48 protein-coding genes, 2 pseudogenes and 1 other annotated feature (2 of these 51 cut by a window edge) are annotated in these 57,671 nt (G+C 44.8%); of the genes and pseudogenes, 42 read left to right on the forward strand and 8 right to left on the reverse strand.

What is annotated here, in order from left to right; genetic code table 11:
- From NST45_RS00240 to NST45_RS00260, 5 genes are all read left to right on the forward strand, one after another.
- Window positions 1-3,263, forward strand: the final stretch of a protein-coding gene (locus NST45_RS00240; RefSeq protein ID WP_339824500.1) for an S-layer homology domain-containing protein. Its footprint begins 3,556 nt before the window's first position; the window shows 3,263 of its 6,819 coding nt (coding positions 3,557-6,819); its start codon lies off the left edge, out of view; it ends in the stop codon at window positions 3,261-3,263.
- Window positions 3,264-3,493: 230 nt separating this feature from the next.
- Window positions 3,494-4,525 (forward strand): cation diffusion facilitator family transporter, encoded by a 1,032-nt coding sequence (locus tag NST45_RS00245; protein WP_256721479.1) that lies wholly within the window; start codon window positions 3,494-3,496, stop codon window positions 4,523-4,525.
- A 74-nt stretch (window positions 4,526-4,599) separates the two neighbouring features.
- Window positions 4,600-4,920 carry a metal-sensitive transcriptional regulator gene (locus tag NST45_RS00250; RefSeq protein WP_036681383.1) on the forward strand — a complete coding sequence of 107 codons (321 nt, stop codon included), beginning with the start codon at window positions 4,600-4,602 and terminating at the stop codon, window positions 4,918-4,920.
- 106 nt (window positions 4,921-5,026) lie between these two features.
- The gene (locus tag NST45_RS00255; protein WP_076142221.1) at window positions 5,027-5,356 is read left to right on the forward strand and encodes a four-helix bundle copper-binding protein; all 330 of its coding nucleotides are present in this window, start codon (window positions 5,027-5,029) and stop codon (window positions 5,354-5,356) included.
- Window positions 5,357-5,572: 216 nt separating this feature from the next.
- Complete coding sequence (locus NST45_RS00260; RefSeq protein WP_038574887.1) at window positions 5,573-6,571, forward strand: globin-coupled sensor protein; 999 nt, start codon at window positions 5,573-5,575, stop codon at window positions 6,569-6,571.
- Window positions 6,572-6,655: 84 nt separating this feature from the next.
- On the opposite strand, the gene NST45_RS00265 is transcribed toward NST45_RS00260, so the two are convergent.
- Window positions 6,656-6,826: a hypothetical protein gene (locus NST45_RS00265; RefSeq protein ID WP_162636851.1), complete on the reverse strand. Its 171-nt coding sequence runs from the start codon at window positions 6,824-6,826 to the stop codon at window positions 6,656-6,658.
- A 137-nt stretch (window positions 6,827-6,963) separates the two neighbouring features.
- On the opposite strand from NST45_RS00265, the gene NST45_RS00270 reads away from it, so the two are divergent.
- The 15 genes and pseudogenes from NST45_RS00270 to arsC all read left to right on the forward strand — a co-directional run bounded on the left by NST45_RS00270 (window position 6,964) and on the right by arsC (window position 23,156).
- Window positions 6,964-7,287 (forward strand): PadR family transcriptional regulator, encoded by a 324-nt coding sequence (locus NST45_RS00270; protein WP_036681391.1) that lies wholly within the window; start codon window positions 6,964-6,966, stop codon window positions 7,285-7,287.
- 16 nt (window positions 7,288-7,303) lie between these two features.
- The gene (locus tag NST45_RS00275; RefSeq protein WP_036681393.1) at window positions 7,304-7,840 is read left to right on the forward strand and encodes a DUF2812 domain-containing protein; all 537 of its coding nucleotides are present in this window, start codon (window positions 7,304-7,306) and stop codon (window positions 7,838-7,840) included.
- 237 nt (window positions 7,841-8,077) lie between these two features.
- Window positions 8,078-9,310 carry a glycosyl hydrolase family 8 gene (locus tag NST45_RS00280; protein WP_256721480.1) on the forward strand — a complete coding sequence of 411 codons (1,233 nt, stop codon included), beginning with the start codon at window positions 8,078-8,080 and terminating at the stop codon, window positions 9,308-9,310.
- Window positions 9,311-9,791: 481 nt separating this feature from the next.
- On the forward strand, window positions 9,792-10,010 hold the full coding sequence (locus NST45_RS00285) for a hypothetical protein (RefSeq protein WP_339824506.1): 219 nt from the start codon (window positions 9,792-9,794) through the stop codon (window positions 10,008-10,010).
- A gap of 5 nt (window positions 10,011-10,015) precedes the next feature.
- Window positions 10,016-10,683: pseudogene (locus NST45_RS00290) on the forward strand (transposase); the annotation flags it as partial.
- Between the two features lie 912 nt (window positions 10,684-11,595).
- Entirely contained in the window at window positions 11,596-12,396 is an 801-nt protein-coding gene (locus tag NST45_RS00295; protein WP_076142220.1) for a CPBP family intramembrane glutamic endopeptidase, read from the forward strand.
- Between the two features lie 137 nt (window positions 12,397-12,533).
- Window positions 12,534-14,915, forward strand: coding sequence for an ATP-binding protein (locus tag NST45_RS00300; RefSeq protein WP_076142219.1), 2,382 nt, complete (start codon window positions 12,534-12,536; stop codon window positions 14,913-14,915).
- Window positions 14,893-15,549 carry a response regulator transcription factor gene (locus NST45_RS00305; protein WP_036680324.1) on the forward strand — a complete coding sequence of 219 codons (657 nt, stop codon included), beginning with the start codon at window positions 14,893-14,895 and terminating at the stop codon, window positions 15,547-15,549. The genes NST45_RS00300 and NST45_RS00305 overlap by 23 nt, the downstream gene beginning before the upstream one ends.
- A 167-nt stretch (window positions 15,550-15,716) precedes the next feature.
- Entirely contained in the window at window positions 15,717-16,235 is a 519-nt protein-coding gene (locus tag NST45_RS00310) for a DinB family protein (RefSeq protein ID WP_036680360.1), read from the forward strand.
- Between the two features lie 367 nt (window positions 16,236-16,602).
- Window positions 16,603-18,564: an ABC transporter ATP-binding protein/permease gene (locus NST45_RS00315; RefSeq protein WP_036680322.1), complete on the forward strand. Its 1,962-nt coding sequence runs from the start codon at window positions 16,603-16,605 to the stop codon at window positions 18,562-18,564.
- A gap of 28 nt (window positions 18,565-18,592) precedes the next feature.
- Window positions 18,593-19,260 (forward strand): annotated as a pseudogene (locus NST45_RS00320) (response regulator transcription factor).
- The gene (locus tag NST45_RS00325; RefSeq protein ID WP_339824510.1) at window positions 19,261-20,889 is read left to right on the forward strand and encodes a GNAT family N-acetyltransferase; all 1,629 of its coding nucleotides are present in this window, start codon (window positions 19,261-19,263) and stop codon (window positions 20,887-20,889) included. It abuts the pseudogene before it with no gap.
- Window positions 20,890-20,970: 81 nt separating this feature from the next.
- Window positions 20,971-21,297 (forward strand): metalloregulator ArsR/SmtB family transcription factor, encoded by a 327-nt coding sequence (locus NST45_RS00330; RefSeq protein ID WP_036680319.1) that lies wholly within the window; start codon window positions 20,971-20,973, stop codon window positions 21,295-21,297.
- A 128-nt stretch (window positions 21,298-21,425) separates the two neighbouring features.
- A complete protein-coding gene (locus NST45_RS00335) occupies window positions 21,426-22,715 on the forward strand; it encodes an arsenic transporter (protein WP_036680316.1) in 1,290 nt (429 codons plus the stop codon).
- A 21-nt stretch (window positions 22,716-22,736) separates the two neighbouring features.
- Window positions 22,737-23,156 (forward strand): arsenate reductase (thioredoxin), encoded by a 420-nt coding sequence (gene arsC, locus NST45_RS00340; protein WP_036680313.1) that lies wholly within the window; start codon window positions 22,737-22,739, stop codon window positions 23,154-23,156.
- Between the two features lie 18 nt (window positions 23,157-23,174).
- Here the strand turns inward: arsC and NST45_RS00345 are convergent, their stop codons facing one another.
- Window positions 23,175-24,359, reverse strand: coding sequence for an oxalate decarboxylase family bicupin (locus NST45_RS00345; RefSeq protein WP_036680311.1), 1,185 nt, complete (start codon window positions 24,357-24,359; stop codon window positions 23,175-23,177).
- Between the two features lie 164 nt (window positions 24,360-24,523).
- Here NST45_RS00345 and NST45_RS00350 point away from each other — a divergent pair, with 164 nt between their 5' ends.
- The 4 genes from NST45_RS00350 to NST45_RS00365 all read left to right on the forward strand — a co-directional run bounded on the left by NST45_RS00350 (window position 24,524) and on the right by NST45_RS00365 (window position 30,556).
- Window positions 24,524-25,378, forward strand: a complete 855-nt coding sequence (locus NST45_RS00350; RefSeq protein ID WP_036680310.1) for a copper amine oxidase N-terminal domain-containing protein — start codon at window positions 24,524-24,526, stop codon at window positions 25,376-25,378.
- A gap of 55 nt (window positions 25,379-25,433) precedes the next feature.
- Window positions 25,434-26,990, forward strand: a complete 1,557-nt coding sequence (locus tag NST45_RS00355; protein ID WP_076142218.1) for an SAM-dependent methyltransferase — start codon at window positions 25,434-25,436, stop codon at window positions 26,988-26,990.
- A gap of 45 nt (window positions 26,991-27,035) precedes the next feature.
- Window positions 27,036-27,296 (forward strand) — a binding site (T-box leader).
- 81 nt (window positions 27,297-27,377) lie between these two features.
- Complete coding sequence (locus NST45_RS00360) at window positions 27,378-29,057, forward strand: glutamine--tRNA ligase/YqeY domain fusion protein (protein WP_076142222.1); 1,680 nt, start codon at window positions 27,378-27,380, stop codon at window positions 29,055-29,057.
- Window positions 29,058-29,263: 206 nt separating this feature from the next.
- A complete protein-coding gene (locus NST45_RS00365; protein ID WP_051491117.1) occupies window positions 29,264-30,556 on the forward strand; it encodes an Nramp family divalent metal transporter in 1,293 nt (430 codons plus the stop codon).
- Between the two features lie 96 nt (window positions 30,557-30,652).
- On the opposite strand, the gene NST45_RS00370 is transcribed toward NST45_RS00365, so the two are convergent.
- Window positions 30,653-31,801, reverse strand: a complete 1,149-nt coding sequence (locus tag NST45_RS00370) for an N-acetylmuramoyl-L-alanine amidase (RefSeq protein WP_036680306.1) — start codon at window positions 31,799-31,801, stop codon at window positions 30,653-30,655.
- A 149-nt stretch (window positions 31,802-31,950) separates the two neighbouring features.
- On the opposite strand from NST45_RS00370, the gene NST45_RS00375 reads away from it, so the two are divergent.
- Window positions 31,951-32,958 carry a TIR domain-containing protein gene (locus NST45_RS00375; RefSeq protein ID WP_170914300.1) on the forward strand — a complete coding sequence of 336 codons (1,008 nt, stop codon included), beginning with the start codon at window positions 31,951-31,953 and terminating at the stop codon, window positions 32,956-32,958.
- Window positions 32,955-33,194: a hypothetical protein gene (locus NST45_RS00380; RefSeq protein WP_036680302.1), complete on the forward strand. Its 240-nt coding sequence runs from the start codon at window positions 32,955-32,957 to the stop codon at window positions 33,192-33,194. Before NST45_RS00375 ends, NST45_RS00380 begins: the two co-directional genes overlap by 4 nt.
- 60 nt (window positions 33,195-33,254) lie before the next feature.
- Here the strand turns inward: NST45_RS00380 and NST45_RS00385 are convergent, their stop codons facing one another.
- Entirely contained in the window at window positions 33,255-34,340 is a 1,086-nt protein-coding gene (locus tag NST45_RS00385; protein WP_036680301.1) for an LLM class flavin-dependent oxidoreductase, read from the reverse strand.
- A 543-nt stretch (window positions 34,341-34,883) separates the two neighbouring features.
- Between NST45_RS00385 and NST45_RS00390 the strand changes: the two genes are divergently transcribed.
- The gene (locus tag NST45_RS00390) at window positions 34,884-36,167 is read left to right on the forward strand and encodes an ArsB/NhaD family transporter (RefSeq protein ID WP_036680299.1); all 1,284 of its coding nucleotides are present in this window, start codon (window positions 34,884-34,886) and stop codon (window positions 36,165-36,167) included.
- A 579-nt stretch (window positions 36,168-36,746) separates the two neighbouring features.
- Here the strand turns inward: NST45_RS00390 and NST45_RS00395 are convergent.
- Window positions 36,747-39,914 (reverse strand): S-layer homology domain-containing protein, encoded by a 3,168-nt coding sequence (locus NST45_RS00395; RefSeq protein WP_339824517.1) that lies wholly within the window; start codon window positions 39,912-39,914, stop codon window positions 36,747-36,749.
- A 326-nt stretch (window positions 39,915-40,240) separates the two neighbouring features.
- Here NST45_RS00395 and NST45_RS00400 point away from each other — a divergent pair, with 326 nt between their 5' ends.
- From NST45_RS00400 to NST45_RS00435, 8 genes are all read left to right on the forward strand, one after another.
- Window positions 40,241-41,017 carry an ABC transporter ATP-binding protein gene (locus tag NST45_RS00400; RefSeq protein WP_339824520.1) on the forward strand — a complete coding sequence of 259 codons (777 nt, stop codon included), beginning with the start codon at window positions 40,241-40,243 and terminating at the stop codon, window positions 41,015-41,017.
- Between the two features lie 106 nt (window positions 41,018-41,123).
- Window positions 41,124-41,927, forward strand: a complete 804-nt coding sequence (locus NST45_RS00405) for an ABC transporter permease (protein WP_038573373.1) — start codon at window positions 41,124-41,126, stop codon at window positions 41,925-41,927.
- Between the two features lie 35 nt (window positions 41,928-41,962).
- Window positions 41,963-42,850, forward strand: a complete 888-nt coding sequence (locus NST45_RS00410; RefSeq protein ID WP_076185455.1) for an ABC transporter permease — start codon at window positions 41,963-41,965, stop codon at window positions 42,848-42,850.
- A gap of 24 nt (window positions 42,851-42,874) precedes the next feature.
- Window positions 42,875-44,482, forward strand: a complete 1,608-nt coding sequence (locus NST45_RS00415; RefSeq protein ID WP_036680291.1) for an FAD-binding protein — start codon at window positions 42,875-42,877, stop codon at window positions 44,480-44,482.
- On the forward strand, window positions 44,479-44,811 hold the full coding sequence (locus NST45_RS00420) for a ferredoxin family protein (protein WP_036680289.1): 333 nt from the start codon (window positions 44,479-44,481) through the stop codon (window positions 44,809-44,811). The genes NST45_RS00415 and NST45_RS00420 overlap by 4 nt, the downstream gene beginning before the upstream one ends.
- Window positions 44,812-44,858: 47 nt before the next feature.
- A complete protein-coding gene (locus tag NST45_RS00425) occupies window positions 44,859-45,917 on the forward strand; it encodes an ABC transporter substrate-binding protein (RefSeq protein WP_339824524.1) in 1,059 nt (352 codons plus the stop codon).
- Window positions 45,918-46,097: 180 nt separating this feature from the next.
- Entirely contained in the window at window positions 46,098-47,687 is a 1,590-nt protein-coding gene (locus NST45_RS00430) for an FAD-binding protein (RefSeq protein ID WP_339824526.1), read from the forward strand.
- Complete coding sequence (locus tag NST45_RS00435) at window positions 47,684-48,025, forward strand: 4Fe-4S binding protein (RefSeq protein ID WP_076099941.1); 342 nt, start codon at window positions 47,684-47,686, stop codon at window positions 48,023-48,025. The genes NST45_RS00430 and NST45_RS00435 overlap by 4 nt, the downstream gene beginning before the upstream one ends.
- A gap of 66 nt (window positions 48,026-48,091) precedes the next feature.
- Here the strand turns inward: NST45_RS00435 and NST45_RS00440 are convergent, their stop codons facing one another.
- Window positions 48,092-48,637 carry a glutathione peroxidase gene (locus NST45_RS00440; protein WP_038573366.1) on the reverse strand — a complete coding sequence of 182 codons (546 nt, stop codon included), beginning with the start codon at window positions 48,635-48,637 and terminating at the stop codon, window positions 48,092-48,094.
- A 623-nt stretch (window positions 48,638-49,260) separates the two neighbouring features.
- On the opposite strand from NST45_RS00440, the gene NST45_RS00445 reads away from it, so the two are divergent.
- The 6 genes from NST45_RS00445 (at window position 49,261) to NST45_RS00470 (ending at window position 55,571) form a co-directional block, all read left to right on the forward strand.
- Window positions 49,261-50,337, forward strand: a complete 1,077-nt coding sequence (locus NST45_RS00445; RefSeq protein ID WP_339824529.1) for a bifunctional 3-deoxy-7-phosphoheptulonate synthase/chorismate mutase — start codon at window positions 49,261-49,263, stop codon at window positions 50,335-50,337.
- Between the two features lie 261 nt (window positions 50,338-50,598).
- Entirely contained in the window at window positions 50,599-51,975 is a 1,377-nt protein-coding gene (locus NST45_RS00450; protein WP_254857101.1) for a SulP family inorganic anion transporter, read from the forward strand.
- A gap of 188 nt (window positions 51,976-52,163) precedes the next feature.
- Entirely contained in the window at window positions 52,164-52,646 is a 483-nt protein-coding gene (locus NST45_RS00455) for an Rrf2 family transcriptional regulator (RefSeq protein ID WP_076137019.1), read from the forward strand.
- Window positions 52,647-52,667: 21 nt separating this feature from the next.
- Entirely contained in the window at window positions 52,668-53,666 is a 999-nt protein-coding gene (locus NST45_RS00460; RefSeq protein WP_076128737.1) for an LLM class flavin-dependent oxidoreductase, read from the forward strand.
- A gap of 192 nt (window positions 53,667-53,858) precedes the next feature.
- Window positions 53,859-54,632: a hypothetical protein gene (locus NST45_RS00465; RefSeq protein ID WP_076308758.1), complete on the forward strand. Its 774-nt coding sequence runs from the start codon at window positions 53,859-53,861 to the stop codon at window positions 54,630-54,632.
- Window positions 54,633-54,737: 105 nt separating this feature from the next.
- Window positions 54,738-55,571, forward strand: coding sequence for a prohibitin family protein (locus tag NST45_RS00470; RefSeq protein ID WP_339824534.1), 834 nt, complete (start codon window positions 54,738-54,740; stop codon window positions 55,569-55,571).
- 75 nt (window positions 55,572-55,646) lie between these two features.
- Here the strand turns inward: NST45_RS00470 and NST45_RS00475 are convergent, their stop codons facing one another.
- Together NST45_RS00475 and NST45_RS00480 are read right to left on the reverse strand one after the other, a co-directional pair.
- A complete protein-coding gene (locus tag NST45_RS00475; protein WP_076277142.1) occupies window positions 55,647-56,639 on the reverse strand; it encodes a ketoacyl-ACP synthase III in 993 nt (330 codons plus the stop codon).
- Between the two features lie 10 nt (window positions 56,640-56,649).
- Complete coding sequence (locus NST45_RS00480) at window positions 56,650-56,991, reverse strand: hypothetical protein (protein WP_076185444.1); 342 nt, start codon at window positions 56,989-56,991, stop codon at window positions 56,650-56,652.
- A gap of 297 nt (window positions 56,992-57,288) precedes the next feature.
- Here NST45_RS00480 and deoC point away from each other — a divergent pair, with 297 nt between their 5' ends.
- Window positions 57,289-57,671, forward strand: the 5' portion of a protein-coding gene (deoC, locus tag NST45_RS00485) for a deoxyribose-phosphate aldolase (protein WP_036680262.1). The gene runs 295 nt beyond the window's last position; 383 of the gene's 678 nt are visible here — the first part of the coding sequence; the start codon lies at window positions 57,289-57,291; its stop codon lies off the right edge, out of view.

A 57,671-nucleotide genomic window follows, 5' to 3' on the forward strand; every position in this document is an offset into this window, starting at 1 on the left:
CAGCGGCAACAGCGCTGAACATTACACCTGTCGCAGGTAGCACAGCGACAATGAAGCTGACCACGGGCGTAAGTGCTCCGCAGGCCAACGGCGGCAGCTTCGCGCAGCAGCCAGTGATAACGCTGCTGGACCAGTTTGGGAATGTAAACATTGGCGACAGCAGTACGGTTGTTACTGTGTCGAAGAAGGATGCAGGAAGCTGGACGTTGACGGGGAATGTGACGTTGACGGCAGTAGCGGGTGTCATTACCTTTACGGATCTGGGAGCTACGAATGCAGCTGGAATCACCGGAGCCCAACTGGCATTTGATGCGACAGGTCTTGCAGAGATCACTAGCGCTACCGTGAATCTTCCACAACCACAGGGAGCGCAAAGCATTACCGCCTCAGCGGCGACTTTGACACCTGTCGTAGGTGTGGATAATGGCATTACGCTGACCGTGAAGAATTCGCTGGGCGACACGGACACTCTGTTTACCGGAACAAAAGAAGTGACGGTATCAGGTTATGATGTTGCGCCGGACGGAACGTACGGAAGCTTAGGAAGTACCGCTTTGGCGGCTTCACCGAGCAAGATCAACGTTGATTTCGTTGAGGGTGTAGCTCAGGTGGATCTGAAGCTGAACAAAGCTGGCGCGCAAGCGGTTATGTTCAGCCAAGCAGGTGTAACCTCGCCAGCGGCAATGGCGCTGAACATTGCACCTGTCGCAGGTAGCACAGCGACAATGAAGCTGACCACGGGCGTAAGTGCCCCGCAGGCCAATGGCGGCAGCTTCGCGCAGCAGCCAGTAATTACTTTGCTGGATCAGTTTGGGAATGTAAACATTGGCGACAACAGTTCGGTTGTTACTGTGTCGAAGAAGGACGCAGGAAGCTGGACGTTGACGGGGAATACGACGTTGACGGCAGTAGCAGGTGTCATTTCCTTTACGGATCTGGGAGCTACGAATGCAGCTGGAATCACCGGAGCCCAACTGGCATTTGATGCGACAGGTCTTGCAGAGATCACTAGTGCAGTTATTGACCTTACCTGGCCTGAACTTGCTGCGCCAAGTATTGAGTCTGTAACGGCAGGAAACGGACATATTCGAATTACTTGGAGTCCCGTATATGGTACCGATAGTTACGCTGTATATCAGTCTACAGCTTCAGGTGTTTATGGAGCTGAGGTAGCTACTATAAGTGGCTCTGAGAACAGTTACGATGCTGTAGGATTAATTAATGGAACTGCTTATTATTTTATTGTTAAAGCTGTTAATCCTGATGGTATCAGTGCGGCTTCCAATGAAGTAACTAGAACGCCTCAGGTTCCAGCGCCGGGCGCGCCAATACTTCATTCACCTGTGGCAAGTAATGGCATCATCGGCTTAACATGGGATCCGGTGAAGGGTGCGATTGGATACACTATATATCAAGGTATCACTTCCGGAATCTATGAGACACAAGTGGCTACAGTAAGCGAGTCCGTCTACAACTATGATGTGACAGGGTTAACTAATGGCCAATCTTATTATTTCGTAGTTAAGGCATCTAATCCGGGCGGGGAGAGTGCAGCTTCTAACGAAGTCAGCACGAAACCAAGAACATCACCATCTGCACCTACGGGCTTAATAGCAGTAGCGGGAGATGGCGAGGCGACTGTGACATTTGCAGTTCCTGATTCGAACGGGGGAACTCCAATTACGAATTATGAGGTTACTGCTTCTCCGGGTAATATCGTAATAGTTGGGGCAACAAGTCCAATAACGGTAACAGGTCTAGCGAATGGAACAACTTATTCGTTTACAGCTAAAGCGATTAATAGCGCTGGTAGTAGTGTAGCTTCTGAAGTTTCGAACTCCGTGACACCAAAGTCATCAACGGAGGTTGAGGTTACACCTACACCGCCAACACCAACACCAACACCAACACCAACACCAACAGAATCACCGACATCAACACCGACTGCACCACCTGCAACAACTGCACCAACTGCAACAGCAGGATCCACTGCTACAGCTACACCATCTAGCAGCATGGTTGAGGTATTGGTGAACGGTAAGGTTGAAAATGCCGGAACAGCAACGATATCTGAGCATAACGGGCAGACGGTTACCACGATTGTTGTAGATCAGGCAAAAATAGAGCAACGCATCGAAAAGGAAGACCAGAATGCAATTATAACTATCCCTGTGACTGCGACTTCAGATGTGATTATTGGCGAGCTTAATGGTCAAATCATCAAAGATATGGAGCAGAAGCAGGCGCTGTTAATCATTCGTACTCCAAAGGGTACTTATACAATATCAGCAGCTCAGATTGATATCAGTGCAATTTCAAAACAGTTTGGCACAGACATTGCTCTACAAGATGTGAAGGTGCAAATTTCAATTTCTGTTCCGACTGCGGATGTACTGAAAAGAATAGAAATGCTGGCAGCCAATGAAAAGCTAACGCTGGTAGCTCAGCCATTAGATTTCACGGTGAAAGTTACTTACGCTGGGAAAACTGTTGAACTCACTAAGTTTAATACCTATGTGGAAAGAACTATTCCTCTTGCGGATGGTGTAGACCTTAAGAAGATTACGACTGGGCTAGTGCTTGAAGCAGGGGGGACGATCCGCCATGTACCCACACAGATTGTTGCCATTGATGGCAAAAACTTTGCGAAAATACACAGTTTAACGAACAGTACGTATTTTGTAGTTCAAGATCCACAGAACTTCAAGGATGTCGTCACCCACTGGGCTAAGGACATTGTCAATGAGATGGCTTCCCGTAAGGTTATTAATGGAGTCGGTGACGATTTGTTTAACCCTAGTCAGGAGATTACACGTGCAGAATTTGCGGCGATTATCGTACGTGGATTGGGATTGAAATTGGAGAGCGGAACAACATCCTTTACGGATGTGAAGGTCTCAGATTGGTATAATGATGCGGTGCAGACAGCTTACTCCTATAAGCTAATCAACGGTTTTGAGGATGGAGCGTTCCATCCTACAGACAAGATTACTCGGGAACAGGCGATGAGTATTATTGCTAAAGCTATGGTGATTACCGATTTGAAGACAAAACTTCCTGCCAAAGAAGCAAGCGAGCTGCTGAGCATTTACACGGATGCGAATGAAGCATCAGGCTGGGCGAAGAGTGGCATTGCAGACAGCCTGCAAGCAGGAATCATCACGGGCAGAAGCGGAAATGTACTTGCCCCACAAGCCTTCATTACGAGAGCAGAAGTTGCGGCTATCATCCAAAGATTGCTGCAACAATCAGATTTGATTTAATACACGGTTCTGATTCGAGAGGATCCTCCATGCAGGAAGAGCTGCGGAGGGTCCTCTTTATTTTATTAGGTCAGAGACAATCATTTGTTGCTTTTTTATTGACAAGAAGAAAAATCCAGTTAATAATAACATATGAACACATGCTCATATGTTATTATTAACTGGAGCTTTTGAATGTAACTGCGCAGGGCTACGAATACTATCTAGCTGAAGGTAATAGGAGGTTAAGCATGATGAACAAGAAGAAAAGACACAATCATCAGGTCGAGAATGCACACAGGCAACAGGCCAATCACGATCACAGTAACCACGACCACTCTCATGAAGGACACAGTCACTCTCATGAAGGACACAATCACTCGCATGGCGCTCACGGGCATCATCATTTTGATCCAAGTGGAAATAAAAAAGGGCTTATGATTGCGTTGATCATTACGGTTGGAATTATGTTTTTGGAGTTTTTTGGAGGGTTAATTACCAACAGCTTAGCCCTGTTATCGGACAGTGGGCATATGCTAAACGATGCAAGCTCTCTAGCATTAAGCCTAGTAGCGGTCTGGTTCGCAACCAAACCTGCTTCTCCGAACAAAACGTACGGATTTCATCGATTTGAAATTTTGGCGGCACTTTTAAACGGAGTTACTTTATTTGTAGTTGCTGGATTTATCATTGTAGAAGCTTATGGGCGATTTTTTGATCCGCCAACGGTTGCCAGCGGATCTATGATGCTGATCGCAAGTATTGGTCTTTTAGCCAATGTGGCTAGTGCATGGTCGCTTATGAGAAAAGGGGATGTGAAAAATAATATTAATCTCCGTAGTGCTTATCTCCATGTGCTTGGTGATGCTTTAGGTTCGGTAGGGGCGATTATTGCCGGTTTAATTATGATGATTTTTGGCTGGTATGTTGCAGATCCTATCATAAGCGTTCTGGTTGCTCTATTGATTCTTAGAGGGGCATGGGGAATTATCAAACATACCGTTCATGTCCTTATGGAAGGCACACCGATTACAATTAATCCAGCTGAAGTAAAGGAAATCCTCGAAAGCATTGAGGGGGTTAGAAATGTTCATGACCTGCATATCTGGACCATAACTTCGGGCTTAGATTCACTCAGCTGTCATATCTTAATTGAAGAGGAAGCAGATGACCAACGCATTTTGCAGCAAGCGATTCGGTTAATTGCCGATCATTTCAAAATTCAACATACAACCATTCAGGTTGAAAATTCCGCTATAGTTCATGAAGAATTGAAAATCTAATCAATGATTTATTTTTTGAATAGAATAGGGGGGCTATAGTATAATAAAAATACGAGGTAAGGGGTGATCGGTGCATGGATAATCTGACTCACGAGCATGAATCATGCAGTACGGATGAGCGGAAAAGTCATCACTCAGATAAAACTAAAAAGAATTTGATTAGCCGGCTCAATAGAATTGAAGGTCAAGTTAGAGGGCTAAAAGGGTTAATTGAAAAAGACACCTATTGTGATGATGTGCTGCATCAAATCTCCTCGGTCCAATCTGCATTGAACGGCGTGGGCAAGCTTTTGCTGGAGCATCATATGAAAAGTTGTGTAGTGGAACGTATCCAGGATGGTGAGAACGAGGTACTGGATGAGCTATTAGTTACCATCAATAAATTAATTAGATAATTGATCAATCGGAAGGATTCCTTGGAATCCTTTTTTATTTGCTCAAATTGGGTATATATAGAGTAGGGGACTATCCTAATTTATGATTTCGAGAGGAGTATGTGTTATGGCACATCAAAACTACAAAGTGTGTATTGAAGAGTGTTTGAAATGTATGGTAGCTTGTAATCACTGTTACTCAGCTTGTTTGGATGAGGATCATGTGGGGATGATGAAGGAGTGCATTCGCCTGGATCGTGAATGTGCAGATATATGCGAGTTCGCAGCTCATGCGATGTCGATGAACAGTAAATATGCAAAAGAAATTTGTCTGGCTTGTGCAGAAGCTTGTGAAGCCTGCGGCAACGAATGCCAAAAGCATGATCATGAACATTGCCAGCAATGTGCAGAAGCTTGTTTTGCTTGTGCAAAAGTTTGCCGTGAAATGGCGGCATAAATTAAAGCTTGAAACTGAAAGGGCTGCCGCGGCAGTCCTTTATTCGTGAATAGGAAGCCAAATCTAAGGACAACTAGTGAGGTTTTGTAAAATTATTAAGCAATATAGGTAAATATAGTGTTAAAATTTATTGAAATAATACCTTTATAATCAAGAGATATAGATGCCATAGGGGATGGCTGAGAAAAAACAGAATGAGGGGATGTTAACAACGTTATGATCAATCTTAGTCCAGAACGACTCCAGCAAGTTAGCTACATAGGGATTACTGAAGCTGATTTAGAATTATTAAAAAGCAAGGAGAAAGAATTCAAATTAATCGTTAGCTCATTGGTTGAGGAACTGTATAAACAGATGACGATGGAGCCAGAATTGCTCCACATCATTGAGCAGCACAGTACACTGGATCGATTAAAAGAAACACAGCAGTGGTATTTTTTATCCATGGCCTCTGGTGTGATCGATGAAGCATTTATTGAAAGACGTTTGCTTATCGGGAAAATCCATTCTCGTATTGGATTAACAACGAATTGGTATTTGGGGACGTACATATTATATCTGGATCTGGCTACTGCTTATTTTGAACGGATATTACCAAACGAGTGGAAGCCTGTTATTCATGCCTTAACCAAGATGTTTAATCTCGATTCACAGCTCGTTCTTGAAGCCTATGAAGTGGATGAAAAAGCAAAAATTGAAAACTTGCTGGAGAAGCAAAATCACCTGCTTACAGGAGTGAGTTCAGCCGTTCAGGAGCTGGTATCTTTGATGGTTCAATTAAAGGATAGCAGTGAATCGATAGAAAGTTTAGCTAGTAAAAATGCTGATTATCAAGAGAAAACGCATCAAACGGTATTATATTTAGACAAAGAGGTGGAGTCTATTCATCAAGTGGGTACGATGATTAGAGAAGTGGCTGATCATACGCATCTTTTAGGCTTAAATGCGGCTATCGAAGCGGCCAGAGCTGGGGAGTTTGGAAGAGGGTTTGAAGTTGTGGCTAATGAAGTTCGTAAGCTAGCCCGCCGCTCAAAGGATTCATTGGTAACCATTGACCAGAAACTAGACAATATCAATGCCACCCTTTCCAAGGTGAAAAAAGAATCGGAACATAACTCAATGTATTCCAAGGATCAAGTCAAAAGCTCTCAAGAGCTGGCTTCCTTCGTGAACTTAATTGAAAAAGTGACTGCTGAGTTAGAGAGCTTGAAATGAAGCTGCCACGGATTGAAACACTCCTTCAGAAAATTCTGAGGAGTGTTTTTTGTTTGAAATATAAGAAGTTATTAGCGGTCTAGCTTAGACATCAGTTTTGGAGACACCGTTTAAGCTGGGCACATAATCAGCAGCCTTATCGATGTTCACCATCTGAGCGGCTTCATTGAAATTGTTGTTATTCTCCGCATTGTTTTTCTTGCTCGGTTGATGTTTTCCTGGAGCTTCTTTGGGATTGGCGTTATTTTTGGGCATGACAGTCACCTCCATATTCTTCACCTAGTATGAGAAGGTAGTTTGAATTTTATGCCAGCAGTTGACAAATGTATCATTAAAAGATATAGTTCATTTAATGATATATCTTTTAATGATACATATGAGGAGGTGATTAAGTGTCAAGAACGGACTCATTGGAAATGGGAGAGCTCACAGACACTGCATTTTATATTCTCTTATCTTTAGTCGAAGCCAAACACGGATATCTAATTATGAAATCGATCGAAACGATGACGAACAATCAATTTTCAATTGGGCCTGCTTCCATGTATACAACTATTAAGAAGCTGTTAGCGGCTGAATTTATTGAGCTGTATAAAGAAGAAGAGGATGACAAACGAAAAACGTATATTGCAACAGAAAAAGGGATTGGATTGCTAAGAAAAGAAGTAGAGCGCCGAAAAGAAATGATTAGACATGCAGAACAAATTCTCAAATAAAAGGTGGGGAATAGGCATGAAGAATACAAAATATGTGACCAGCGGGGGCTTAGCTTTTACTGAAAAAGGTGATATGCAGAAATTGAGTAAGTATGCCAAAAGGGGCTGGCTCCTGGAAAGCTTTGCACCATTTGGTTATAAGTTAAGAAAGGGAGATCCCCAGACTTTTGAGTACAGTGTAGATTATCACACGAATGTGGATGAGGAGTATTATTTGATTTTTGAAGATGCCGGATGGACCTATGTCTGTTCTGCCGGAAATGGGTTTCATATCTTTCGGGCAGCTGCAGGTACGGCGCCTATCTACTCAGACACTGGGACCCTCATTGACAAATATGAACGTGAAAAGAAAACGATGAGCAAAGCAGCCTTGCCATTGCTTATAGCTTTGATTGTTTTTATCTTCCTAGCGATCTTGGGCGTTAATGGATGGTTACCTGAGATGGTGAGGAATATCAGCCTAGTGTTAGTAGTGGTCACACTTTGTATGTTGGTCTTTCCGGGTCTTCCATACATTGCGTATCGACTTAAATTAAATAAATTACGAGAATAGCAAATGAATTTTTATCTAAAGGATGTTTGCACAGCCATGAATGAAGTTGGTTGTGGGATCATCCTTTTTTAGTTGAGGAGTGAGAACAAATCTAAGTCTCAGATATATAGTACTAATGATCTATTAATGGGATTTATTATATATTAATTCCATATTCTGTATTACAATGATGACGAATACGAATTAGCTTGCTGTTTTCTTTCAAATTTATTACCACAATTGAAGAGGAGGCAATGAATGATGAAGAAGAATGCAAAGCTTAGGTTGAGTTGGAGAAGCCTTATTGTCGTATGTTTGATAATTAGTATTCTTCCTGCCGGTTCCGCGTTTGCAGCAGTGAACAAACCTTTTCCGCAACACACCACCTATACGAGTGGATCTATCAAGCCGAACAATGTAACCCAGACCAGTATGGATAATTCAGTGAAGACCAAATGGGATGCGTGGAAAACGGCCTATCTCAAACCAGCTGGCACTGGCAAATATTACGTTAAGTATAATTCAGATGGAGAAACGGTATCTGAAGCACATGGTTACGGGATGTTGTTCACAGTTTTGATGGCTGGTTATGACAGTAATGCTCAGACATATTTTGACGGCTTATATAATTATTACAAGGCTCATCCAAGTACAATTAACCCTTATTTGATGTCCTGGAAGCAAAATAGCAGCTTTCAAAACATTGAAGGCGAGGATTCGGCTACAGATGGAGATATGGATATAGCTTTCTCATTGCTGCTTGCGGACAAGCAGTGGGGAAGTAGTGGTACGATCAATTATTTACAAGCTGCAAAAGATATCATCAATGCGATTATGGACAATGAGATTAACCAGACACAGTGGACGATCCGTCTAGGTGACTGGGCGAATAGTGGCTCGTATAATACAGCAACTAGACCTTCGGATTTCATGCTAAATCATTTAAAAGCATTCCAACAGGCTACAGGAGATACCCGCTGGACGAATGTTATCGATAAAACGTACACGATTATAAATAGCCTTTATACGGGTTATAGCTCTAGCACTGGACTCTTGCCTGATTTCGTAGTTTACTCTGGGGGTGTGTATAAACCTGCTGCGGCGAATTTCCTTGAAGATGCCAATGACGGGAATTACAATTACAATTCTTGTCGTACCCCATGGCGGATCGCAACAGATTATTTGATTACTGGAGACAGCAGGGCGCTTACGCAGCTTAATAAGATGAATAGCTGGATTAAGACTAAAGTAAGCAGTACACCTGGTAGTATAAAAGATGGGTACAAGCTAAACGGAACCGTATTTGGAAGTTACAACAGCGGTGCCTTCTATGCTCCATTTGGGGTCAGTGCGATGACCTCATCAACTTACCAAAGCTGGTTGAATTCTCTCTGGAGCCACACAGCAAGCAGTGCTGCAGAAGATTACTATGAAGACAGCATCAGGCTGTTTTCGATGATCGTTATGTCTGGCAACTGGTGGACCTATTAAGAGAATATTTAGGTAGAAAAAGGCTGCCCCCAAAACGTTCATGCCCAAAACCATAAAAGCCAAACAGAACAGCGATTCTCCTAATATTGGAGAATCGCTGTTCTGCATTTTTGGTCAACTGCAGCTTGCTTCAGTAGATTATGGGCAAGTGAAAGCCACCCGATCTCTAACGTCACTTTTTTGTGCCGCAAAGCAGAAATCACTGGAATCCCCGAGATCCCCGCAATCTTCGTTTGTTCTTCGGTTATCCAAATACACTTTGCGGTTTCATCATTCGGCGTACGGCGGAGCATCCTTTATTTGATAACCAATTGAATCATGGGGCGTACCTAATGATGCTCCAAATGATGCAATAAGTGAAGCACTTATACAGCAATTAGTTATGATGAACGAAAGGCAGCCCCTGTTTCGCACACCGTAGGTTAAAATGGAAGTTAAAAGGACAACCATTACAGAGCTACATGCGAAAGGAGCTGTTACTATGAAGAATACCATAAAATACGTCGGTTTGGATGTGTCTAAAGAAAAAATTGCGGTGGCGATTGCAGATGAGGGTCGGGAACCCGCACGATATTATGGAGCCATCCCCCATACCCCAGATGCAGTGGCTCGAATGATTCGGAAACTCAAAGGTTCAGGGATTACACTGGAGGTCTGCTATGAAGCCGGGCTACGGGGTACGACTTATACCGCTGGTTGACGAAGATGGGAATTTCCTGTGTGGTAATTGCACCTTCGCGTATGCCACAGCGTCCCGGAGATGCCATAAAAACCGACCGACGGGATGCAGAAAAACTGGCTCAGTTACACCGGGCTGGAGAATTGACTGCGATCTATGTGCCAACGCCAGAACTCGAAGCTTTACGAGATCTCATTCGTGCACGAGAAGATGCTAGGCAAGACCTACATCGGGCTCGGCAACGGCTCATTCATTTTCTATTGCGCCACCAAATTCACAAGCCAGAGGGTATGAAAAAACGCTGGACCAAAAGGTACCGGGAATGGCTCTCTATGCTGAAGTTTAATAATGTAGCTCAAGAACGGGTATTTACCGAATCCCTGCAACAGCTCCGGGAAGTGGAGGAGCGAATCAAGCGACTTGAAGCCGCAATGCGAGAAGAAGCACAGATCTGCCCTTACGCACCTGTCATTCAAGCGTTGCAAGGCGCACCGAGGGGAATCGCCCTGCTGACAGCTATGACTTTAGTTGTCGAGATTGGAAATTTCGAACGTTTTCGTTCACCGGCTCAGCTCATGAGTTACCTGGGCTCGTGCCACGGGAATATTCCTCGGGAGCAAGTACCAAAAGAGGGAGTCTTACAAAAGTCGGAAATTCCGGAGTGCGGCGCGCACTGGTGGAGTCCGCATGGAGTTACCGTCACCGCCCTGCCGTCAAGGGAGATTTAGCAGTGCGTCTTGAGGGGTAGAGTATTCATGTCCATGAAACGTCGTGGAAAGCCCAAGAACGGTTACACAGCAAGTATTTAAAATTAGTCAGACGCGGGAAACACCGAAATTTAACCATGGCAGCAGTGGGTCGTGAGTTAATTGGATTTATCTGGTCGATTGCGGTAGAGGCAGAACGAAAAATGGCGTAGGTGAAACGAAAAAAAATAAAAACATACCCAAAAGATTTGAATCCTTGGGGCATGGAGACAAAGAGAAAGGTTCGAGGAGAATCCGTGAATTCCCTGTGCACAGGATCCCTGATCTAACGTGCGAAATTAGTTTACGGAAGCTCCTTCGACGTAGGCATAATATGTGGTAACCAACCCACGGATAGCAGATTGCCAGCCGACGACTCGCATTTTGTCTCTGTGCCCAAGGGATTGAAAACCCTCTAGTTTAAAGGGGAAAACAGGGGAATTGACTAATTCGTTCATAGCAGGGAATTTCTCCCTGAAATTCAGAGATTTCTGTTCATCAGACATATAATTAGGGAAAACTTCCCTAAATTTTGGCCGATTCAGTAACTAATAAAGAAATCTCCCTGATTATTAGGGAGGAATTCCCTGATTTTGTCCTTTTAGAGCGAATATCGGCTATTTTCAGGGAGTATTTCCCTAATCAGTTTACACTTACGCTGCACATCGCACATCGCACACCATTTCCCTATTTTTGGGACAACCTTTCTGAAGACTTTGCGGCATACAGATAAGCAGTACCGCAAAAGAATTGTGGTTTTAGCGAACGTTGTTTTCGGTGAAACGTCCTGCCAGTTTATATACAATTGGATTAAATAGGAAAATGTAGTTCCTTATATCTAAAAAAGGCAGGTGATAATATTGCTCTCAGACAAGAAACAATCTCTACTATTTATTATTATCGTATGGGCAATGGCGTTAGGGATGTTGCTGCTTCCGGAATCGGCACAGGGTCTGTATGGTTTTACTCCTTTTTTCGCAGTATGTATCATGATGTTTCTGATTGTGAGAGATGGATACAGTGCTGAGGGATGGAGAAGGTTGGGCTTCAAATTTAGGGGAGGCAAAGAATACATATTGGCTTTAGTTATTCCCTTAGGTTCACTGGGAGCGGGATATGCTGTCTATTGGATGGGATGGAACTCAAGCTTAATTTCTCCAGATTCATGGATCAAGTCTGCTATATATTTGCTCGTTTACATTGTTCTTGGTTCATTATCTGCTTTGGGGGAAGAGATCGGTTGGAGGGGTTGGCTGCTCCCGCGTTTTCAATGGATGGGAAGAGTAAGTTCTAGTGTGACAATGGGCTTAATCTGGGCTATATGGCATTATCCGGCGATTCTTGGGCCGCGTGCTTATCATTCCTCTGGAAGCCGCTGGCTCGTGGTGGTGCTCTTTACCTTATCTGTTATGTTTGCGGGCATCATTATAAATGAACTGCGTCTGACCTCCGGTAGTATTTGGCCGGCAGTGCTTTTACACGGAACTAATAATGCTGTAGATAGTGTTTTGCACAATATTACTGTCAGTTCTTCACCTATGTTGGAGTATGTGGCCGGGGAGAGTGGTTGGGTTCCAGTGATTTTATATGGCTGCGCAGCGATATGGATTCTGAATCGAAACCACAGAGTGAACCAGCAAAAAGCCAGGATAGAGCTATAATTCAATGCGGATATTTAGAGGAGAAGGAATATCATGCATAAAAGTATATAATTTCCTGTGTGATTCATATAAAATGGTAGGGGAATACCAACTAAGAATAGAGATATGTATAATTTTGTTCGTTCGGGGGATTTGAAATGACAGTAAAACTCCGCCAGTTATTCATATCAGGGTTACTTTGCATTTTTGTTTTTCTTATTATTCATTTTGTGTGGGTCATTCACTCTAACATCTTGCTTGGCGTTGGTCTGGAGCAGAATGAAGAAGGGCGATATTATATTGCTGAGGCAGACGTTTCAAGCGAAGGGTATAAACAGAATCTAAGGGAAGGGGATATCTTATTACGGGTTAATGGGAAACCGATTGATAAAGTGGATGAAGCTGTGAGATATGGAAGCTTAACTCAGGTTCAATCCGTTGACCTTCTTCGTAACTCCAAAGGGGGGACTTCACTTGCTTTGCATTATGATATTGAGAATAAATCCTCCATCTATCATACGTTTACCCAGCTTGTAGTCCCTGGAGCGACATTTGTTTTTCTGGCAGTGTTAAGCCTTCTATTATACCGCAGGAGAAGTGGGGATCGCTCAGTAGAGCTGCTGATTTTATTCTTTTTATTAGTCGGAATAACTTACTTTGCGGGATATGCCTCAAGTAGATCTGATCTTATTGGTAGAATCGCGATGGGTTGCGTGTTGCCTTTAATTCCACTGGTTTTTATTCACTTTCTCCAAGTATATCTGAAACGATTTGATGTATTAGTTCTATCTACTACTGTAATCAAAATATACTATGGCCTGGTCATTTTACTAAGCCTATTTTCCACCTCCAGTCTAATGGTTTACTCCTGGGATAGATCTTTGTATTCCTTTGTAAGGTTAATTATTATTGGGTTCTTTGTTTTTGGGATTTTTTACAGCATATTTAAGCTGCTATATTTATACCTTGCTTATCGAAGCACAGCGCTTAAATCGATGTTTAAAATTATGCTTACCGGACAAATCCTTGCGTTTACACCGTTTGTTCTCGTCTCAGCTGCACCCATTGCTGTTGGGGTCAACCTGATTCCTTACGAAATTACTACGATCTTTTTGTTTTTGATGCCAGTTACTTATTTTTATCTGCTGACAGCTAGGCAACTATTTGATATTGATTTCGCTTTTAATCGGTTTAAATATTATTTATTAATTGCTTTTTTTCCGGCGCTAATGATTGTAGCCGTACTTGCGATCATTCAGAGCAGGCAAGAGTATGATTGGATCAAATGGATTCAGATGTTTTTGGTTGTATATTTATCTATTACAATCTTTTTATTCTTTAAGGAGAAAATAGATTATTATTTCCGGCCTAAACTGTTCCGTGAGCTTTATCATTATCAAGGTAGTCTGGAGCGATTCTCGAAGCAAATCTCCAAGGTTATGATGCGGTCTGATTTGGAGGCTGCAATTTACAAGGAAATCAATGAGATTTTACCGGTTAGTCGGTCTGCTTTTTTTGAGAGAGATGAGGATATGAGTAACCTCGAACAAATAGTCGACAATTCGGGCCAAGAGATCAACATAGAATTTGTATCGAAATCTCCAGTTTTTAAGGTAGGAGAAGTAGTTCAACTCAAACAGGGGATCTTACTCGTAATCGGACGTCACCAAAAAAAATTTCATCTCCTCTGGATTGATCATAAGAAGAACCATACAAAGCTTAATTCGGATGAGCTTAACTGGTTAAATACCCTCGCAAATTATGCGAGTATTGTCTATGAGAATTTATATCTTATTGAAGGCTTGATTGAAGACCTTGAAGCAGAGATGAAAAAAGAGCTACATGCAGCACCATGGGTTCTACGCCTGATCTTTAACTTATCAGAGAAAGAACGCAGAAAGCTGGCGGCGGATTTACATGATTCTGCTCTTCAGGATCAGCTCATTTGGCTTCGCAGGCTGGAAACACTGATCTCCGATCATGATATTGAGGCGGATATTTTGCCAGAGCTGCTTCAGATTAAAGAGGGACTTCTGGATGTGATATATCAGATTAGGGAGACCTGCAATGAACTACGTCCACCGCTGCTAAGAGAGACCGGAATTGTGAAGGCACTGGAACTATTGTTTGAGTATGCCCAGCTGCAGTCCAACTACATTATCACCTTTACATCCAGTCCGATTGGTGAGCTAAGTGAAGACCTGGTGATTGCGTTGTATCGAATAGTACAGGAGCTCCTGCGGAATGCCGGGAAACATGCCAAGGCGAATCAGATTGAAATTGAGTTGGACCAGCAAGAGCACCTCTATTTTCGATATAAGGATGATGGGATTGGCATGAATATAGTTGATATCAGGGAATCTTTTCAGCATATGGGCCTGTCTGGAATCAAAGAACGTGTTGCTAGCTTAGAGGGGGAGTGCACTTTTACCTCGGAGAAAGGGAAGGGACTGGAGGTTATTATTTATTTACCGACAATGGCTTTTGTAGAAGAAAAGCACAGAGGAGGCGATGACGATGATACGTATCTTGTTGGTTGATGATCATCCTTCAGTCGGAGAAGGAACCAAAACTATGATTGAGCAGGACGCGGATATGGAGGTTACTTTTGTTTTGTCAGCGTTGGAAGCTTTGGATAGGCTTGAGCAACAAGAATTTGATGTGATCTTATGCGACCTCAACATGCCTACGATCAGCGGACTTGAATTCGCCAAAAGAGCCGTTCAACGTGATCCTGAATCTAAAGTGGTGATTTATACCGGATATGAGATCAGTGCTCATTATAATCTTTTGATGGAGTCAGGGGTCACAGGATTTATCTCTAAAACAGCTTCCCGAGAACAGTTGTTAAATACCATTCGTTGTGCACTAAGGAATGAGGCGGTCATTCCGGTGTCTTTACTTAAACAGCTACGAAGAAATGATATCAAGATTTCTAATCACCGGGATAATCGGCTGCTTGAAGAAGTGTCCATTAATCAAAGAGAACAGGAAATACTCCAAGAAGTAGCTAGTGGAAAAAGCAATAAAGACATAGCCAGCAAGCTTTTAATGTCACAAAGGACTGTAGAGTATAACCTGACGAGAATCTTTGAGAAGCTTAGTGTACATTCCAGATCCGAAGCTATAGTGGAAGGGAAGCGACTAGGTCTTGTTAGGATGGAGACTTTCTAAGTTGAAGCCCATACAACCCAATACATAGTTTTGTTAGTTTTATTCATGTGTTAAGCACCTCACTTTTGCATCTTGATCGTCATTACCTGTAATTCATAATTCTGAACCATTCAGGTATTTAGAGTATTATTCTGAAGAAATCAAGGAGGAACATCCATATGATTGACATGAACCAAATATTTTTGATTACAGATATCCCAGGTTACTCCCCGCAAATCAGCCGACTTTTATCCATGATGAACTATGCAAGATATACAACATTAGAAGCCGTTAAGGGTCTAACTGCGGAACAACTGGATTATTTATTGGATGCTCAGAGTAACTCTATTGGAGCGTTATTATTGCACTACGCTGCTGTAGAATTTGCATATCAAGTGGCAACGTTTGAGCAAAGAGATTTGTCTGAAGAAGAGCTAACGAGATGGGGACCAGCATTAAATTTAGGCGACGAAGGACGAGCGAATATTAAGGGGAATGACCTAAGCTATTATTTAGATCGCCTAAATGAAGTTAGACAAAAGACTTATGAATTATTCGCAACCGTCGATGATAATTGGTTATATACTGAAGAGGAATTCTGGCATAACAAACCTGCGAACTACTATTTTATGTGGTTTCACGTTTTTGAGGATGAAATCAATCATAGAGGCCAGATTAGGCTGATCCGAAAAAGAGCACTAGCTTAAGAAAGGAAGCGCGCGAATGGAGTACATAGAGAAAAATATAAAGCCTTTATTTAAGAAATATCCGCTGCTCTCGAAATTTGTATTAACAGTGGTGATTATAGACATCGTTTATTACGCCGGCAAACAAGTTGGAGGATTAGCTTATTACCTCATGCACTAATTTCTTTTGAAAATAAGCCGAATAGAAAAGGCGAGTTCCACTCATTTTGAGTGTGAATTCGCCTTTTTATATTGCTTAACCTAAATATCTGCTGTAGCTCTGACTCTTCCATGTGGCTATCCAGTTCATTATCAGTTCACACAAATTTGTTAGGATATGAAACATCAAAAGAGATATAGAGCATGACCAGGAGAGGAAGAGAAACAAATGAAAATATTAGAAGTTAAACATGTAAAGAAATCATATACTTTGTACGGTAAAGAAAAGGTGCCAGTACTCCATGATGTGAATCTAAGCTTTGAGACAGGTGAATTCGTCTCTATTCTAGGTGAGTCTGGCTGCGGAAAGTCCACACTGATGAACATCATTGGGGGAATGGACTCCGATTATGAGGGCGAGGTCCTTGTCCGCGGAAAGAATTTAAGCACGATGACCGAAAAGGAAATGGATGATTATCGCAAGAACAATATTGGCTTCGTTTTTCAAAATTTCAATCTGATCCCGCATCTGTCAGTTTTGGAGAATGTTACAGTGGCGATGCAGATGACGGATACCAGTGAGAAGGACCGCAATAAACGTGCTATAGATATTTTGACTGAGGTAGGCTTGAAAGAGCACCTGAAAAAACGTCCCAATCAGCTGTCCGGTGGACAGAAGCAAAGAGTGTCCATTGCCCGCGCGCTAGCGAATAATCCTGATATTATTTTGGCAGATGAACCTACAGGGGCCTTGGACAAGGATACCGGCGATCAAATTTTAGCCTTATTGGACAGCATAGCCAAAAGAGGGATATTGGTCATTACCGTGACCCACTCACAGAAAGTAGCCGACTCTGGTACCCGTATCGTAAAGGTGGAAGAAGGACGGATTAAAGATGATATTCAGTTAAAGGACCGCTCCTTGATTAGTTACGATGGAGGAGAGGGGTCATCCCGGAATCTCAGTTTATTTGCATCTTTTAAAATGGCTCTGCAGAATATGAAGCTCAACGCCAAACGTAATGTATTGGTAGCTTTGGGTGGGTCTATTGGTATTTTAAGCGTACTGTTGATGCTTTCCTTAGGGAATGGAATTACGAACTATATGAATGACGAAATTAATTCAAGTATGGATCCTTTACTCGTGGATATAACTAAACCCAGTGAAGAAGCTAAAGGCATGCAAGGTCCAGAGGCAATGATGTTGCCGGGCGAAACGTTTACGGCTGCCGATATTGAAACCATTCGAAATATTCCAAATGTTGATTATGTAGAAACCATCACTTCCATTTCGGGCAAATCTACTATGGTTTATGCAGATCAGACGGTTAGTCTTACACAATTAACTACCTTAACGGATGCTTTTGCTAAAGAGACGATTACCGCAGGGGCTTTTCCAGAGGACAAAGAGATATTATTACCCGTGAAAACGGCAAGTAAATTAAGCGGAAACGACAGTCCAGAGTCTTTGGTAGGGAAGTCGATTCATCTATATATTAATGAAATGGATGCTAAGCATAAACCGGTCACATTGGAACAAGAAGTCACTATCTCTGGTATTTATGAAAGCACTGATCCAAGAGCGCAAATGCAACCCACGGGTTATCTTCCAGCGCAGACTTTGGAGCAAATGTATGCTGACAAGGGGATTACAATAGGTCCAATTCAAGTTAATGCTTTTGCAACCGATATGAAATATGTGAATGATATTAATGCAGCCGCTGTTGATGCTGGGTTCTCAGGTTCTCAATCGGCAAAAATCATGGAGCGAATCACAACTTATGTGAATATGGCTACTATAGTTCTCTCTGGTATTGCCGGGATTTCACTTCTCGTATCAGGGATCATGATATTGGTTGTGCTATATATCAGTGTAGTGGAACGGACTAAGGAAATCGGGATTCTTCGGGCAATTGGCGCAAGGAAAAAAGATATTAAGCGTATATTCTTTTCTGAATCAGCTTTATTAGGTGTATTCAGCGGTATCTTTGCGGTACTCTTTGCTATTGTCATTAGTTATGTGTTAAATATTTTCTTGGACAATGCTTTTGGAGTGAAACTTATTAATCTATCCGGTTATTATGTGTTATTTGGGATCGTTGTGAGTACCCTGATTAGTATTATCGCCGGTTTGATGCCATCCTCTAAGGCTGCCAAACTGGATCCAATGGAATCTCTACGATATGAATAAATAGGTTAGCGGAGAGGATAATTGAGAGATGAACACGATTCTAGTGGCGGATGATGATTCTCATATCCGTAGATTAATACGATTATATCTTGAAAAAACCAATTTTCCGTAGTGGAAGCAGCAGACGGTCAAGAGGCATTAGACATTCTAGCGCATACAAAGATCGATTTGGCGATTGTAGATGTAATGATGCCGAATGTAGATGGTATTGAATTGACCGAAGATATCCGATCTTATATCGATATTCCAATTCTGATGGTTACAGCTAGAGGAGAATCTAAGGACAAAGTCAGAGGATTTAATGCCGGATCAGATGATTATTTAGTCAAACCGTTTGATCCCATAGAATTGGTCCTGCGGGTAAAATCACTATTAAAAAGATATCATTTAACCTCCTCGAGTGTGATTCAATTAGGCGCAGTGATGATTGATCTGGGGAATTTGACAGTTGTTGCGGCTCAGAGAACGGTGGAGTTGAAGAAAAAGGAATGTGAGTTGTTATTTGCTCTGGCGGGTTCGCCAGGGCAAATATTCACGCGTTCTCAGCTCATAGAAAATATTTGGGGTGTCGATTATGAAGGCGACGAGCGTACGGTAGATGTGCATATCAAACGTCTGAGAGAAAGATTGGAATCGATTCCTGAGCTAATTATTTCTACGGTAAGAGGACTTGGATACCGTCTGGAGTTGGCCTAAATGTTGAAAAAAAGCCTGCGTCTGCGTATTGTCATTACGTTCATTGGGATTGTGATCGTCAGCTTAATGATCTCTTTTTTGCTAAATGTACGGTTTTCCGAAAATAATGTGACCCCAAACCATATCTTCATTAGAGTAGCTGGAGACGTAGCCAAAGTGCTTACCCTAATCGATGATCCGGAAAAAACACAGGCATTTACTAAACTACTCAATAAATATGGTGTCGATATTGCGAAAGTGAGAGTGAATGAGTGGAGTGATGCTGTTTTTTCAGTGGATAAGGAGAAGGTTGCCGCTCTATTTAAGCCAGACTCCACAGACGCAGTGATGCTTAATGATAAGTCTGGTGTTGCTATTGTTGGCATTCCCATCGTAGATAAGGAGAAAGCTGCGCTCATCATTAAAATTGATTTTTCGTCGAGCTTGATCACATTCAGACGTAACGTATTTTTTACACTTCTAACGGTTTTAGTCATCGGAAGTTTACTGATTCTCTTGATGTCCGGTTTCATTGTGAAGCCTATCAAACGTCTGACGGAAGCTGCTAAGAAAATGGCATCAGGCGATTTATCTGTACGATTGACGCATAAAAATCAAGATGAGTTCGGGGAACTGATGGAAAGCTTTAATCATATGGCTAGTGAGCTGCAAAAGATAGATTCAGTTCGTGATGATTTTGTCAGCAATGTCTCTCATGAAATGCAGTCTCCGCTTACGTCGATTAGAGGGTTTACTAGAGCGCTGCAAGATGGTGTCGTTCCAGTAGAAGAGCAAAAAGAGCATCTGGATATTATTTATCAGGAAACGCTGCGCTTATCCCGCCTAAGTGACAATCTGCTTAGATTAGCCTCGCTCGATTCAGAACATCATCCGGTTAATCTCACCACTTTCCAGTTGGATGAACAGTTAAGAAGAGCGATCGTTCTGGCGGAACCCCAATGGGCACAGAAAAACATTCAGATAGAATTAGATTTATCGCCCTGCGAAATTACGGTGGATAAAGATTTATTTGATCAAGTCTGGCAAAACCTAATCAATAATGCTATAAAATATACAAGCCAAGAGGGTATCATTCATGTCGAAATCGAGCGTTCTATAGCGTTTGTGAAGGTTTCTATTAAAGATTCTGGTCAAGGCATACCAGAGGAAGCATTGCCCCGCATTTTTGATCGTTTTTATATGGTGGATAAAGCGCGGAGCAGCGTTCATAAAGGGAATGGACTTGGATTATCCATTGTTTTAAAAATTCTAAAAATGCATGATTGTAAAATAGAAGTGGAGAGCAGGGTTGGGGTAGGAACTGAACATTTGATCGGCATGATTGAATTAAACATTAGAAGCCATACGGACAGAAGCGGCGAAATCGGCTATATTGTCCATCCTGATGCCTGGGGACAGGGAGTCGCTACAGCAGCGGCCAAACGGATGTTAAAGTTCGGTTTTGAAGAACTGCAACTACATCGAATATACGCGACCTGTGACCCTAGGAATAGTGGATCATCCAAGGTGCTCACCAAGATAGGTATGACCTATGAAGGAAGATTAAGGGATGCTTTACTTATTAAAGATGGGTGGCGGGATTCTTTGATGTTCAGTATGTTGGAGCATGAGTGGACGGTAGCCCGCTAAAAATTAACTCTTGCTTCCCACTGGTAAGTTCACTAGAATATAAGTATTAGCTTATATACTTTCGAAAGGAGGAGAGAAGGAATGCAGACACTAACGGAAATTGCTGAAGACTTGAAGCTATTCGGAGATAAGACCCGATTGGCAATGCTTTCTCTTCTGAAAGAGCGGGAATGGTGCGTGTGTGAATTCGTTGATATCTTTGACATTTCCCAGCCGGCGATTAGCCAGCATTTACGGAAATTGAAAAGTAGAGGAATCGTTAGGGAAAGCAAGCGGGGACAGTGGGTACATTATTCGTTAAATGTCGAGGATAAACCACATCTTAAGGCTGTTCTTCAACAGATGCCTAGTACCAAATCGATATTGGCTGAACTGAATAAAGAGGCTAAAGAGCCATGCTGCGACTAAATTTCAGGTAAGGATTTTTTTGATTTATATATAACCATATAGTTATATAATGATGTTGGATTGAAGTCACATGCTTATATAGGAGTGTTGAAAAAGATGTGGATTGGCAGTAAAAGGGGGATGGCACTTTGGCTATTGTAGCTATCCTTATATTTTTAGTAACTTTAATCCTTGTAATCTGGCAGCCCCGGAATTTATCGATTGGATGGTCAGCCTGCGGTGGCGCGATCATAGCTTTGCTAGCTGGGGTAGTCAGCTTTAATGATGTTCTGGATGTAACGCAGATCGTATGGAATGCTACTTTAGCGTTTGTGGCTATTATTCTGATTTCTTTAATTCTGGATCGAATCGGATTTTTTGAATGGGCTGCTTTACATATGGCGCGGGCTGCCCGCGGGAATGGCAGACGAATGTTTGTGTATGTCATCGTTCTTGGCGCATTAGTGTCTGCATTTTTTGCGAATGATGGAGCGGCTCTGATTCTTACGCCTATTGTGCTTGCGATGGTAAGGGCGCTGCATTTTGATGAGAAAAAAGTATTTCCGTTTATTATCGCCAGCGGTTTTATTGCCGATACCACCTCACTGCCGCTCGTGGTCAGCAATCTGGTCAATATCGTATCGGCGGATTTTTTCGGGATTACGTTTATGGAGTATGCAGGCAAGATGATCATACCTACGCTGTTCTCACTTGTGGCGAGCATCGTGGTGCTCTATTTCTTTTTTCGCAAAAGTATTCCCAAGCACTTTAACGATTCACAGCTAAAAGATCCGCATGAGGCGATTAAAGACAAAAAAATGTTCCAGCTGTCATGGATTGTATTGGTTGTTCTTTTGGTAGGGTATTTTGTCAGCGAATTTTTGGGTATTCCGGTATCTGTGGTTGCGGGGATCATAGCTATTTTGTTCCTGCTTCTCGCGAGAAGAAGCCCTTACGTCAAGGTGAAAGAAGTGATTACAGGAGCGCCTTGGGCGATTGTGTTCTTTTCCATTGGAATGTATGTCGTAGTATATGGACTTCGAAATGTTGGGCTGACGGATTTACTTGCTAAGATGATTGGGTCTATTGCTGATCAGGGCTTATTTGCCGCAACGATGGGTATGGGCTTCATAGCTGCATTGATCTCATCGCTGATGAATAATCTGCCTACCGTTCTGATTGACGCGCTTGCCATTGATGCGACGCATACCACTGGAATCATTAGAGAGGCTTTAATATATGCGAATGTTATAGGTTCGGACTTAGGACCGAAGATCACTCCGATTGGCTCACTCGCCACACTGCTGTGGCTACATGTACTTTCGGCTAAAGGCGTGAAGATTTCTTGGGGAACGTATTTTAAGACAGGTATTATTTTAACCATTCCAACGTTATTTATTACGCTTTTAGGTCTTTATATGTGGTTGTTAATTAACTAATTTGAATAGGGGAAGATCAAGATGAACAAGAAAACAATTTATTTTTTATGTACAGGGAATTCCTGCAGAAGTCAGATGGCTGAAGGCTGGGCTAAGCAATATCTAGGAAAAGAATGGAGCGTGTACAGTGCAGGTATTGAAGCTCACGGTCTAAATCCAAAAGCTGTACAAGCCATGAGCGAAGTAGGCATAGATATCACGGGCCAGACCTCGGATATTATTGATGCTAATCTGCTGAACAACGCGGATCTAGTCATTACCTTATGTGGAGATGCTGCGGATAAATGTCCAATGACCCCTCCGAAGGTCAAACGGGAACACTGGGGCTTCGATGATCCGGCAAAAGCGCAAGGGACGGATGAAGAGAAGTGGGCAGTGTTCCAGCGTGTGCGTGACCAGATTGGAGATAGAATCAAACATTTTGCGGAGACTGGTGAATAAGCAAAGGGAGGAAGTAACCTATTCTTTTAACTTAGGGTATTTCACCACTGGCCATTTCACTTTCCGTAAGGCATCGGTCACTTCGGGCCCAACGTTCAAATTACTTTGAACCAATTCATGGGGAGTGAGAGCCATCCATTGGTTCAGAGAGACGTCGGCAAAACGGTCACTTTTGAACATTTCGAGGAACCACAACGATTCTTCTCCTGTATTCTGAATATAATGTCCAAATGCAAAAGGAACATACCCAACATCGCCAGCCCTGTAATTAAAGGTACGTGCCGCACCGTTTCCGGCAAACACAGTCATCCGTCCTTTTCCGGTAAGATAATATTGCCACTCATCGTTGTTGGGGTGCCAGTGGAGTTCTCTCATTCCTCCAGGTTCAATCTCTACCAGTGCAGCAGCCACGGTCTTGGAGATCGGAAAGTTGCTGGAATCAACGATTCTGACGCTCCCGCCAGGAGTCTTCAATGGAGGCTGTGCCAATAGCGAATGTTTGAAACTCTGTGGAATTTCTCCGTAAGGCGACTGCACCTTTTGGCTTTGTAATGAGCCGGGAACTTGATCCTGATAAATGTAAACCTGTTCAGTGGGGATGGAGTCAAAGGTCTCGGCAGGTATTCCAAAGTTAGCTGAAAGAACCTCTTTGGGCGTATGGGCGAACCAATCGGAAATAGACAAGGTATTCAGATCGGAGAAGCTCCCGTCGTCAAAGACTAGGAGGAATTCGCAGCCTTCTTCAAGACCTTGTATAGAGTGAGGAATACCCGGCGGAAAATACCATAGATCACCAGGTCCTACATCTGCTATAAAGTTCCGCCCATTCTGGTCCACAGCAGTAATCCGAGCGCGGCCTAACAGCATATAAGACCATTCCGCTTGCTGATGCCAGTGAAGCTCTCGTACTCCACCGGGGGTCAGGCTCATATTCACACCTGCCAGTGTAGTTGCGATAGGGAGTTCTCTGACGGTTACTTCTCTGGACCAGCCACCATGATTAAGCTGCATATGCGCATCGGAGAAAGAAAATTTCAAATTGGGAACCAGGCCCGCATCAGTCACCGGAGGAACGAACATATCCGGATTCTCAAGATCCCGCATAACATCGCGAGGGCCTTTATCTAATCCCCCTGTGCCATCGCTTCGGATGGGCTGGGGGATGTTTGTTTTTTTTGCCGAATCCTGTCCAGCAGAAGTCATAAGATGTTCTCCTTTCTTGTTCCTTAAGCGTTCAATGAAAATATATGCGGAATGCTGTCTTTTATGATGGATAGCAGAAGTGGTACAAGTTGACATGTGTAGGGTCATCATTGATTATTACTAATAGAGGCTAAGGTTCTAGATGAACTGGAGAGGGGTTTGTGATGATTCACATCAAGGAGTCCTTACAACGATTAGGGAAAATAAAAGCTTATGTAATAGGTCTTTTAGTGATTATGTTCGCCGTGGGATCTGCGGTTACACCTACATCGGTGTCAGCAGCTGTCCAGTTAGGGACACAGGTAATGCCACTGTCATACGGGGGATATTACGTGCTTTTTCCAGGTAAACTCGCCCCTTATTTCAAAGCAGGTAAATTAATGGTGCCGATTCGAGCCTTCTCCAATGCGATTGGCGCAGATTTGCTCTATGACGCTCTGAGCAAGAGTGTTACTGTTTCACTGTTGGACCGATCTGTAGGAAATATTAAAGCAGGGCAGCTAGAGGCAGATTTTAATGGGGAGACCGTAGAATCATTAGGCGTTGCTCCAGAGGTAAAGGATGGCGCTCTGTTTGTTCCGGCTTCCCCTATTTTAGAAGGGCTTAAGTCTTTTCGCTGGGAAGTGCAATTTAATAATGTGAATAAATTAACCCTTGGCATTGGAGCCAGAAAAGGGGAGGAATGGGTGAAGCCTGAGGCAGATCTTGCCCTTGCTCCTTATCCACTCGAAACGACAGCACATCCGTATCCTTTATATCCTACTATGCTAACGCAGGCTCAATCCGGGAAAGAATATAGATTAACCTTAGGCGTGCAAAATACCTCCGGATTCATCATCCCTAAAGGAAACGCGGAATTAGAGCTGGTGAGTGTGGACAGTAAAGGAAATTCTTTTTATCAAACGTTGAAAGGACCTGATTCTTCAACCTCCAAGGCGGCATTATTATCATTTTCCGTTTCCATTCCAACAGAGGCTGAATACGTCATTTTCAGGTCACGCACATTGAGAGCGCAATAAGGCATTTGCTATAGATTATTCAAACAAGCTAGACAGAGAGCGGGTAAAGAAACAGATGACAGGTAACAAAGAGCAGCAATATCGCTTCAGCGAAGCACCGATTTGGGAATTGCAACGAACATATTATGAAGAGCAGGGATTAAAGGCTTGGAATAATGATCAGGTCCCGCAGTACATCACGAGTAACCCTATGATTGCAACAGCATACGCAGAGATGATCTTTGGATTCCTGCAAGACCGGGCTGGACAAGGGCATCTCTCAGAGACCGTTACGATTCTAGAACTTGGAGCGGGAGCAGGCCGGTTAGCGTTCCATGTGCTTAAAAAGTTGTGTGAAATCGTAGACTACGCAGATATTCCTCTACCTCCTTTTCGTTATGTGATGAGCGATTTGCCTTCCAAAAATATATCCAGTTGGCAGCAGCACCCGAGCCTACTTCCTTACGTGAAGCAGGGTATTTTGGACTTCGCACGTTTTGATGCTGTGCAGGATGTAGAACTACATTTAGTACACGCTAAGCTCAACATTCGGCCGGGTGATTTACAGCAGCCATTGGTGATTGTGGCAAATTATTTTTTTGACAGCATTCCGCAAGAATTAATTTATGTGGATGAAGGAAAAATATATGAATGTGAGGTTTCGATCCAGTATTCGGCGGAAGTTGATCCGGATAACCCCTCCGATGCGCTCGGCAAAATCATCCCGCAGTACCATTATCGGCGTGCGGCTAGTTATGAAGAGGAGACTTATCCCTATCATGACGTTATAGCGCTTTATCAGCAGAAGCTGGAGGATTCACATATACTCTTTCCGGTGGTGGGGCTCACTTGTCTGGAGCGGCTTGCGCGGCTCTCTACAGAGGGAATCGTGCTGCTTACAGCGGATAAGGGAGACCATCGCTTAGAGAACTGGGAATTTGCAGAACCTCCATTGCTGATTCATCACGGAAGCTTCTCTTTGACTGCGAATTATCATGCGATAGAACATGTGCTGAAACAAAAAGGGGCGCATTCAATATTCACCAGTCATCACTATAAAAACCTGAACATCGGCTGTATTCTTATGCTTCCAACTCCGTTGAGCTATACAAATACTCGGCTGGGTTACAAGCGGTTTATAGAACGTTTTGGTCCCGATGATTTCTTTAGTATGAAGGAATGGATGGATCAGCAATTAGATACGATGGGGCTGCAGCAAATTTTGGCCTTTTGGCGTTTGGGTGGGTATGATGCTGAATGGTTTATCCATAGTGCTGAACAGATTTCGGAGCTACTGCCCAGTGCCAGTGATGAAGAAATGCTGGATTTACAGCGAGGAATACAGTTGATGTGGACTGGCTATTATCCGATGGAACAGAGTTATGACCTGTCGCTAGATGCTGGCTTACTGCTGTATGAAATGGATAAATTCGCGGAAGCATTGGTTTACTTAGAACGCTCTATGCATGCCAATACGGAAGAACCATTAGCATCAGTGCTTTATAGCATGGCAATTTGTAACTACGAGCTAGGAGCTGAAGCTGCTGCATTGGAATACGCGCGTAGAGCTTTGGCTGCAGAGCCTGACAATGAAGTAGTATTGGAGCTTCTAACGGCGCTGAGCGAGGAATAAGCACATTTACATAGGGTTATCTTTTTGGTATCCTATACAAAATAATCAAACGCGATGACGAGAAGAGTACATGAAATCATTCCTTCACAGAGAGCCCTGGATGATGAGAACAGGGTAAGGGGGATTTTATCGAAACAAGCCTCTGAGCGGCATATCGGAACCGGACTAAGGGGATGGTATGACGGGAGCTCCTGTTATAGAGCTAGAGTATAAGCACTGCGTAAGATGTTTTGCCGTACTTGATGAGATTAATATGGTGACATATTAATGAACCTGGGGTGGTACCGCGAGAATTTCGTCCCCAAGACCATAAGTCTTGGAGGTGAGGTTCTTTTTATTTTGCAGATTAAGCAGGCGGATATCACTTATAAACAGGAGGTAACACCAATGAACGAGGAACCGGAAGTATTAGCAGAGAGTTACATCGACAGATTGATTCAAGAAGAGCTGGGAGCAGGGACTTACAGTAGAGATATTTGCACGAGATTTCCACCTGAGCCTAACGGGTATCTGCATATTGGCAGTGCGTATGCTATTCACACGAACTATACGACTGCGAAAAAGTATGGCGGGAAGTTCCATTTGCGCTTTGATGACACCAATCCTTTAAAAGAGGATTTGGAGTATGTAAATGCCATCATCGAAGATATTCAATGGATGGGCTATCCACCGGACCATATTTTTTATGGATCAGATTATTCTGAGAAAATATACAATAGCGCAGTTACGTTAATCCGAAAAGGAAAGGCTTATGTCTGTGATTTATCACCTGAAGAGGTGACAGCCTATAGAGGGACGCTTACGGAGCCGGGAAAAAACAGCCCGTTCCGGGAGCGTTCTGTAGAAGAGAATTTGCGGTTATTTACGGAGATGAAAGCTGGAGATTATCCGACGGGAGCCAGAGTGTTGCGGGCTAAAATAGATATGAGCTCACCTAATATCAACTTACGTGATCCGGTGATTTACAGAATCATTCATGCGGAGCATTATAGAACGGGTAACGAATGGTGTATCTATCCGATGTATGATTTTGCCCATCCTATACAAGATGCTATCGAAGGGATTACGTATTCCTTATGCTCGATTGAATTTAAGGATCATCGGCCGCTCTATGAGTGGGTACTGAATGAGCTGGATACCCCTGAAGCTCCCAAGCAAAGAGAGTTTGGACGGGTGAACATCACCGGAGTTGTGACGAGTAAACGGTATATCAGGCAACTGGTTACAGGCCATTATGTGGACGGTTGGGATGACCCAAGACTTCCTACGCTTCGCGGTTTACGCAGAAGAGGTTTTACACCGGAGAGTATCCGGAATTTTGTGAAGGAAATTGGATTTGTCAGAAATAGCACCATTGTGGATATTGCCATGTTAGAGCATGCGCTTAGACAAGCTTTGAAGGCAAAGGTTCCAAGTGTGATGGCTGTTCTTAAGCCTTTAAAAGTGGTCATTACTAATTATCCTGAGGATCATAATGAAGGGCTGACGATTGAGAATAACAGTGAAGATAAGTCACTTGGGGAAAGAGAGGTTCCTTTTTCACGAACCCTTTATATTGAACAAGAAGATTTCATGGAGGAGCCGCCAAAAGGTTATCACAGGCTGACTATGGGGAACGAGGTAAGGCTAAAGGGTGCTTATTTCATTAAATGCAACGAAGTAATCAAGGACGAAGTTACCGGAGAAATCCTAGAGCTTCGCTGCACCTATGATCCGAGAACGAAGAGCGGAAGCGGGTTTAATGAACGGAAGGTTAAGGCAACCATTCACTGGGTATCGGCAGATCATGCTATCAAAGCTGATGTTCATCTATATGAGCGGCTGCTGAAAGATAACGACGGTCCTAAAGAAGACGGTGAGCGCTGGGACGCGTATCTTAATCCGGATTCCTTGACGATCCTGAAGGATTGTTTGCTGGAGCCATCGATGGGCAACGCAACGCCAGAAGATAAATTTCAATTGATCCGGCATGGATTTTTCTGTGTGGATACGAAGTACACCACGGCAGATAAGCTGGTGCTGAATCGGATAGTACCGCTGAAGGACACATGGAAGAAAAATTCATAAGCAGCTTAAGCTAGGCGAAGATCGGGTAATTTCTGATCATCGTCTAGCTTTTTTTGTTATTGGTCATAAGTATTATAAGCAAATGAAAATTCCATATGAAACATATTTACATTTTTCAGAAATAAGCATATACTTTAAATATAAGTTGCACAGGGGAAACTTTCGTGTATATAGACAACTTTTTCAGGGCAAGAGGAGGAATTGAAATGCTCGAACAAACTTTAGTAGAACAACCACATATAAAACAACATAAGAACTCTGTTTCAGCACAAGCCGTACTTAACGGGGAGATCAAAGGGATTAAACGATTACTTCCTTTCCTAGGCCCAGCTTTTATCGCTGCAGTTGCTTATCTGGATCCGGGTAATTTTGCCACCAATATTACGGCAGGCTCCAAATATGGATATCTTTTATTGTGGGTGATCGTAGCCTCTAATCTAATGGCTGTACTAATCCAAGCGTTATCCGCCAAGCTGGGGATTGCGACAGGCAAGAACTTGCCTGAGATCGCTCATGATCGTTTTCCGAAGAGTGTATCTATCTTCTTATGGATTCAAAGTGAACTGGTGATTATAGCTACGGATCTGGCAGAGTTTATCGGGGCGGCATTAGGATTATATCTCTTATTTGATATTCCCATGCTGCCAGCAGCACTGATTACTGCGGTGGGCTCATTTGCTATCTTAGAGCTGCAACGCCGGGGATACCGCTCCCTAGAGGCAGGGATTGCCGCGATGATCCTTATAGTCGTATTAGCCTTCGCTTTTCAAGTTATTGTAGCTAAACCGGATATGGGAGCAGTTGCCGTAGGCATGTTTACACCTAAGTTTGAAGGGGTGGACAGCATCCTTTTGGCCGCAGGAATTCTAGGTGCAACCGTGATGCCACATGCGATTTACCTGCATTCATCACTTACACAGAACCGTATCGTCGGGGTGAATGAATCGGAGAAAAAACAGATTTTCAAACTGGAATTTATAGATATTATAATTGCGATGATTATCGCAGGTGCAGTAAATATGGCTATGGTTATTGTCTCTGCGGCATTGTTTTTCAAAAATGGTCTCGTGGTTGAGGATCTGGATGTCGCGTTTCAGCAATTTGGTCACTTAGCTGGGCCAGTAACGGCGATCTCGTTTGGGCTGGGACTACTCATTGCGGGACTGTCGAGTTCCTCCGTAGGGACTATGGCTGGCGATGTGGTTATGCAAGGCTTCATCAACAAAAGAATTAACCTGTACTTGCGCCGTGCGATTACCATCATTCCCCCACTAGCGATCATTGGTTTTGGTGTGAATCCAACGAAGGCACTCGTAATAAGTCAAGTGATTTTGTCCTTTGGGATTGCGTTCGCGTTGATTCCACTGGTTGTGTTTACAAGCAACCGCCAGATTATGGGCGGGTTAGTGAACCGCAAAATGACAGCCACTCTGGGCTGGATTATCTCCGGTCTGGTTGTATCGTTGAACTTGTTCTTGGTCTATCAAATGCTCGTATAAGGAAGCAGTCAAAAGAGCCCGACCCACAAATCTCCTCAGATCATACCTGAGAGATACATGGGTCGGGCTTTTTTTTTGGAGGGTTGTTCCAGCCAGTTATTTAAAATAATCTGCTACGCCTTCGGCGATGGCTTTAGCCGCTTTTTTCTGATAGGAGGTCTTGCGGACAATGGACTCGTCTATAGGATTGGTAAGGAATCCAAGTTCGACCAAGGTAGCTGGAATCCGATTCTCCCTTAGGATGTGATAATCGCCAAAGGACAACCCGTTGCTCTTCAGACCGATGCCTTGCCCCAGCCGGGTTTCAATCGCCCGCGCGAGCTTCAAATCATCCGCTTCTGAATAAAAGAAGGTCAACGTTCCGGACACATTTTTAGGTGAAGAATTATAATGAACGCTTACAAAAGCGTCAGCACGCAGGGCTTGGCTCATCTGAACACGACGTGCTAACGTGGGCTTTTGATCGTCTCGGGTGCGAGTCATCTCTACCCGTGCTCCTTTAGCAACAAGAGCATCCCGGACATAAAGTGCAGTGTGCAGATTCAAATCCTTTTCCATGGTGTTATATGTAGTGCCGAGCATGCCCGGATCACTGCCGCCATGACCAGGATCGATGACGATCAGCTTTCCTCGTAGTCCGCCTTTGTGCTGGACGGTGCTTATGCTGCTTGTACTGCTTGGTGTGCTTCCGCTTCGGATATATTGCTCTGCCACCCAACCAGTTTCACCGCTGGCTGTGCGAATTCGAGCCCAGCCGTTCTGATGAAGAAGGAGAGTGACTGTATCCTTGGCTTTTAAAGAACCGAGCACCTTATATTGTGTTCCTGGGCCACTTCGGATGCGTAGAGAATCAGCCGTGACTGTAGCCTTTGAAGTTCTACTAAAAGCATTGGCTGATGTTGACGAGGCAGTATTGGTTTTAGTAGCAATAGACGTTCCAGAAGCGCTGGATTGCAGGGAGTTGCTGTTCACCTTTTTTAGGTAATAACCCGCTACCCAGCCAGAGGTGCTCCCCGCCTTAACCTTTAACCATCCGTGCTGCTCATCAGTCACAGTAACCCGAGCCCCATTCTTAATTGATCCTACAACAGTTGCATTCTTAGCCGGTTCATCGCGTACATTTAAAGAACTCGCATATACCTGTGCGGTATAACTTCCTGCTGCTGTCTTTGCTTCAGCAGACTGTGGCGCTGCTATACCCAAAAGGCAAGCTGTGAGCAGGGTGACACCTATCATTTTGTTCATAGTATCCTCGCTTTTTGAGAGTAGTCGTAATTCCTTACCCAATTTACGAGGTTTAGAATAATATTTTTTGAGAATAAGGCCTCTTTTCTGGTGGTCTAAAGACTTGTATAATTATTACATATCGGGAAAGAGGATGAAGGAGCATTGCCGTGACTAAACCAAAGCTATTCATTGGATCTTCCAGGGAGTCTATACGTTATGCAAGAGCGATTCATGAGCAGCTGAAGAGGGATGCTGAAGTGCATCCTTGGTATGCCAACGCTTTTCGTGCGAATGAATACACCATGGAGGCGTTGGAGAGAAATTTGGATGAGAGCGATTTTGCCGTATTTGTGTTCTCGCCAGATGATGTCGCCAAAATCCGTGGTAAATATTATTATGTGACCCGCGATAATACGGGGTTTGAAATGGGTTTGTTTTGGGCTAGATTGCGGCGCAGCCGTGTTTTTTGTCTAGTACCTGATCAGGTAACTGCGCGTGATGATCTGATCCCTGGAGAAAATGTAGAAGAATATCATCTGCTATCTGATTTAGCAGGAATTACATCGTTAGAGTATGAAGTGCATCACGATAATCCTACGGCTGCTGTGGATGTGAGCTGTGGTAAGATTATTGATAGTATTCAAGAGCGTGGAAGATTCCGTGACCCGCTTAAAGATTTAGAGCAGCTAAAGATGGATTTAAGGCGCAAGGAAAGTATCCTTCATTTTTTTTGGCAATATAATAGTAATGTGACCATCTCCGAGAATGGAGAGAAGTATCACGCACTTAGTGAGGCGATACGCAATTCCTTTTTACCTCCGAAGCATTGTCGTGTAATCGGTGCAGCTATCTGGCAGGCACAAGCGAAGGAACAACTAGTTCAGGTGGGGGGGAATGTCGGACGCGGTCACTCCTATCCCTTGTCTGTAACGAAAGGGAATGAGAAGCAGCCTAGTGTGGTAGATGCATTTTTATCGAGTAAATGGACTTTTTTTCAACGCACGGAAGTTGCAGAGGTATATATCCTATGCTATCCTCTAGGTAAGAAGTATGTTCTTTCCGTTCATTTCTCAGGAAGTGATGGATTATCTGCAGATGATCTTAAGGCGGTAGTTGGGAATAATCAGGATTTATTCCGTACCATCAATCATTTAGTAGGAGAGGATTCAGCATGAAGAGAATAAAAGGTATTAACAGCTTATCTGATGCTGTTCTCCGATCTGCGAGTGGTGGGAGCAGGAGTGCAGGCGGCGATGACAAAAGCACCAAAAGAAAAGCAGGCTCGAGTCATTCTGCTCAGCAGCCAGCTTCAGCTCAGATTTATACTGCACCTTCTTTGGACGGCGGAGACGACGAGTATAAGAAGCTTATCAGCGGAAAAGTAGATAATAATAAACCATCCTTTGCGTGATTTTTTTATAAAAAGGGGGCCTCAGCCATTGGCTTGAGGGCCCCTTTTTGGTATTCCATTCTAACGGTTGTTCTTCTTGGCGATCTCACGCCGTACGACAGGTGCAACCTCTGTTGCCAAAAGCTCAATGGCTTTGGCTACCTTAGCGTAAGGAAGGCCGCCGATATCGAGCTGAGTCATAAAGCGGCTATGACCGAACAGCTCATGCTGATAGAGAATTTTTTCGATAATTTGCTGCGGGCTGCCCACAGCCATCGTGTTATCAGCAGATACATATTGCCCAAAGTCATCACGAGACACCTTGTACTCTTGACCCGGTTTTGGACGGATAGAGTTACGGTAACTATAGTAGTAAGGGTAATATTCGTCCAACGCCTGCTGTGAGGTTTCAGCAATGTAGCCGTGGCTAGTGATCGCAATCTTTAGATCCTCCGGTGCATGTCCTGCTTGAATTCCGGAACGCCGATAGGTTGCGGCAAGCTCTTGAAAAGGCTCTGGACTGCCGCTTAGGATGGCGATAGCCATTCCGGTCCCGAGCATCCCGGCCTTCTCCGCGCTTTCTGGAGAACCGCCTACACCAATCCAGAGTGGAAGATTCTCCTGTAATGGACGTGGAGCAATCTCCGAATCCTTCAGCGATGAACGGAAGGAGCCCTCCCAGTTCATAACTTCATGTTTGTTAAGCTCCAAGAGTAAATTGATATTCTCGGAGAATAGACGGTGATAATCTTCAAGCTCATACCCGAAGAGCGGAAAAGACTCCACAAACGCACCACGCCCCGCAATAATCTCTGCACGTCCATTCGACAGCAAATCAAGTGTGGCGAAATCCTCGAACACCCGCACAGGATCAATGGTGCTTAATACGGTTGTTGCGCTCGTTAGTTTAATTCTGTTAGTAACCTGAGAAATGGCAGCCAGTACGACTGGCACCGAAGAAATTACAAAATCAAGACGATGATGCTCACCTACACCAAATACATCAAGTCCCGCCTCATCTGCCAGCTTAGCTGCAGCCACGACTTCGTCGAGACGTTGTTTTGGACTGATCTTGTTCCCTGTATGACAATCCGCAACGATGTCTCCTAAGGTATAGATACCAAATTCAAAATCGGATGCTGGTGCTGCGGTTGTTTCGTTACTCATGCTCACAAACCCCTTGTTATTCATATATTTGCTAAAGCCTGTCCGTGTATGGAGGAATGTGATTATTATAACACAATGACTTACAAAATGTAAGTTTGTGAGTAAATGTTTTGATTTCTTCTGTTGTTTTTGACAAAATGGAATAATAATCCATAAGGGTTATATCCTGCTCGTCTGATGTTATTATATTTGATTTTAAGAATCTATCCAAATGAGGCAGTTACTTATATGAGGAGGAGTTTGGTGCCTGGGACATGGCATGTATGTAGCCCAGACCGATAGGAAATTGGTTGCTATTGATCTAAACGGTATGATAATTGTGCAGATTAAAGGGACGTTAACTGCTTTCAAGGAGCCTCAGGCTCTAAAAATGAAATAATCGAATCTACAACGGCTCTCCGATAAACATCCGGCAGAGTCGTTTTTTAGTGGAATGATTCCACAATCCCCGTGCGAAAAATACAAATCTATTTTATGATAATAAGGTTATATGATGAGTAGACTGTAAGTTAACGAAATTACATAGAAGGACCGAGGGATATTATGGAACAGCAAGCGGTTTGGGCGATAGGCATTTTTCTGCTGATTTATGGACTTATTATTTCCGAAAAGATTCACCGTACCATTCTGGCGATGTTAGGAGCTATCGTCATGATAGCGATGGGCATTGTGGATCAGGAGACGGCACTGCAGCACATCGATTTTAATACTATAGGACTGCTTGTAGGGATGATGATGATTGTAGGGATTACCGCAGAGACGGGGCTCTTTAAATACGCAGCTGTGAAATCAGCTAAGTTGGCGAAGGGGAAGCCGAAAAGAATACTGATTGCTTTGTTTGTGATTACCGCAGTGGCTTCAGCCTTTTTGGATAATGTGACGACAGTGCTGCTTATGGTGCCAGTCACCTTCAGTATTACAAGACAACTGCGCATACATCCGCTGCCTTTTTTAATGTCACAAATTATCGCATCTAATGTAGGCGGAACGGCAACCTTGATCGGAGACCCGCCTAATATCATGATTGGCAGTGCTGTTAAGGAGCTGACCTTCATGGCTTTTATTAGCAATCTGACACCTGTGATTATCATCATTGTTTTGGCGTATATCCCGCTGCTGTTATTGATGTTCGGTAAACAAATTAAAACTACACCTGAATTGCAGCAGAGCATCATGGATATGGATGAGAAGGTTATGATTACGGATCATAAGCTGCTGCGAAAATGTCTGATCGTATTGGCAATTACGATTGCCGGGTTCTTTTTACATCAGGCGTTACATTTGGAGTCCGCTACAGTTGCACTGGCCGGTGCATTTTTACTGCTGCTGCTGACCGGAGGGGAACATATGCTGGAAAAAGCTTTTCACAGCGTGGAGTGGATTACGATCTTCTTTTTTATCGGACTGTTCGTGTTGGTGTCAGGGCTTGTAGAGACAGGTGTGATTGCAGAGCTGGCAGCAAAAGCGATTGAAATAACGAATGGTGATGTGCTGATGAGCTCAATGATGATTTTATGGGTCAGCGCCATTACCTCAGCATTTCTGGATAACATTCCTTTTGTAGCAACTATGATCCCTCTGATTCAGGAGATGGGCAATATGGGGATCAGCAATTTGGAGCCGTTATGGTGGAGTTTGGCCTTAGGGGCTTGTCTGGGTGGCAATGGCACATTGATTGGTGCGAGTGCTAATTTGATCGTAGCGGGTTTGGCAGGTAAAGAGGGGTACCCGATTACGTTCATGAAGTATTTGAAGGTCGGTTTTCCTTTGATGCTGTTGTCCATTGTGATCTCCAGCGTGTATTTATATTTAAGATATCTGATGTAAGCAGCGTTATTAAGAGCCGGGGGAGCGATATGCTTGAAGTGATATTTTGAAACGGCAGGTAGAAGTTGTGGAGGAAGTAGAAGGAGTAGTGGAAGTAGAGGAAGTAGAGGAAGAAGTGGAAGAAGTGGAAGAAGATGCAGGAGTATAAGTAACAAGTGGAGGCAAAATGCAGATGTTGAAGCGGTGAACATATGTTGAAGTGACGGTGGGAGCATATAAGTGTATTTTGTACAGTTATAACTCATCGAATAAATTGTCCCCAAAAAATAGCTGTATTCAGTACACTTATTTTCATGATTTCCTCAGCTAAAGGTGATTTTTCTGGATTTTAATTGTATAGAATACAGTTATATTCAGGACACCCCCTTTTTTATACGAAATAAGTGTACAGAATGCAACTAAATCAAAGATTTGATCTAGATTCGGCGATATAAAATATACGGGGGGATCCGGAGGAGTTATTCCGAGGTTTACCCAAAGTCGACTTAACGCTACGCAATGCAGATAATCAAGCAGGCAGTGATTCTCCAATATCTGGAGGCTCACTGCCTGCTTGTTTTTTACATTAGAAAGGGCTGCTTAAGGAGTATGACTTCCAAAATACTGGTAACTTCCTTTGGGATATTGATTCCACTCGCCCTCAAGTGAATACTGCTGTGATCCAGTGTATATACCAGATTTACGGACAATAGTTCCACCTGTGGAGAGGAATTGCTGATTAGAGGTAGGGTCACCGAGAACATCTACGATTTGGCCGTTTTTCTTCAGTACTAATGCTGTAATATTATATGTTTTTGGATTATATAGACTCAGCTCATCATTGTAATAGGAGATATTCATTAAATCAAATGCGTCCCCAAAAGTAGAATCTATAAACATATAAGGCATTGCTACAGATACAGGAAATAATGACCGGGAATAAACCTGTTTGGTTTGAGTGGCTTTCATAAATTGGTGGACTTCAAGGGTGTAACCTTCTGCTTTTCCTGCGGGATTACCATTTCCTTTATAGTACAGCTCAACTGCGATTCTGCCGTCACCGCCGTCCAGATACTCTGAGAAGAATAGCTCGGAGGTACCCTGTGAAGCCACACTTATAGATAATACAACCGCTTTGCCATCAGAACCTACTATCCATACCGTTCCTGGACTTGTAGGACCATTCCATATAGCTCCATTCAGAGTTGCAGGTCCGCTCAATGAACCTGTGCTGCTTTCTGTATACACTTTAAATTGACTCTGATTAGGAATCAGCTTGGAAATATCGAAGGAAATATTGGACACACCTTGCTTGGTGGTTATTGGCACAAAGCCGTTGTTTACAAGCTGGGCTGTAATCAAGGTGAAAGTTGAGGTGGTTGAACCTCCTTTATTATCCATTGCTGTGAGGGTCACTAAACCACTAGCTGAACTATTAGCTGCCGGAGTTACCGTCAGAGTGTTGCCATTAAGGCTAAGTGTACCAGCATTTACGTTATCTATAGAAGCTGAATAAGTAAGCATGTCATTGTCTGGATCTTGAAAAAGCTGGGCCAGATCAAATATACGTGGTGCCGTGATACCTGGTGTTAAGAGTTGAGTAGTGATTCCAGATATCGCAATTGGTGGCTGATTAGACGTTACAGTGAATACAAAAGTAGAAGTGTTAACGCCACCTTGGCCGTCCATTGCTGTTATTGTAATCATGGCCGTACCTGAATTGACCGGCACAAGGTTGAGATGATTCCCATTTACAGATACAGTGGCAACGCTAGCGTCAGAGGATGCAGCTGCGAATGTAAGCGGGTCGCCGTCCGGATCAATGAACACATTACTGATGTCGACGTTTTGGACACCGTTTGTGATCAGAGCAGATATTGGATCAATATTATTTTGCGCGACTGGTGCATGGTTCACCGGAGTCGGCGCCGGAGTAGGCTCAGGAGTCAGCACCGGAGTAGGACTAGGAGTCACTACCGGAGTAGGACTAGGAGTCGCAACGGGAGTAGGCTCAGGAGTCGCCACCGGAGTAGGACTAGGAGTCGCGACCGGAGTAGGACTAGGAGTGGCCACCGGAGTAGGCTCAGGAGTCGGTACCGGAGTAGGCTCAGGAGTCAGCACCGGAGTAGGACTAGGAGTCACTACCGGAGTAGGACTCGGAGTAGGCTCAGGAGTCGCTACCGGAGTAGGACTAGGAGTCGTCACTGGAGTAGGCTCCGGAGTCGCGACCGGAGTAGGCTCAGGAGTCGTCACCGGAGTAGGACTAGGAGTCGCTACGGGAGTAGGCTCCGGAGTCGGCGCCGGAGTAGGACCAGGAGTCGCTACGGGAGTAGGGCTCGGAGTCGTCACCGGAGTAGGGCTCGGAGTCGCGACCGGAGTAGGACTAGGAGTCGTCACCGGAGTAGGACTAGGAGTCGCTACGGGAGTAGGCTCAGGAGTCGTCACCGGAGTAGGCTCAGGAGTCGCGACCGGAGTAGGACTAGGAGTCGCCACTGGAGTAGGACTAGGAGTCGCTATCGGAGTAGGCTCAGGAGTCGGATCGCTCACGGCGTTAGCAGACGTGGACGAAGTATATGCAGGAGCAACGGCTCCAGATGCATTTTGAACCGTTTGGATATTATTTTGAATGGCTGTGTAATTTGTTATGAAATGTGAAGGCAGACTCATGCCAGGCAACTGCAGATTTTGAATAGACAAGGAGGGATCGATGGTGATCCTAGCGCCGCCTTCAACTATTTTTAAGGTTTGCAGGGAACCGCTGCCATGAATAGTAACTGGAGTTATAGAATCCACAATGATCTGCCCAACTTGGCCCTGAAAAGTTATACTCGAAACGCCATTTTTAATCTTCAAATCACCGGTAACATTGCCTTTAATAAAAACATCATTTCCAGAAATATTGAGCAAAGAATCGGAGGGTAAGCCGGAGGTATTTAGTTGAACCCCTTTTTGTACAATTTCAAGCTCTTGCAAACCATCTACATGACGATTCAAGGAATTGAACTTAAGGACAGCTCCTCTTAAAGCATCATGGTTGCTATCACCCATTAATTCTTTGAGTGTACCTTCAATGAGGTAAGGCGTGCCATTGATCGTTACGAAATCTCCATCTATATTGTCGATCGTTGCAGTTTGTTGTTCTTCTTTAAAAATATTCAGCAGAAAAGAAGCCATATCCTGCCGCTGAACAGTACCTTTGGGGCTGAACATATCTTCGGGAGAGTCTATAAGTTTAAGACGTAGTGCGACATCAGTATACTCTTTTGCCCAATTGCTGATTGTGGATTCGTCATTAACCTTGTTGGCTTGTCCGCCTTGTGCTCCAGTTCCGCGGATGGCACGTACAAATATAACTGCAAGCTCTTCTCTAGTTACAGGTCTGGATGGATTAAAATTACCTGTAAGATCACCCTCCATAAATCCTGCCTTTTTAACAGCCTCAATAGCGGAGACACTCCAACTGGAATCAGATACGTCTCTAAAGGAAGAAGCGGAATTCACTGAGGAATCTAGCTTTAAGGTCTTCGCTAAAATGGCTGCCAGCTCTTGGCGGGTCATAGTCGCAGTGGGTCTGAATTGTCCATTGGGATCGCCTTTAAGCAATCCTAGACGAGCAGCCTCGAGGATTGCGGCACTTTTCGTCTGTTGTATTTCGGTTAAATCGGAGAACGGTGGAGTGATTTCAGCTGCAGATGCATAGAGAGTACCACCGAACAAGGTGTTAAGGGCAACAAGTGTTGCTCCCCATTTTAATGATATGCTTTTCAAGCAAAAGCCCCTTCCTTAGAACCAATTTGTCATAAGCTTACTTCATTATATCGACGCAAAAGCAAAGTTTTTTAATACTTTCATCCTACTAAAAGTGATTTAATTCATTGCTTTTCAAACTTATGAACTAGAAATAACTCCACTTCTGTTCCATAAAAGGGCTTGTTTTTTGTTGACAGCTTATAAAATCGATGATATTTTAAATATTATAATTCCAATTGATTTACTTTGAATAAAGATTGCCGACTGTTCCTACAGAGGTATTGCGAATGTAAAAACGCAATGCCTCTGTTTTTTTGTCCATACAGATTAAAGGAGGGGTCAAGGTGGGAGAAGCGTTGCTGTCTATTTCGAACCTAAATAAACGTTTTGAGTCTGCCGGTGGTCATGTTCAAGCACTCCATAATGTAGATCTCCATGTACAGGAGGGCGAATTTATTACAGTCATCGGCCCCAGCGGCTGTGGAAAAAGTACACTATTACGCATCGTAGCCGGTCTGGATAGCGGGTACACTGGCAGTGTCACCCTGGAAGGGGCAGAGATTGGGGGTCCTGGGATCGATAAGGGTTTTATTTTTCAGGAGCATCGCCTCTTTCCCTGGCTTACCGTTGAGAAGAATATTGCCTCTGATTTACCGCTAGGGAACAAGGAGGTTAGGCGGAAGGTCGATGAATTGATTGATCTGGTGAAGTTAAATGGATTTGAGAAATCTTATCCCCGCGAGTTGTCGGGAGGGATGGCCCAGCGGGTGGCAATAGCTCGTGCACTTCTGCGCAATCCGAGAATACTGCTGCTGGACGAACCGTTTGGTGCACTGGATGCATTCACTCGGGCTCATATGCAGACGGTATTGCTGGACATTTGGCGGGCTAACCAAACAACCATGATTTTTGTGACGCATGATATTGATGAGGCTGTGTTCTTGGGGAATCGGGTAGTGATTCTAGAGCCGCGTCCAGGGAAAATACGTAAAATTGTACCGATAGATTTACCGTATCCACGGAAAAAAACAACGACCTCCTTTCAAGAGCTGCGTTTGAAGGTGTTGAATTATTTTGAAAAGGTAGATGAGCTAGAGCTTACAGACGGAGCCGGAATATAAAATAGGTCGACCATACCCATGGAGACTTTCGAAGACATTAACATTCGAGGGTCTCTTTCTGTTTATTTAAAGTGATTGTAAAGCTGAAAAAAGGTGGGTTCAAAGTATGACAAATCGGGCTGTAGCCATAAGAACTTCCGGAAGACCCGGAAAGGTGGCAACACTAGGACTTGGTCTTTTGCTGCCGGGCAGTGTGCTAATTCTGTGGCAGACGCTCGGGCATTATGGAATGATCTCGGAGATGCTGTTCCCTACGCCGTATACGATTGCGGAATCTTTTGTAACTTTAGCGGCTTCAGGCGATCTGTGGCCGAACTTTAGAATCAGCTTGGTCAGAGCCTTTTCTGGATTCCTGCTAGGTGGTGGACTGGGTCTGCTGTTAGGACTTCTCGTAGGCCTGTTCCGCAGATCGGAGAAGCTGTTAGATCCTTCCCTGCAAATGATCCGCATGATTCCCAGTCTGGCGGTAGTACCGCTGTTCATTTTATGGTTCGGGATCGGTGAGGAGTCGAAGGTGCTATTGATTGCTAAGGGAGCTTTTTTCCCGCTTTATATTAATACGTTCATGGGAATTCGCGGCGTGGATAACAAGCTGTTCGAAGTTTCCCGGGTACTTGGCTTCAGCCGATTGAAGCAGATTGGCAGGTTAGTACTTCCAGCAGCGCTGCCGAACATTATTCTCGGAGTGCGTCTCTCTCTAGGGCTTTCTTGGCTGGGGTTAGTAGTGGCAGAGCTTATTGCATCTACCTCAGGCATTGGGTACATGATGTCCGATGCGCGTCAATTTGCGGACACACCAGTGGTGTTCGTGGGGATTATTATTTTTGCCGTAGCTGGATTGTTGAGTGATTCCATTGTTCGTTACATTGAACGACGGTTGTTGAGATGGCAAGACAGTTATCGCGGATAACCTTGAACGCTCATTAAACAAAAGGGGGATGCACCATGAGCGATGGAGTAGAAGCTATTATCAAAAATACTAAAAGAGCCAGAGAAACGCTGGATAGCGGCGGCACAGCTCCTTTATCCAAGAAGACACCGAAGAAACCCGCAATACAAGTTGCATGGAAACCCCTGCTCTCTGATTGGGGAATGGGTGCAATTATCCCGGTGGTGACGTTAGTCCTTTGGCAGCTGGCAGGGAGTACGGGGCTGGTCTCAGCAACCTTTTTGCCGACTCCGCTTTCGATTGCAAGAGCTTTTACCGACTTGTTGGTTACTGGAGAGTTAACTCATCATCTGGGCGTCAGCATGGGTAGGGCGGGCATCGGATTTCTTATTGGAGGTGTGTTGGGTCTTCTATTCGGCGTACTGACTGGCTTGTTTCGCAGTGTAGAATATGTGCTCGATCCTAGCGTACAAGTGCTTAGGCTTGTTCCCCATTTAGCTATAGCGCCGCTCATTATTCTCTGGTTCGGGTTTGGAGAGATGTCAAAAGTTGTGATCATTATGACAGGCTCATTTTTTCCGCTCTATATTAATACATTTATGGGCATCCGCAATGTGGACAATAAATTGTTCGAAGTAGCTCGTGTATTGGGATTCAGTCCATATCAGAAGCTGCGCAGGCTTATACTCCCGGCGGCGCTGCCTGGAATTTTGTTAGGGCTAAGGTTGTCGCTGGCTGTAGCTTGGATTGGTTTGGTTGTAGCAGAGCTTATTGGATCACAGTCAGGTATTGGGTTTCTTATCAATGAAGCGAAGCAGAACTCTAATACAGAGGTTGTATTCGTAGGTATTATTATTTTCGCAATTGTCGGTAAGCTGATCGATTCCTTGTTCCGGATTATTGAACGAAAGTTCCTGTTCTGGCGAGATAGTTACGAAGGCTAAACAAACTGAGGAGGTCTTGAACATATGAGTGGATCGGTGAAAAAAGGATCGGTGAATTTGGTGGCAGACGTGCTCGTTATCGGAGGAGGTCCGGCAGGAACGTGGGCAGCCCTTACTGCATCAGCGAAGGGGGCCAAAGTAATCCTTGCAGATAAAGGGTACTGCGGTTCAAGTGGGGCAACGGCACCGTCGGGAACGGGAGTCTGGTATGTGAAGCCGGATGAGAAGCTCCGGAAAGAGGCAAAAGCAAGTCGTTATGCGCTTGGCGGGCAGCTGGCTGAATCTCGCTGGATGGACCGGGTGCTGGATCAAACCTATGCCAATATGAACAAGCTGGGTGTTTCCGGTTATCCATTCCCTGTAGATGAGCAGGGCAATCAATTCCGAAGAAGTCTGCAAGGACCGGAATATATGAAATTAATGCGTAGGCTGGTGAAAAAGGCAGGCGTCAAAATTCTAGATCACAGCCCAGCCTTGGAACTCCTGGCAGATGAGCATGGCGTAGCTGGAGCGGCTGGAGTTCATACCCAGAGTGGAGAAACCTGGACTGTTCAGGCAGGAGCAGTCGTCATTGCTACCGGAGGCTGCGCCTTCCTAAGCAAGGCACTTGGCTGCAACGTGTTGACCGGAGATGGTTATCTCTTCGCTGCTGAGGCTGGGGCGAATCTGTCCGGCATGGAATTCTCCAATGCCTATGCGATTTGCCCTACGTTCTCTTCGGTGACCAAGACGGCGTATTACAGCTATGCCAGCTTTTATTATGAGGATGGAAGCATTGTGGAGGGAGCCGGTTCCAAGAAAGGCCGTTCTGTAATTGCCCGGAATCTGTTGGCAGGTAATCAGGTGTACGCCAAGTTGGATGGAGCACCAGAGGATTTGAGACCGTTGCTGCGGGTGGCGCAGACGAACTTTTTCCTTCCATTTGACCGCCAGGGAATTGATCCGTTCAAGGATGCGTTTCCGGTTACTTTGCGGCTCGAAGGCACGGTTCGGGGGACGGGGGGCATCCATATTACAGATGAAAGCTGCGGCACAGGTGTTCCCGGACTTTACGCGGCAGGAGATGCTGCTACCCGCGAGCTGATTTGCGGAGGTTTTACTGGCGGTGGCAGCCATAATGCGGCGTGGGCGATGTCTTCAGGTTCTTTTGCTGGTGAAGGAGCTGCTGTCTATGCACAGAGTCTGGGGTCGCACGCTGCGCAGCGTAGTCCAGTCGGCTTATCATCATCACCACTGGTGCATCAGGAAGTGAAGCCGGGAGTGGCGGCCCAAACGGCAGAGTATGTGTCTGCTGTACAGGCTGAGGTGAAGCCGTATGACATCAATTTGTTCCGGACAGAACAAGGGCTGACTTCTGCACTAGATCGTCTGGATGGATTGTGGAAAGAGCAACGAAGCCGCGAAATTCAGCGTACGCCAGAAGGGGTCAAGGCACGGGAAGCCGAAGCCATGACCGCAACAGCCCGCTGGATGTACAATTCTGCACTTGCTCGTACAGAGACGAGAGGCATGCATAAGCGTGAGGATTTCAAGGCTACAGATCATGGCCAGCATCACCGCTTGATCAGTGGCGGATTAGATCAGGTATGGGTGAAGACGGAAGCCGTGGCTAAGGAGGGTGTTCTATCGTGATTGAGGTGATCAGCGCTGCCAGATGTGTAGAGTGCAACCAATGTGTATCTGTCTGCCCGACTAATGTTTTCGAACGGGTAGAGGATGGCATTCCTGTTATTGCCCGGCAGAGCGATTGCCAGACTTGCTTTATGTGTGAGCTGTATTGTCCTGTCGATGCTCTCTACGTTGCACCAGACTCTGAGAATATTATTGGTGTGACAGAAGCGGAACTTCAGGAGCAGGGACTACTTGGCGGTTATCGTGAAAAAGTAGGCTGGGGTAAGGGCAGGCAGCCGGTGGCAAGCCATGACTTTATGTATAAATTGGCGTCGAGGGCAGGGTTCTGAGCTTGATCAAGATTTAAATAAATAGCATAAACCTAGGGGGAGAAACAATGAAACAAGCGTACAGAGAGATTCAAGGGAAACGTTCTAGGAAGATTCGGTTTGCACTTTTAACTACAATTATGATGGCCATGCTGGTGCTTCAGGCTTGCGGAAATAATACGGGCGGCAATGGAGCATCTGCCTCCGGGGGATCAAATACGGAGAAGGCGGGAGAAGAGGCCACGAGCAATGTTCCAGCGGTATTGAACTTTGGGTTTATCGGTTCCAACAAATTGAATGTGCCTGGCGGTGCAGAGGGTTGGGGCTTTTATAAAGGGATTATTCAAGAAGAGTTGAAGAAATACGGCATTACTGAAGTGAAGCTTACTGGCTTTCCAAACGGTCCGGATCAGACAGAATCCTTGATTAGTGGTCGGCTGGATATCGGCAGCCTTGGAGATACACCTGCTATTATTGCCTACGCTTCTGGAGCCAAGACCCGTCTGATTTCACAATCTTCCGCGAACACGATTGGTTATTTGATCGGCAAGAAGGATGGGCCCAAGACGGTGAAAGATCTGCAAGGTAAAACTATCGCGATTCAAAAAGGCTCCTTCATGCACCGTTATGTAGTTGGATTACTACAGGAAGAAGGCGTGACCGACTACAAACTCGTGCATATGCTCATTCCTGATGCTACTGCAGCTTTAGCCCGTGGAGATGTAGATGCTACAACAAATCTAGGTGTTCCTGCGCTGAAGCTGATTGACCAAGGTTACACTCACTTGGATGATGCCTCGAAGCACCCGAACCTGCTTGGTTCTAGCGCAACAGTTGTGTCTGAGGATTATCTGGCGAAATTCCCTGATTTTCCGAAGGTATGGAACGAAGCTAGAGAGAAAGCCTTGGCAGACTTGAAGCAGCATGAAGATGAGTATTATCAATTTCTGGCTGAAATCGGAGATACAACGCCTGAGCTGGCGAAGCAAGTGAATCCGATTAGTGATATCAAGGATACTGCGTTCACTGATGAAGGAACAAAGCTGCTGGACGGTACCAAAAACTTCCTCGTCGAAGAGAAGTTAGCGAAAAAAGACTTCAATATTAGCGATTGGCGGCTGCAATAAAGTTGCTTAAAAGCTGCTTTAATTGAACTTAAGATTCTTCTGTAAAGGTAATTGAGTGACTGCGGTGAATATTTGGACTTTCGGCCGCCTCTCCGCCACTCCTCCCTTTAGTGATTTTTAAGTTCAACTAACTCAGCTAATGGTGTAGGAGGAAAAAATATGTCGCAGCTTAAGAAGAAAATGACAGTGGATGTCCTCGTGCTTGGCGGAGGTCCTGCTGGGGCGTGGTCGGCATGGAGTGCAGCCTCGCAAGGTGCAAAGGTAGTCCTGGCGGATAAGGGCTACTTGGGCACAAGTGGCGCAACTGCACCGGGTGGAACAACATTGCTCGTTATCCCTCCCATTGCCGAGCTGCGGGAGCAGGCAGTGCAGGCCAGACTTAAGGCCGGCGGATATTTATCGGAGAATGCTTGGATTCACCGGGTGCTGGATCAGGTAGAGCAGAACCTGGCTCAAGTGGAGCAGTGGGGGTATCCGTTTCCGAAGGATGAAGAAGGAAACTCACTGCGTACCCATCTCCATGGACCAGAATATATGCGGATTATGCGAAAAGTTGTGCGCAAAGCAGGGGTCACAATTCTTGATCAGTCACCAGCGCTGGAACTTCTTCACGATGAACACGGTGTTGGTGGAGCGCGTGGGATCAACCGCCTGACAGGAGAGTCCTGGGAAGTGAAGGCAAATGCCGTTGTGATGGCTACCGGCGGCTGTGCTTTTCTCAGCAAAGGTCTTGGTTGCAACGTGCTGACAGGGGAAGGATTGTTGATGTCCGCAGAGGTGGGAGCTGATCTTTCGGGTATGGAATTCAGCCGCCAATATGCGCCAAGCTTTGCGGACGGAACCGTAACACGTGGACGCATGCTGGCTTGGGCCACTCTCTATGACGCGGACGGTCATCCGTTGCATAGAGGGGATCGGACCTTTGGCAGCATTCCTGAGCTGATGCTGAAGGGTCCGGTTTACGCTTCGCTGGATCTGGCAGACACCGCGGAGAAACAGGATTTCCTGCGCAAAGCGCATCCGATTTTCTTTATGCCGCTGGAGCGGGCGGGAATTGATGCGTTTAAGCAGAAATTCCCGCTCACCCTGCGCTATGAGGGCACGATGCGCGGGACTGGCGGTCTGCGCTTGAGCGGCACGGATTGCCAGACGACCGTGCCCGGACTCTATGCGGCCGGTGATGCCGCATCTCGCGAGAAAGTGACCGGCGCCATCTCCGGCGGCGGGGCTTATAACGCTTCCTGGGCCATGTGCAGCGGAAGCTGGGCTGGACAGGGAGCCGCGCAGCATGCGCTGTCCTGCCGAGGACAGGCGAACAGCCGCAAGCTGACCGCAGCGGGACGCTACGGGCTGGCGGCTGGCGCCGATGCCTCGGAAACGCTGGAGGTGAAGCCGCTAATCGCGGCAATCCAGCGTGAAATCTTGCCGCTGCAGATCAATTATTTCCGCAGCGAGCCGGGCATTTCTTCAGCCTTGAAGCGGCTGAATGCCTTGATGCCCTATTTGAACGGGCAGGCTCCTGCCAGCGTTCAGGGCATCGTGCAATCACGTGAAGCCGCGGCTATGCTCGCGGTCGGCAGGTGGATGTACACCGCGGCACTCGCCCGGAAAGAGACCCGCGGACTGCAAAAGCTAGCGGAATATCCGGAGCTTGATCCGCGCCAGACTCACCGGCTGATCTTATCCGGTATTCAACATATAAGCGTCAGTACAGAGGCTGTGCCCCATGCTCATGAACTGAATGCGCTGAAGGAGGGGCAAACGATATGATCGAATTAATCAGCTTGGAGCGTTGTGTTGGTTGTAAGCTGTGTACGAAAGTGTGTCCGACGAACGTATTCGAAATGCAGGGGAAGATTCCGGTCATTGCCCGTCAGGAAGATTGCCAGACCTGTTTCATGTGTGAAGCTTATTGTCCTGTAGATGCTTTATACGTGGCACCACAGGCGGATCAGCTGATCGGTGTAAATGAGGAGGCGCTGATTCAGTCAGGTGTGTTGGGAAGCTGGCGTGCTGAAATCGGCTGGGGACCTGGTGCGAATGGTTCGATGGCGGAGAGGGACACGACTCCTTATTTTGAAGTGTTTACCGAGCAGTACCGAACATGATTAAGCAGATGCTTAAACCCAAAAAATCCGCCCGAAAGCTGGGCGGATATTTCATATATTAGAAACTTATAGCAGGGCTTCGATAGCTGGTTCAATATCCAGCGGGTCCACCGTAGATTCGAATCTAGTGACCACATTGCCTTCGCGATCAATCAGGAATTTAGTGAAGTTCCACTTGATTTCGTCATTGTTCAGAGCCTCTGGATCTTTGTCTTCAAGCATGCTTTGCAGCAGCTTTCCTGAAGAATGGTTGATGTCGAACCCTTCAAATCCAGCCTGTTCTGTCAGGTAGGTGAAAAGAGGGTGTTTAGCTTCGCCTTTTACGTCAACCTTTTCAAAGAGTGGGAAGGTTACCCCGTAATTGATTTGGCAAAATACATTAACCTCTTCATTGCTGCCGGGTTCTTGCTCTCCAAATTGATTGGAAGGAAAGCCGAGAATTTGGAGGCCGCGTTCCTCGTACCGCTCATAAAGCTTTTGCAGATCTGAATATTGGTGGGTAAATCCGCACTTACTTGCTGTATTCACTATCAGTAGCACTTTACCTTTGTATTGCTCTAGCTCGATATCTTTTCCCCGAATACTGCGTGCTGAATATTGATAAATGCTCATGGCTGCTACATCCCTTCAGTTATCTATGCTTTTTGAAAAAGAACAGGAAATATTTATAATAATTAAATTGTAAATAATTCAATTATCGCTGTCAAACAATACAGCTTGAAGGAATTGGAACCGTAATTGCCAGGTTGGAATAGGATAGATAATGGGTATGGATCAGTCAAAAAAATTTATTGCGTTAAAGCTACTCTGCGTTCCATTATTATCTTGCATCGGGGACGTTTTTTGATTAAGATAGCAGAAACCAGCGCAAAAGCCGCGCTGACATAGATAAGGACTATGACGAAGAGAGTAAGCATTATAGCGGATCTTAACAGGGAAGGCGTGCCGGAGACTGAGAGCACCCTCATGAGACGATTAATGCCGAAGTTCACTTCCGAGTCGGCCCCTGAAGTAGTTTGTCACAGGTTGTGGCAGGTATGAGTAGGGAGGCCCGCGCCCCGCGTTACCGGGTGAAAGACAGAATTAATTCTTAGTCAGGGGAACATGAGATTCTATTCCTTTGTGCTAGTATTCGGGTTAATTCTAAATAAGGGTGGTACCACGGCTCCTCGTCCCTTGCGACGGGGGGCCTTTTTGTGTTCCAAATTATAACAAAAAGAGGGAGTGGAAGGGTAATGAGTAACGTGGAATTGGATGTTCTTAGAGGTCGTCTGGATGAAATTAATGGGCAATTGCTGGAGCTGATCTCCGAGCGGGCTAAGATTGTTCAGGAGATTGGAGGAGTAAAAGAAAAACAAGGTGTCCCTAAATTTGATCCAGAACGGGAAAAACAGATGCTGGATAAGCTCGTAGCGAGCAACAATGGCCCTTTCACTAACGGGACGATCCGTAGCCTCTTCAAACAAATTTTCTCAGCTTCTCTGGACTTACAAACAGATGATCATAAAAAAACTTTACTGGTAGCCCGAAAGAGCCACAAAGAGGATACAGTGATTGTTCTGCCGGGAGATGTAACGGTTGGCGGTGCTTCTTCACTGATGGTAGCCGGTCCTTGCTCCGTGGAAAGTGAACTACAGACTCGCACCGTAGCTGCCGCCCTGCAAAAAGCCGGAGTACGTGTAATGCGTGGTGGTGCCTTCAAGCCTCGGACTTCACCTTATGATTTTCAAGGACTGGGAATGGACGGTTTAAGAATATTACGAGAAGCAGCAAATGAATATGGACTGCTGACCATCAGCGAAATTGTAGATCCAAGACATATTGAAGAGTCACTTGATTATGTGGATATCATCCAGATCGGTGCACGTAATATGCATAATTTCGAGCTGCTAAAAGCGGTCGGAGAAGTCGACAAGCCGGTGCTGCTGAAACGTGGATTGGCTGCCACACTCGATGAATTCATCCATGCAGCGGAATACATCATGTCTCGTGGAAACACACAGATCATGCTGATTGAACGTGGAATTCGTACCTATGAAAAAGCGACCCGCAATACGCTTGATATCTCAGCAGTGCCAATTCTCAAACAGGAATGTCATTTGCCAGTATTGGTTGATGTAACTCACTCGACAGGCCGCAAAGACATCCTTATTCCATGTGCGAAAGCCGCACTCGCAGCTGGAGCTGACGGCATAATGGTGGAAGTGCATCCTGATCCTGCAACCGCATTGTCTGATGCCGCTCAGCAGCTGAACATTGATGAATTCAACACCTTCTTTAATGAAGTGAAGGCTTCCGGATTGTACCGGTAATCTAGAAATATAGAATTTGCATGATATTTTAAGGATTCGCTAGAAAATGAGGTGTATAAGCGCTTACAAGTCTAACTAATCTTTTTGTGAAGGTGAAGGTGGGTCGAGTACAATAAGCAACATTAGCGTTGCACCGGCCCCGGGTCTTTTCTGACAAAAGATCCACACATTTTAATAGTCACAGGAGGAAAATAGATTTTGAAGCAGCTTACCTTAAATAATGGGTGGTTTTCTAACACTCGAACCGATATTTTATCGGGGATGACCGTAGCCGTTGCGCTGATTCCTGAAGCGATCGCTTTTTCGATCCTGGCGGGAGTAAGTCCGATGGTTGGTTTATATGCCTCTTTTTGCATTGCGATTGTAACGGCACTTGCCGGAGGCAGACCCGGAATGATCTCGGCGGCTACGGGAGCTATGGCTCTGTTAGTCGGAAGTCTCGTACTAGAACATGGAATAGAGTATCTGTTCGCGGCAACTGTATTGGCTGGCGTGTTTCAGATATTGATGGGGATGCTAAAGCTGGGGCGGTTTATCACCTTTTTGCCACAGCCGGTCATGACGGGTTTTGTCAACGCGCTGGCGATACTAATTTTTATGGCACAGCTTACCCATTTTAAAGGACAAGGCTGGGTGATGTACGGACTGGTAGCTCTGACCTTGCTTATTATCTACACGGTTCCTCGGTTTACCAAAGCCGTACCTTCAGCACTTGTAGCGATTGTTATTGTTTCTATTCTTAGCATCGCTCTTCATCTGGACGTAAGAACCGTAGGCGATATGGGGAATATTACAGCAACTTTGCCACTATTCCATCTCCCGCAAATCCCGTTCACGCTGGATACGCTGCTTATTATTTTGCCATATTCACTTTCGCTGGCTGTAGTTGGGCTATTGGAATCCCTGATGACTGCCACCTTAATAGATGATATTACGGGCACAGGTAGTGATAAGAACAGAGAGGCGAAGGGACAGGGGCTTGCGAATGTAGTCACTGGTTTTTTCGGAGGGATGGCAGGCTGTGCGATGATTGGCCAATCGATGGTTAACATGAAGTCAGGAGGACGCACGCGTCTGTCCACGTTTGTATCAGGGATCTTTTTATTATTCTTAATTATCGTACTTGGCGATGTGGTGAAGCAGATCCCGATGGGTGCGCTCGTCGGCGTAATGATTATGGTCTGTATCAGCACCTTTGAATGGGGCTCACTCAAAACTTTAACCCGTGTTCCGCTAAGCGATGCGCTGGTTATGATTGTGACGGTGGTCACTGTGGTGGTTACGGACAACCTTTCTATTGGGGTTTTGTTTGGAGTTCTGCTAAGTGCTTTAACGTTTGCTTGGAAAATAGCTTCGATCCGCCTAACTGTTCAGGAAGCAACCTCTTCCAAAACATATGCGGTATCCGGCCAGTTGTTCTTCGGCACGACAAGCCACTTCATTCATGAATTCGCCTACGATAGCGATCCGGATCATATTATTATCGATTTTTCACACTCCCATGTGTGGGACCAATCCGCTGTCCATGCCATAGCGAAGACGATGAGCAAATACGCCGAGCATGGCAAAAAAGTCACCATTACCGGACTTAATGACCAGAGCTCACAGCTGGTTCAGCGGGTGGGATTATCCATATGAAAAAAGATTGCGTTATATGCGCGATCTTTTTTTTATAGCAGATATTAACTGAAAGAAAGGCCAGCAAGGTTTTACTTTGGGTTTAAAATAATATAAAATATAAAGTGGATAATGTTTATCCGCTTTATACGCGGATGGTATTATCTACAGTTTGAATCAAACTATTTACGTAAATAGAGGTGCTGTACATGCATATGAAAACAGGGGTAGAGCAGTCGGTATATGCACTGGTTCTACTCAACATGCTGCCGGATAAGGCGGTGTTGTCTGGGGAAGCGATTAGCCAGCAGCTCGGAGCATCGGCGACCTATTTTCAGAAACTGTTAAGAAAGCTGGTAACCGCAGACATCATCACGTCTGTTCCCGGCATTAAAGGCGGTTTTAAATTAAAGAAAAGCCCTGAAGATATTCGTGTATATGACGTTTACCTCGCGGTGGAAGGCCAGCAGTCGCTGTATTCATCGAATGGTATTCTGGTAGATATGTTGGATTTAGAAAAAGAAGACAGCTGCTGCCTGTTATCGAATCTGATGGAAGAAGCTGAATCCTCTTGGAAAGCCGTATTAAAGCGGGAGACTATTGCTTCGTTGTCGGAGGAAATGCGTGGTGAACGCTTTAAAGATAAGATTGCAGCCCTAGAGGAATGGGTCAGTAATAAAATGGTCATCTAACCAAAGAAGGGATGTATTCGCATGAGATTAAGCATATTGGATCAGGCACCCGTGACAAGCGGCAACACTGCGGAAGGTGCCCTGAATAAAGCAGAAGAACTCGCCATTTTAGCAGATGAGCTGGGATATAGCAGAATGTGGATGGCAGAGCACCATGGCGGAAATACATTTGCTAGCTCAGCTCCGGAAGTAACGGCTGCCCGTTTAGCCGCCAAGACCAACCGTATTCGAATCGGCACCGGCGGTGTAATGATGATGCATTATTCTCCGCTTAAGCTGGCTGAAGTATTTAAAACGTTAAGTGCTTTTTCCCCGGGGAGAATTGATTTTGGTGTGGGACGAGCTCCTGGTGGCGATACAAGCGCCATGTACGCTTTATCTGAAGGCCGTGAGTTAATGCTGCATAATATGTATGACAAGCTTGGCATTACCATGCAGCTGCTTAGTGATCAGATTCCGGAAGATGAGCTATATGCCAAAAATCTCGCTGCTCCAACGAAGGTGGCGCTCCCAGAAGTATGGTTGTTAGGCTCGAGCGGCAATAGCGCGCGAAAAGCTGCACAAATGGGAGTCGGATACTCCTTCGCACAATTTTTTAATGGTGCGATGAGTAATGAAATCTTGGACCATTACCGGAATAACTACCAGCCTTCTATCTTTATGGACAAACCAGAGATCAGTGTATCCTATATGGTGACCACAGCAGAAACGAAGGAAGAAGCTGAGTATGAAGCATTACCGCAGGATATTTTTCGGTTGATGATGAGTAAGGGCCGGATTACTCAGGTGCTGACACCAGAAGAAGCTCAGAACATTTCGCTATCGGAAATTGACCGGATGTCAATCAAGGAAGGGCGCAAGATTCATTTAGTTGGTGCGGTTAAAGACATCGCCGTACGTTTGCAAGAAGAACAAGCACAATATGGATTCCAAGAAGCAATGATATGCAGCATCCCACATTCGCAGGAGAAACGGCTAGAGGTTTACCGGCTACTGGCGCGTGAACTGCTAGGCTCTTGATTCTGGATAGCTAACCTTAACCCGCATTTGATGCGGGTTTTTTGTATGCCAATTTAATTTTTTTGATCGAAGTAGGTCCTCAAAAGACAATAAATTAACCCTCCCGCCTCCTAAAAGTAACATTTGAATGTCTAACTTCATCTATGATTAATGAAAGATTTAATTTTAAAAGAGGTTAGGAAGTGATCAAGGATGTTTCCTTTACATAAATCCGTTACGCTGACAGCCTTGCTTCTAATGAATCTGCTGGCAGGTTGCCAACATCAGGTGGACCCATCCCCCGCTCAATCGGATAACGACTACCACACCTCAAGACCGAAGCCAACAAACACCGCTGCTAACCTCATTAAGCTGGAGTGGAAGCTGGTGGATACAATACCCATAGTCTCTCAACTAAGTGCTCCACCCACAGGCGCTACTTTGATTACAGAGAAGAAGCTGGAGGATTTTGGAGGAGTCAAAGTGAGTGTGTATACGATGGCTAGTGACGAAGACTATGTGTATGCCAGAACTTCTACTTCCAAAGGACAATACAGTCTAGGGGCGATAGGAACTTATAATTATCGTCAACCGGAGGATATCAAGGTAGAAGTAGTGCGGCTATTTAGCGAAAAGGTGTTGAAAATCACCGGGGGACTAGGAGCAAATAACTCGCTCAGTAACTATTATTTAATCGACGAGAGCGGTAACCCCTCGGGTTTGCTGCAAATTGATACCGGACATTCCAAAGAGCTGGATGTTGATCAGGATGGATCTTTTGAGGGTGTAGCCGCACATGGAAATCCGATGAGTGCCTATATTTACCGCTGGAATGTTGATCACGCTGAGATAACTTTCGTTAATGATGCTTTAAAGGCGGACTCCGTGGTGCTAACGGATGAAGGAATATATGAAGCTTCTAATATCGGGGACAAGCAGAGCAAGAAATTCCGGTTGACCGTAGAAGGACTGATCCCAGAGCGGTAACGCCATGACCACTGCTGTTGAAATATTTCCTGCGACCATTTACCCTAAACCTCCGTATAGACGGTTAAGCTTGAATGATTATCCATAATCTAGGAGGGGTATTGGATGAATATGCAAATGAATCCGAAATTGAAACAGCTGCGTCCGGGAAAAATAGTCACCGGTATTGCAGCGGTGCTTATTGCATTGTTGATCGGCGCGAACTCTTTTGTATCTGTGGAATATGGGCATGTAGGTTTATACAAAACCTTTGGTAAATTAAATGACAATACATTGTCACCCGGCATTCATTTTAAAATTCCATTTATTCAGACGGTGATTCAGGTCAATACACAGGTAACGAAGGCGGAGACCGATACTTCAGCCTCTTCAAAAGATCTTCAGCCCGTGTCCACACATGTGGCGGTGAACTATTCCGTAAATAAGGCTTCCGCCTTTAATCTGATGAACAATATCGGAGGTAATTTTGATAGTGTAATTATCAATCCGGCCATTCAAGAAATCGTTAAAGAAGTGACAGCCAAATATCCAGCAGAGGATTTGATTACGCGTCGTGATGTAGTGTCGAGTGAGATCAGTGAGCACTTAACCGCTAGGCTGGCAAAATATGACCTGATCGTCAACGATATTAACATCGTTAACTTTAAATTCTCGGAGGCATTTAACCAGTCGATTGAAGCAAAGCAGGTCGCCCAGCAGCAGGCGCTGAAGGCCGAAAATGATCTCCGGCGGATTGAGATTGAAGCGAAGCAAAAAATCGCCCAGGCGCAAGCAGAGGCTGAATCTTTAAGACTTAAGAAGCAAGAGGTTACACCTGAGCTGGTGCAGCTGAAGCAAATTGAGGTTCAGGAGAAAGCGCTGGAAAAATGGAACGGCGTGCTGCCATCTGTAACAGGGGGAGCCACACCTTTTGTGGATGTTCAATCCCTGACTAAATAATTCATTATTGGGTTTCTGATTTATTTCCTCTGATGAAAAAGCCCTACTTCTATAGAAGTAGGGCTTTTTATGCTATTAATATTGATAAAGCATCGTAGGAATTTGCCAGCCAGCGCCAACTGACCAAAAGAAGACATAATCGCCACGTTTGATTCGTCCGTCCTCGACTCCGCGTTGAAAGGCGATAAAAGGACTGCTTGTGGCTGTGTAGCCGAACTCGTCGCCTACATAAATGAACTTTTCTGCGGTTAGCCCAAGTCCGATTTGGATGAGCTCGATATTTTTCAGTGAGAATTGTGAAAGGCAGAATGCAGAGATATCATCCGTAGTCAGACCGTTGCGTGAGAGAAGCTCCTTCATATCCGCTATAGCCGCATCCACACACACTGTACCGTCAAAAGGGGTCCACCGTATCCGAATCTGCTCTGGGGTCATACCCTCTTGATAAATATTCGACAGGCCGCAGGCCGGGAACATAATATTTTCGGAGCCTTCAGAATCGGTGTAATAAAGGGAATCTATGAAGCCTGCATGCTCACTGCTGCGCTCTAGAATCACTGCTGCTGCGGCGTCCCCAAAGTTAGGGTAAGTAATTTCATCATCTGTATTGCAGTTCACTGAGCTGTAGTCGCTTCCTACAACGAGTGCGTACCTGATGCTGGGATTGGCTTGCATATAACGACTTGTCTGCTCCACGGCGGAGACCATTCCTGCGCAGTTAGCATTGGAATCCTGCGTAATGGTCCGGTGTTTACCTTGAAGCATACGGTGTAGGAGAAGTGCATTGGTAGGATAGGTGTACTCTGGCGTCTGTGAAGCGAACATGATCATGTCCATATCCTCACCTTGCAAATTCGCTTCGCTAAGCACTTTTTGGGCAGCCTTTAATCCCATCGTCAGAGCATTTTCACCCTGTTCTTTTACGATGTATCTCCGGTCGCGACCCATGACTTCTAGGAATCGTTTGATGTCCTTGCCCATACTCTGAAAATGCTTCAGATAATATTCGTTATCTACGATATGCTCTGGGTGGTAATAAGCAGCTTGGCGAATCGCTATATGTCCCAAGTGGCGCCTCCTATGCTTCAATAATTTCGTAATTTTCTAATTTCGTTGCCCGTGCCACTCGGCTTAACTGCATTTTTAGGACAGGGCTTTTGGCAATAATAAAGGTTACTTTTTTAAATCCGGATTGTTTGTACAGTATGTAGCATTGCTCAAGCATGGGAAGTGTGTCCTTTGAGGATACATTCAATGTCTTGCAATCTAGGATGATCTCATATTGTTTCGGGTCGAATGCACTTATGATTTGGTTGTACTCATTAATGAAACGTCCTGCATCTTCTGGCGACATAGTTCCTTCGACTTGTACATTCAGTTTTTGATCTGTAGCATTTGTGGCGAAATTGAAGTTTCCCATTTTTGATTAATCTCCTCCTAAGTTTTATCTAAGAAAAATTTTGATGAATAGGATAAAAAAACCTATTTATCTAAGGCTATTATCGTATTTTTAATTGGGAAAGTTTAGGGGATTAAACCTTTATTTTTTTAAAAAGATAATTTAGGGAATGAGAAACTACTTAAAATCCATAAAATCTGCACAAATTAAGGTTTGAGGTAGGCATGCCCACCCTGTTTGCTTTGCAAAGCACAGTTCTATTGGTATGATTACAGAGATGAAAAAAACTACTATCCAAATCATGGAGGAATAATAAAAATGAGCGAAATTACACTATCGGGGATCATTGATCATACACTGCTTAAAGCAGATGCACGGAAAGAAGACATTATTAAATTGGCGGAGGAAGCTAAAACTTATAAGTTTGCTTCTGTTTGCGTAAACCCTGCTTGGGTAGCTACTGCCCATGAAGTGCTGAAAGATACGCCTGAGGTTAAAGTATGTACAGTAATCGGCTTCCCGCTGGGATCATCGACAACAGAGAGCAAAGCATTCGAGACTACCGATGCTATCGCTAAAGGTGCAGGCGAGGTGGATATGGTCATCAATATCGGAGCATTAAAAGATGGCAACGATGAGTTGGTTAAACGTGATATTGCAGCTGTTGTAGATGCAGCGCGCGGCAAAGCCCTGACAAAAGT

The sequence above is a fragment of the Paenibacillus sp. FSL R7-0163 genome (assembly GCF_037969975.1).
GTDB classification, from domain to species: domain Bacteria; phylum Bacillota; class Bacilli; order Paenibacillales; family Paenibacillaceae; genus Paenibacillus_AQ; species Paenibacillus_AQ odorifer.

Coding starts and splice junctions, on each gene's coding strand:
- NST45_RS00245 (WP_256721479.1), top strand. CDS start 3,494: ATGATGAACAAGAAGAAAAGACACAATCATCAGGTCGAGAATGCACAC.
- NST45_RS00250 (WP_036681383.1), top strand. CDS start 4,600: ATGGATAATCTGACTCACGAGCATGAATCATGCAGTACGGATGAGCGG.
- NST45_RS00255 (WP_076142221.1), top strand. CDS start 5,027: ATGGCACATCAAAACTACAAAGTGTGTATTGAAGAGTGTTTGAAATGT.
- NST45_RS00260 (WP_038574887.1), top strand. CDS start 5,573: ATGATCAATCTTAGTCCAGAACGACTCCAGCAAGTTAGCTACATAGGG.
- NST45_RS00265 (WP_162636851.1), bottom strand. CDS start 6,826: ATGCCCAAAAATAACGCCAATCCCAAAGAAGCTCCAGGAAAACATCAA.
- NST45_RS00275 (WP_036681393.1), top strand. CDS start 7,304: ATGAAGAATACAAAATATGTGACCAGCGGGGGCTTAGCTTTTACTGAA.
- NST45_RS00280 (WP_256721480.1), top strand. CDS start 8,078: ATGATGAAGAAGAATGCAAAGCTTAGGTTGAGTTGGAGAAGCCTTATT.
- NST45_RS00285 (WP_339824506.1), top strand. CDS start 9,792: ATGAAGAATACCATAAAATACGTCGGTTTGGATGTGTCTAAAGAAAAA.
- NST45_RS00300 (WP_076142219.1), top strand. CDS start 12,534: ATGACAGTAAAACTCCGCCAGTTATTCATATCAGGGTTACTTTGCATT.
- NST45_RS00305 (WP_036680324.1), top strand. CDS start 14,893: ATGATACGTATCTTGTTGGTTGATGATCATCCTTCAGTCGGAGAAGGA.
- NST45_RS00310 (WP_036680360.1), top strand. CDS start 15,717: ATGAACCAAATATTTTTGATTACAGATATCCCAGGTTACTCCCCGCAA.
- NST45_RS00315 (WP_036680322.1), top strand. CDS start 16,603: ATGAAAATATTAGAAGTTAAACATGTAAAGAAATCATATACTTTGTAC.
- NST45_RS00325 (WP_339824510.1), top strand. CDS start 19,261: ATGTTGAAAAAAAGCCTGCGTCTGCGTATTGTCATTACGTTCATTGGG.
- NST45_RS00330 (WP_036680319.1), top strand. CDS start 20,971: ATGCAGACACTAACGGAAATTGCTGAAGACTTGAAGCTATTCGGAGAT.
- arsC (WP_036680313.1), top strand. CDS start 22,737: ATGAACAAGAAAACAATTTATTTTTTATGTACAGGGAATTCCTGCAGA.
- NST45_RS00345 (WP_036680311.1), bottom strand. CDS start 24,359: ATGACTTCTGCTGGACAGGATTCGGCAAAAAAAACAAACATCCCCCAG.
- NST45_RS00350 (WP_036680310.1), top strand. CDS start 24,524: ATGATTCACATCAAGGAGTCCTTACAACGATTAGGGAAAATAAAAGCT.
- NST45_RS00355 (WP_076142218.1), top strand. CDS start 25,434: ATGACAGGTAACAAAGAGCAGCAATATCGCTTCAGCGAAGCACCGATT.
- NST45_RS00360 (WP_076142222.1), top strand. CDS start 27,378: ATGAACGAGGAACCGGAAGTATTAGCAGAGAGTTACATCGACAGATTG.
- NST45_RS00365 (WP_051491117.1), top strand. CDS start 29,264: ATGCTCGAACAAACTTTAGTAGAACAACCACATATAAAACAACATAAG.
- NST45_RS00370 (WP_036680306.1), bottom strand. CDS start 31,801: ATGAACAAAATGATAGGTGTCACCCTGCTCACAGCTTGCCTTTTGGGT.
- NST45_RS00380 (WP_036680302.1), top strand. CDS start 32,955: ATGAAGAGAATAAAAGGTATTAACAGCTTATCTGATGCTGTTCTCCGA.
- NST45_RS00385 (WP_036680301.1), bottom strand. CDS start 34,340: ATGAGTAACGAAACAACCGCAGCACCAGCATCCGATTTTGAATTTGGT.
- NST45_RS00390 (WP_036680299.1), top strand. CDS start 34,884: ATGGAACAGCAAGCGGTTTGGGCGATAGGCATTTTTCTGCTGATTTAT.
- NST45_RS00405 (WP_038573373.1), top strand. CDS start 41,124: ATGACAAATCGGGCTGTAGCCATAAGAACTTCCGGAAGACCCGGAAAG.
- NST45_RS00410 (WP_076185455.1), top strand. CDS start 41,963: ATGAGCGATGGAGTAGAAGCTATTATCAAAAATACTAAAAGAGCCAGA.
- NST45_RS00415 (WP_036680291.1), top strand. CDS start 42,875: ATGAGTGGATCGGTGAAAAAAGGATCGGTGAATTTGGTGGCAGACGTG.
- NST45_RS00425 (WP_339824524.1), top strand. CDS start 44,859: ATGAAACAAGCGTACAGAGAGATTCAAGGGAAACGTTCTAGGAAGATT.
- NST45_RS00430 (WP_339824526.1), top strand. CDS start 46,098: ATGACAGTGGATGTCCTCGTGCTTGGCGGAGGTCCTGCTGGGGCGTGG.
- NST45_RS00435 (WP_076099941.1), top strand. CDS start 47,684: ATGATCGAATTAATCAGCTTGGAGCGTTGTGTTGGTTGTAAGCTGTGT.
- NST45_RS00440 (WP_038573366.1), bottom strand. CDS start 48,637: ATGAGCATTTATCAATATTCAGCACGCAGTATTCGGGGAAAAGATATC.
- NST45_RS00445 (WP_339824529.1), top strand. CDS start 49,261: ATGAGTAACGTGGAATTGGATGTTCTTAGAGGTCGTCTGGATGAAATT.
- NST45_RS00450 (WP_254857101.1), top strand. CDS start 50,599: ATGACCGTAGCCGTTGCGCTGATTCCTGAAGCGATCGCTTTTTCGATC.
- NST45_RS00455 (WP_076137019.1), top strand. CDS start 52,164: ATGCATATGAAAACAGGGGTAGAGCAGTCGGTATATGCACTGGTTCTA.
- NST45_RS00460 (WP_076128737.1), top strand. CDS start 52,668: ATGAGATTAAGCATATTGGATCAGGCACCCGTGACAAGCGGCAACACT.
- NST45_RS00465 (WP_076308758.1), top strand. CDS start 53,859: ATGTTTCCTTTACATAAATCCGTTACGCTGACAGCCTTGCTTCTAATG.
- NST45_RS00470 (WP_339824534.1), top strand. CDS start 54,738: ATGAATATGCAAATGAATCCGAAATTGAAACAGCTGCGTCCGGGAAAA.
- NST45_RS00480 (WP_076185444.1), bottom strand. CDS start 56,991: ATGGGAAACTTCAATTTCGCCACAAATGCTACAGATCAAAAACTGAAT.